The 54,524-nt window shown below is 57.6% G+C and carries 49 protein-coding genes; 11 read left to right on the plus strand and 38 right to left on the minus strand.

Annotation, left to right across the window (positions count from 1 at the left end):
- Positions 1-276, plus strand: a 276-nt coding sequence (locus tag B8115_RS17020; protein ID WP_010629039.1) for a LysR family transcriptional regulator substrate-binding protein, incomplete at its 5' end; no start/stop codon positions are given.
- Positions 277-367: 91 nt separating this feature from the next.
- Positions 368-1,672 carry a hypothetical protein gene (locus B8115_RS17025; protein ID WP_010629040.1) on the plus strand — a complete coding sequence of 435 codons (1,305 nt, stop codon included), beginning with the start codon at positions 368-370 and terminating at the stop codon, positions 1,670-1,672.
- Between the two features lie 4 nt (positions 1,673-1,676).
- Here the strand turns inward: B8115_RS17025 and B8115_RS17030 are convergent, their stop codons facing one another.
- Entirely contained in the window at positions 1,677-2,192 is a 516-nt protein-coding gene (locus tag B8115_RS17030; protein WP_010629041.1) for a zinc ribbon-containing protein, read from the minus strand.
- Positions 2,193-2,398: 206 nt separating this feature from the next.
- On the opposite strand from B8115_RS17030, the gene leuS reads away from it, so the two are divergent.
- The 6 genes from leuS (at position 2,399) to B8115_RS17060 (ending at position 8,631) form a co-directional block, all read left to right on the plus strand.
- Positions 2,399-4,981: a leucine--tRNA ligase gene (gene leuS, locus B8115_RS17035; RefSeq protein ID WP_010629042.1), complete on the plus strand. Its 2,583-nt coding sequence runs from the start codon at positions 2,399-2,401 to the stop codon at positions 4,979-4,981.
- Positions 4,982-5,003: 22 nt separating this feature from the next.
- On the plus strand, positions 5,004-5,495 hold the full coding sequence (gene lptE / locus B8115_RS17040; RefSeq protein WP_010629043.1) for an LPS assembly lipoprotein LptE: 492 nt from the start codon (positions 5,004-5,006) through the stop codon (positions 5,493-5,495).
- 15 nt (positions 5,496-5,510) lie between these two features.
- Positions 5,511-6,569, plus strand: coding sequence for a DNA polymerase III subunit delta (holA, locus tag B8115_RS17045; RefSeq protein ID WP_010629044.1), 1,059 nt, complete (start codon positions 5,511-5,513; stop codon positions 6,567-6,569).
- A 226-nt stretch (positions 6,570-6,795) separates the two neighbouring features.
- Positions 6,796-7,188 carry a PA2779 family protein gene (locus B8115_RS17050; protein WP_010629045.1) on the plus strand — a complete coding sequence of 131 codons (393 nt, stop codon included), beginning with the start codon at positions 6,796-6,798 and terminating at the stop codon, positions 7,186-7,188.
- Positions 7,189-7,202: 14 nt separating this feature from the next.
- Positions 7,203-8,159, plus strand: a complete 957-nt coding sequence (locus B8115_RS17055; RefSeq protein WP_010629046.1) for a PA2778 family cysteine peptidase — start codon at positions 7,203-7,205, stop codon at positions 8,157-8,159.
- A gap of 31 nt (positions 8,160-8,190) precedes the next feature.
- Positions 8,191-8,631 carry a DUF488 domain-containing protein gene (locus tag B8115_RS17060; RefSeq protein ID WP_010629047.1) on the plus strand — a complete coding sequence of 147 codons (441 nt, stop codon included), beginning with the start codon at positions 8,191-8,193 and terminating at the stop codon, positions 8,629-8,631.
- Between the two features lie 43 nt (positions 8,632-8,674).
- Here B8115_RS17060 and B8115_RS17065 read toward each other — a convergent pair whose 3' ends face one another.
- The 31 genes from B8115_RS17065 to B8115_RS17210 all read right to left on the minus strand — a co-directional run bounded on the left by B8115_RS17065 (position 8,675) and on the right by B8115_RS17210 (position 43,007).
- Entirely contained in the window at positions 8,675-9,442 is a 768-nt protein-coding gene (locus B8115_RS17065; protein WP_010629048.1) for an ElyC/SanA/YdcF family protein, read from the minus strand.
- 126 nt (positions 9,443-9,568) lie between these two features.
- Positions 9,569-10,585, minus strand: coding sequence for a UDP-glucose 4-epimerase GalE (gene galE, locus B8115_RS17070; protein ID WP_010629049.1), 1,017 nt, complete (start codon positions 10,583-10,585; stop codon positions 9,569-9,571).
- A gap of 125 nt (positions 10,586-10,710) precedes the next feature.
- Positions 10,711-11,874, minus strand: a complete 1,164-nt coding sequence (locus tag B8115_RS17075; RefSeq protein WP_158409660.1) for an O-antigen ligase — start codon at positions 11,872-11,874, stop codon at positions 10,711-10,713.
- 50 nt (positions 11,875-11,924) lie between these two features.
- Positions 11,925-12,719: a WecB/TagA/CpsF family glycosyltransferase gene (locus tag B8115_RS17080; protein WP_202949101.1), complete on the minus strand. Its 795-nt coding sequence runs from the start codon at positions 12,717-12,719 to the stop codon at positions 11,925-11,927.
- Positions 12,716-13,933 carry a glycosyltransferase family 4 protein gene (locus tag B8115_RS17085; protein ID WP_026038194.1) on the minus strand — a complete coding sequence of 406 codons (1,218 nt, stop codon included), beginning with the start codon at positions 13,931-13,933 and terminating at the stop codon, positions 12,716-12,718. The genes B8115_RS17080 and B8115_RS17085 overlap by 4 nt, the downstream gene beginning before the upstream one ends.
- Before the next feature lie 52 nt (positions 13,934-13,985).
- On the minus strand, positions 13,986-15,275 hold the full coding sequence (locus B8115_RS23975) for a sugar transferase (RefSeq protein ID WP_010629052.1): 1,290 nt from the start codon (positions 15,273-15,275) through the stop codon (positions 13,986-13,988).
- A gap of 66 nt (positions 15,276-15,341) precedes the next feature.
- Complete coding sequence (locus B8115_RS17095) at positions 15,342-16,754, minus strand: mannose-1-phosphate guanylyltransferase/mannose-6-phosphate isomerase (protein ID WP_010629053.1); 1,413 nt, start codon at positions 16,752-16,754, stop codon at positions 15,342-15,344.
- A gap of 2 nt (positions 16,755-16,756) precedes the next feature.
- On the minus strand, positions 16,757-17,767 hold the full coding sequence (locus B8115_RS17100; protein WP_010629054.1) for a GDP-L-fucose synthase: 1,011 nt from the start codon (positions 17,765-17,767) through the stop codon (positions 16,757-16,759).
- 2 nt (positions 17,768-17,769) lie between these two features.
- Positions 17,770-18,894 carry a GDP-mannose 4,6-dehydratase gene (gene gmd, locus B8115_RS17105; protein WP_010629055.1) on the minus strand — a complete coding sequence of 375 codons (1,125 nt, stop codon included), beginning with the start codon at positions 18,892-18,894 and terminating at the stop codon, positions 17,770-17,772.
- A gap of 80 nt (positions 18,895-18,974) precedes the next feature.
- Entirely contained in the window at positions 18,975-19,985 is a 1,011-nt protein-coding gene (locus tag B8115_RS23435) for a glycosyltransferase family 2 protein (RefSeq protein ID WP_010629056.1), read from the minus strand.
- Positions 19,982-21,349 (minus strand): flippase, encoded by a 1,368-nt coding sequence (locus tag B8115_RS17110; protein WP_010629057.1) that lies wholly within the window; start codon positions 21,347-21,349, stop codon positions 19,982-19,984. Before B8115_RS17110 ends, B8115_RS23435 begins: the two co-directional genes overlap by 4 nt.
- Positions 21,346-22,389: an ATP-grasp domain-containing protein gene (locus B8115_RS17115; RefSeq protein ID WP_202949103.1), complete on the minus strand. Its 1,044-nt coding sequence runs from the start codon at positions 22,387-22,389 to the stop codon at positions 21,346-21,348. The genes B8115_RS17110 and B8115_RS17115 overlap by 4 nt, the downstream gene beginning before the upstream one ends.
- The gene (locus tag B8115_RS17120; RefSeq protein ID WP_010629059.1) at positions 22,386-23,627 is read right to left on the minus strand and encodes an alanine racemase; all 1,242 of its coding nucleotides are present in this window, start codon (positions 23,625-23,627) and stop codon (positions 22,386-22,388) included. Before B8115_RS17120 ends, B8115_RS17115 begins: the two co-directional genes overlap by 4 nt.
- Positions 23,628-23,645: 18 nt before the next feature.
- Positions 23,646-24,437 carry a phytanoyl-CoA dioxygenase family protein gene (locus B8115_RS17125; protein WP_010629060.1) on the minus strand — a complete coding sequence of 264 codons (792 nt, stop codon included), beginning with the start codon at positions 24,435-24,437 and terminating at the stop codon, positions 23,646-23,648.
- Between the two features lie 41 nt (positions 24,438-24,478).
- Complete coding sequence (locus B8115_RS17130; protein ID WP_010629061.1) at positions 24,479-24,895, minus strand: N-acetyltransferase; 417 nt, start codon at positions 24,893-24,895, stop codon at positions 24,479-24,481.
- On the minus strand, positions 24,868-26,058 hold the full coding sequence (locus B8115_RS17135) for a DegT/DnrJ/EryC1/StrS aminotransferase family protein (protein WP_141638647.1): 1,191 nt from the start codon (positions 26,056-26,058) through the stop codon (positions 24,868-24,870). Before B8115_RS17135 ends, B8115_RS17130 begins: the two co-directional genes overlap by 28 nt.
- A complete protein-coding gene (rfbA, locus tag B8115_RS17140; protein WP_010629063.1) occupies positions 26,055-26,924 on the minus strand; it encodes a glucose-1-phosphate thymidylyltransferase RfbA in 870 nt (289 codons plus the stop codon). The genes B8115_RS17135 and rfbA overlap by 4 nt, the downstream gene beginning before the upstream one ends.
- Positions 26,924-28,006, minus strand: coding sequence for a dTDP-glucose 4,6-dehydratase (rfbB, locus tag B8115_RS17145; protein WP_010629064.1), 1,083 nt, complete (start codon positions 28,004-28,006; stop codon positions 26,924-26,926). The genes rfbA and rfbB overlap by 1 nt, the downstream gene beginning before the upstream one ends.
- Positions 28,007-28,089: 83 nt before the next feature.
- The gene (locus B8115_RS17150; RefSeq protein WP_010629065.1) at positions 28,090-30,264 is read right to left on the minus strand and encodes a polysaccharide biosynthesis tyrosine autokinase; all 2,175 of its coding nucleotides are present in this window, start codon (positions 30,262-30,264) and stop codon (positions 28,090-28,092) included.
- A gap of 13 nt (positions 30,265-30,277) precedes the next feature.
- Complete coding sequence (locus B8115_RS17155; protein WP_010629066.1) at positions 30,278-31,408, minus strand: polysaccharide export protein; 1,131 nt, start codon at positions 31,406-31,408, stop codon at positions 30,278-30,280.
- A 669-nt stretch (positions 31,409-32,077) separates the two neighbouring features.
- Positions 32,078-32,335, minus strand: a complete 258-nt coding sequence (locus B8115_RS23765; RefSeq protein ID WP_010629067.1) for a hypothetical protein — start codon at positions 32,333-32,335, stop codon at positions 32,078-32,080.
- Between the two features lie 303 nt (positions 32,336-32,638).
- On the minus strand, positions 32,639-34,030 hold the full coding sequence (gene sthA / locus B8115_RS17165) for a Si-specific NAD(P)(+) transhydrogenase (RefSeq protein ID WP_010629068.1): 1,392 nt from the start codon (positions 34,028-34,030) through the stop codon (positions 32,639-32,641).
- A 95-nt stretch (positions 34,031-34,125) separates the two neighbouring features.
- Positions 34,126-34,389 (minus strand): (Na+)-NQR maturation NqrM, encoded by a 264-nt coding sequence (gene nqrM, locus B8115_RS17170; RefSeq protein WP_010629069.1) that lies wholly within the window; start codon positions 34,387-34,389, stop codon positions 34,126-34,128.
- A gap of 18 nt (positions 34,390-34,407) precedes the next feature.
- A complete protein-coding gene (locus B8115_RS17175) occupies positions 34,408-35,187 on the minus strand; it encodes a hypothetical protein (protein ID WP_010629070.1) in 780 nt (259 codons plus the stop codon).
- Positions 35,184-36,416 carry an NADH:ubiquinone reductase (Na(+)-transporting) subunit F gene (gene nqrF, locus B8115_RS17180; protein WP_010629071.1) on the minus strand — a complete coding sequence of 411 codons (1,233 nt, stop codon included), beginning with the start codon at positions 36,414-36,416 and terminating at the stop codon, positions 35,184-35,186. The genes B8115_RS17175 and nqrF overlap by 4 nt, the downstream gene beginning before the upstream one ends.
- A gap of 71 nt (positions 36,417-36,487) precedes the next feature.
- Positions 36,488-37,105, minus strand: a complete 618-nt coding sequence (gene nqrE / locus B8115_RS17185) for an NADH:ubiquinone reductase (Na(+)-transporting) subunit E (RefSeq protein ID WP_010629072.1) — start codon at positions 37,103-37,105, stop codon at positions 36,488-36,490.
- A gap of 1 nt (position 37,106) precedes the next feature.
- Positions 37,107-37,775, minus strand: a complete 669-nt coding sequence (locus tag B8115_RS17190; RefSeq protein ID WP_010629073.1) for an NADH:ubiquinone reductase (Na(+)-transporting) subunit D — start codon at positions 37,773-37,775, stop codon at positions 37,107-37,109.
- 9 nt (positions 37,776-37,784) lie between these two features.
- Positions 37,785-38,597, minus strand: coding sequence for a Na(+)-translocating NADH-quinone reductase subunit C (locus B8115_RS17195; protein ID WP_010629074.1), 813 nt, complete (start codon positions 38,595-38,597; stop codon positions 37,785-37,787).
- Complete coding sequence (locus B8115_RS17200) at positions 38,597-39,823, minus strand: NADH:ubiquinone reductase (Na(+)-transporting) subunit B (protein WP_010629075.1); 1,227 nt, start codon at positions 39,821-39,823, stop codon at positions 38,597-38,599. The genes B8115_RS17195 and B8115_RS17200 overlap by 1 nt, the downstream gene beginning before the upstream one ends.
- Positions 39,823-41,172 (minus strand): Na(+)-translocating NADH-quinone reductase subunit A, encoded by a 1,350-nt coding sequence (locus tag B8115_RS17205; RefSeq protein WP_010629076.1) that lies wholly within the window; start codon positions 41,170-41,172, stop codon positions 39,823-39,825. The genes B8115_RS17200 and B8115_RS17205 overlap by 1 nt, the downstream gene beginning before the upstream one ends.
- Positions 41,173-41,543: 371 nt before the next feature.
- On the minus strand, positions 41,544-43,007 hold the full coding sequence (locus B8115_RS17210; protein ID WP_010629077.1) for a glyceraldehyde-3-phosphate dehydrogenase: 1,464 nt from the start codon (positions 43,005-43,007) through the stop codon (positions 41,544-41,546).
- Between the two features lie 232 nt (positions 43,008-43,239).
- Between B8115_RS17210 and mfd the strand changes: the two genes are divergently transcribed.
- Positions 43,240-46,689, plus strand: coding sequence for a transcription-repair coupling factor (gene mfd, locus B8115_RS17215; protein ID WP_010629078.1), 3,450 nt, complete (start codon positions 43,240-43,242; stop codon positions 46,687-46,689).
- A gap of 202 nt (positions 46,690-46,891) precedes the next feature.
- Positions 46,892-47,971, plus strand: coding sequence for a L,D-transpeptidase family protein (locus B8115_RS17220; protein WP_010629079.1), 1,080 nt, complete (start codon positions 46,892-46,894; stop codon positions 47,969-47,971).
- Positions 47,972-48,140: 169 nt separating this feature from the next.
- Here the strand turns inward: B8115_RS17220 and B8115_RS17225 are convergent, their stop codons facing one another.
- Both B8115_RS17225 and B8115_RS17230 read right to left on the minus strand, forming a co-directional pair.
- A complete protein-coding gene (locus B8115_RS17225; protein WP_010629080.1) occupies positions 48,141-48,404 on the minus strand; it encodes an Lpp/OprI family alanine-zipper lipoprotein in 264 nt (87 codons plus the stop codon).
- 192 nt (positions 48,405-48,596) lie between these two features.
- Positions 48,597-49,211, minus strand: coding sequence for a murein L,D-transpeptidase family protein (locus B8115_RS17230; RefSeq protein ID WP_010629081.1), 615 nt, complete (start codon positions 49,209-49,211; stop codon positions 48,597-48,599).
- A gap of 172 nt (positions 49,212-49,383) precedes the next feature.
- Here B8115_RS17230 and B8115_RS17235 point away from each other — a divergent pair, with 172 nt between their 5' ends.
- Complete coding sequence (locus B8115_RS17235; RefSeq protein ID WP_010629082.1) at positions 49,384-51,798, plus strand: hypothetical protein; 2,415 nt, start codon at positions 49,384-49,386, stop codon at positions 51,796-51,798.
- A gap of 16 nt (positions 51,799-51,814) precedes the next feature.
- Here the strand turns inward: B8115_RS17235 and B8115_RS17240 are convergent, their stop codons facing one another.
- The 4 genes from B8115_RS17240 to B8115_RS23645 all read right to left on the minus strand — a co-directional run.
- A complete protein-coding gene (locus B8115_RS17240) occupies positions 51,815-53,059 on the minus strand; it encodes a GspE/PulE family protein (protein ID WP_010629083.1) in 1,245 nt (414 codons plus the stop codon).
- A gap of 179 nt (positions 53,060-53,238) precedes the next feature.
- The gene (locus B8115_RS17245; protein ID WP_010629084.1) at positions 53,239-53,670 is read right to left on the minus strand and encodes a hypothetical protein; all 432 of its coding nucleotides are present in this window, start codon (positions 53,668-53,670) and stop codon (positions 53,239-53,241) included.
- 11 nt (positions 53,671-53,681) lie between these two features.
- Positions 53,682-54,146: a hypothetical protein gene (locus B8115_RS17250; protein ID WP_010629085.1), complete on the minus strand. Its 465-nt coding sequence runs from the start codon at positions 54,144-54,146 to the stop codon at positions 53,682-53,684.
- A 134-nt stretch (positions 54,147-54,280) separates the two neighbouring features.
- On the minus strand, positions 54,281-54,524 hold a 244-nt coding region (locus B8115_RS23645; RefSeq protein WP_010629086.1), incomplete at its 5' end, for a DUF6586 family protein.

A 54,524-nucleotide genomic window follows, 5' to 3' on the forward strand; every position in this document is an offset into this window, starting at 1 on the left:
GAGTCGCGCTTCGCCGCTGCCGGCCTCACCCTGCCCGTGGCGCTGGCCACCAACTATCTCGAAACGCTCAAGATGATGACAGCCATCGGCCTGGGCTGGAGCCTGCTGCCGGAAAGAATGGTGATAGGTGAACTGCACGAACTCGACGTGGAGCATCCGACCATCTACCGCTCCCTGGGCTATCTGGTGCACCGCAGCCGCACGCTCTCCAACGCCGCGCGGGCCATGCTCTCCCTGCTGGAGGAGGCGCGCGACACGGCGAGTCGCGGGGGATAGGAAGATATTGTTAGACTGCTCATAAATCAGAAGATAAGAATCCCGACTCGCCGGAGCCCACGCCATCGTGTCCCCACCCGACTCGTCACCGATGCCCTTGCGCCATGCCCTGGCAGGCGTGCTGATCCTGCTTGGGCTGATGCAGCAGATTCTTGCCTTTACCGGGGTCGTGCTGTTGCCGCATGGAGTCGGCTATGCCCTGTGGCTGGCCACGCTGCTGCTGTGGCGCGACATTCCCCGGCGTACCCGCTGGCAGGCCGGGGCGCTGGCCATCATCGGGCTGGGCTTGCTGATCGTCTCACGCTGGCACTATGGTGCGCAGGTCGCCTGGCCGGCGGTCACCAGCGGCAACACCTACGTGGTGGCGATGCTGGTCGGCGTAAGCTTCATCGGCCTGATCGGAAACCGCAGCGGCTCGTCGCGGCCCCTGGGCCGCCCGATTACCGGCCGCCGAGGTACCCTGGGCACCTGGCTCGGCGTTCACCTGCTCGGCACCATCCTCAATCTGTCGACGGTGTTCATGATCGGCGACCGTCTGGCCCGGCGCGCTGCGCTGACCACACCTCAGCTGCTGGCGCTCAATCGCGGCCTCTCCAGTGCCGCACTATGGTCGCCCTTCTTCGCCTCCATGGGCGTGGTGATGACCCTGGCACCGGGCATGGAGTATTCAAGGGTACTGGCCATCGGCCTGCCTCTGGCGCTGATCAGCGGGGCGCTGACCACGATCGAGCTGTCGCGCCGTTTCGATCTGGCCGAAGTGGCAGGCTTCTCGCTCTCCCCGCGCAGCCTGTTGATGCCGGTGGCCATGGCCGCTCTAGTGATGCTGTTCCATTTCCAGCTGACGCCTGCGCTCGGCATCGTCAGCATCATCACCTTTCTGCTGCCGGCGGTGGCGCTGGCCAGCAATCTGCCCGCCGGGCCGCGCTGGACCTGGCACCGGGTGCGTCAGCACACCCTCACACGGCTGCCGGCGATGCGCGGCGAGATCGCCCTGTTCCTCTCGGCGGGCTTGCTGACGCTGGGGCTCTCTACCTTGGTGGCCGCCGCCACCGGCAGCGAGTGGCGGCTGTTCGCCCATTTTGGCGCGCTTCAGGCCGTGATCAGCTTTCTGGCCATCGTGCTCAGCGCCGTGGCCGGCCTGCACCCGATCATCGGTGTCTCGGTGCTGGCCTCGATGCTGGATCTGCGCGGCAGCGAACCGACCCTGTTCGCCTTCACGGCGCTGGCCTCCTGGGCCGTGGGCACCTCGGTGGGGCCGCTGTCGGGTATCAACCTGTCGCTGCAGGGGCGCTACGGCGTCAGCGGCTATCGCATGATGCGCCTCAACCTGGGCTACGCCCTGGTGCTCAGCGCGCTGGTGGTGGGGGCCATCATGCTGCTCGATGCCTGGCTCTGACGTCTCACTGCGATACGCGATAGAAGTAGCGATGGCCGCACTGGTGACAGGGCTCGATGCGGGTCACGCCTTCGAGATCGACCACCGCATCGCAGTGCACGCAGGCCATGCGCCCGGGGGCTGCCACCTCGCCCTCGCAGTAATCGGCCCGGGCGGCTTCCAGATCCTCCTTGAGCCGCTCGTTGTCGACGATGCTGCGGTCGGCGATGGAGAACAGCGAATCCACCACCTTGCGCGAGAGCTGGTCGAGATCGATACCCAGCCAGGCGGCTACGCCACGCCCGCCAGCCCGCAGGTAGCGGCGCATGTCGATAAGGTCGCGCTCGACCCAGGCGCGCAGCAGGGCCAGCTCGTCCTTGGTGAACTCCTCGAGTTCGGCCTCGAACTCCACGGCCTCGTCCAGCTCTTGCTGCAGGTTCTCCCAGGTCAGGTCGTCGGCGCCCTCACGCAGCCGTGACAGCATACGCTCGTAGCCTTCGCGCAGCCGATGTTCGCGATGGGAGTCGGGACGTTCGCTCATGGTCATCTCCTCGAACCGGTTTCGGCATGGGCCGGGCATGGCCGGGCATGCCCTACTGGGGTATCCTTGGTTACCATTTAGACGCCATCCCGCCGTCAGTTCAACGTTTTATCGTACGGCTGCCGAGCGGGAATGACGCCGGACAATTTCTGCGCACCCGCACGGCGCGGCCGTGCCCGTACACTCTAAGGTCATTTCGAAAGCCGATGGACGCACAGTACAAGCCCTTTGAAATCGAACGCGACGCCCAGCAGTTCTGGGACCGGAACCAGTGCTTCAAGGCGGTGGAAGACGCCAACCGCGAGAAGTTCTACTGCCTGTCGATGTTCCCCTACCCCAGCGGCAAGCTGCACATGGGGCACGTGCGCAACTACACCATCGGCGACGTGGTCTCGCGCTTCCAGCGTATGCAGGGCAAGAACGTGATGCAGCCCATGGGCTGGGATGCCTTCGGCATGCCGGCCGAGAACGCTGCCATCCAGAACCGGGTGCCGCCGGCCAAGTGGACCTACGACAACATCGATTACATGCGCAACCAGCTCAAGGCGCTGGGTTTTGCCTACGACTGGAGCCGCGAGTTCGCCACCTGCGACACCAGCTACTACCGCTGGGAGCAGTGGTTCTTCGCCAAGCTGGTGGAGAAGGGGCTGGTGTACAAGAAGATGTCCACCGTCAACTGGGACCCGGTGGACCAGACCGTGCTGGCCAACGAGCAGGTCATCGAGGGCCGCGGCTGGCGCTCCGGTGCGCTGGTGGAGCGCAAGGAGATCCCGCTGTGGTTCCTGCGCATTACCGACTACGCCGATGAGCTGCTCGCCGATCTCGACAAGATCGAGTGGCCGGAGCAGGTCAAGACCATGCAGCGTAACTGGATCGGCAAGTCGCGCGGCGTGGAGCTCACGTTCGACATCAAGACGGCAGACGGTGGCACGTCCGAGCCGCTTTCGGTCTATACCACCCGTCCCGATACGCTGCTGGGCGTGACCTACGTGGCGGTGGCGGCCGCTCATCCGCTGGCCAAGGCCGCGGCGGAAGGCAACGCCGAGCTCGCCGCCTTTTGCGAGGAATGCGCCCAGGGCGGTACTTCCGAGGCGGAGCTGGCCACCAAGGAGAAGCGCGGCATGGCCACCGGCCATATGGCCGTGCACCCGCTCACCGGCCGCGAGGTGCCCGTCTATGTGGCCAACTTCGTGCTGATGGAGTTCGGCACCGGGGCGGTGATGGCCGTTCCCGGCCACGACCAGCGCGACTGGGAGTTCGCCACCAAGTACGGCCTGCCCATCGAGGCGGTCATTGCCGACGAGAGCGGCCAGGCGCCGGATCTCTCGCAAGGCGCCTACGTGGAATATGGCCGGCTGATCAACTCCGGCGAGTTCGACGGCCTCGACTTCGACGCCGCCTTCGAGACCATCGCCGGCAGGCTCGCCGAGCTGGGTCGCGGCGAGGTGAAGACCAACTACCGTCTGCGCGACTGGGGCGTGGCCCGTCAGCGCTACTGGGGCGCGCCGATTCCAGTCAAGTACGGCCCCGAAGGCCAGACCGTGCCGCTCTCCGACGAGGAGCTGCCCGTCGCCCTGCCCATGGAGGTCACCGTCGACGCTTCCGGCTCGCCGCTCAAGCGCATGCCCGAGTTCTATGAGCTGGGCGACGGCTGGGTGCGCGAGACCGATACCTTCGACACCTTCATGGAGTCGTCCTGGTACTTCGCCCGCTTCTGCTGTGCCGACAACCAGGAGGCGATGCTCGACGAGCGTGCCGACTACTGGCTGCCGGTGGATCTCTACATCGGCGGCATCGAGCACGCCATCCTGCACCTGTTATACGCGCGCTTCTTCACCAAGCTGATGCGCGACCTGGGCCTGGTCAAGGTCGACGAGCCGTTCCAGCGTCTGCTCACCCAGGGCATGGTGATCGCCGAGACCTTCTACCGCACGACGCCGAACGGCGGCAAGGAGTGGTTCAACCCCGCCGACGTGGAGGTCAAGCGCGACGACAAGGGTCGCCCGGTCAGTGCGGTGCTGATCAAGGACGGTGAGCCGGTGGAGATGGGCGGCATCGAGAAGATGTCGAAGTCCAAGAACAACGGTGTCGACCCGCAGTCGATGATCGACCGCTTCGGCGCCGACACCGTGCGCCTGTTCATGATGTTCGCCGCACCGCCCGAGCAGTCGCTGGAGTGGTCCGACTCCGGGGTCGAAGGCGCCAGCCGCTTCCTCAAGCGCCTGTGGCGCCTGGTCGTCGAACACCTCGAGGCCGGCGAGCCGGGCAAGCTGGATATCAATGCCCTCAGCGACGCTCAGCGTGAACTGCGGCGCAAGACCCACGAGACGATCAAGAAGGCCAGCGACGACATCGGCCGACGCACCACCTTCAACACCGCCATCGCGGCGGTGATGGAGCTGAGCAACGCGCTCTCGAAGTTCGACGATACGTCCCCCTTGGGTCTGGCCGTGGCTCGTGAAGCCATCGAGGCTTGTGTGCTGCTGCTCGCCCCGATCACGCCCCACGCCTGCCATGCGCTGTGGCGCGAGCTGGGCCATGCGGAACCCGCCATCGACGCTGCCTGGCCGCAGTTGGATGAGTCGGCCCTCGAGCGCGACACCATCGAGCTGGTAGTACAGGTCAACGGCAAGCTGCGCGCCCGTATCGAAGTGGCCGCCGACGCGCCCAAGGATGCCATCGAGACCGAAGCCTTCGCCGCAGAGAACGTCCAGCGCCATACCGAGGGCAAGACGGTACGCAAGGTGATCGTGGTACCGGGCAAGCTGGTCAACATCGTGGTCAGCTGACACGGATCGAATGGGAGCGCTCATGCAGCGACGTGGATTTCTCAACCTGATCGTGACCGCTGGTGCCAGCCTGGCCCTGGCGGGCTGCGGCTTTCGCCTGCGCGGTTTCGATTCACCGGAGCTGACCATAGACGAGCTTGCCGTCGCCGGCAGCGACAGCGAACTGGCCCGGCTCACGACAGAACGCCTCTCGTCGCTCGGCACACGTGTGCACGCCAATGCCCCCCTAGTGCTCAATCTGGGGCCAGAGAACTTTGGCGAGCGCCAGCTGAGCGTGCTGGACAGCGGCCCCCAGGAGCGGGAAATGACGCTTGCGGTGCCGTTTTCCGTTCAGCGGCGCAGTGACGGTGCCTATCGCCTTCCCCAGCAGCGCCTGGAGGTATCGACCCGTTTCACCGTCAGTGACGACAACCTGCTGGCCCAGGAAGATATACGCGAGGAGGCGCGTCAGGAGCTGCGTCACGAGGCCCTGCGCCGCCTGTTCGATCGCCTGCGCGCGCTGGAAACCCGCTGACATGGCCTCACGCGTATGAAAGTCTTTGCCGACAAGCTGCCGGAGGCGCTGGGCAAGAAACTGCCCCCGGTGGTGATCGTTGCCGGCGAGGAGCCGCTGCAACACATGGAAGCCTGCGACGCCGTACGCAATGCGGCGCGCGCGCACGGCATCGAGGAGCGCGAGGTGCTGCACGTGGAGGGCAACTTCGCCTGGGGCCGGCTACACGAAGCCGCCGCCAGCCTGTCGCTGTTCGCCTCGAGCAAGCTGATCGAACTGCGCCTGGGCAGCCAAAGCCTAGGCCAGGAAGGCAGCAAGGCGCTGAAGGAGTACGCCGATGCGCCGGGTACCCGCGACAACGTATTGCTCGTGAGCATGGGCAAGCTCGACTTCCGTCAGCAGAAGAGTGCCTGGTTCCAGGCGCTCGACAAGCTGGGGCTGTTCGTGCCGGTGTGGCCGGTCGACGCCTCCCGCCTTGGCTTCTGGCTACGCGACCGCGCCGAGCGTCATGGCCTCTCCCTCGACCTGGATGCCGCGCGTCTGCTCGGTGACCGCACCGAAGGCAATCTGCTCGCGGCGGATCAGGAGCTGCAGAAGCTCGCCCTGCTACTGCCACCCGGCACTCGTGTCGGCCCACCCCAGATCGCCGGCGGCGTGGAGGACAGCGCCCGCTACGATGTCTTCACCCTGGCCGATGCCTGCCTCAAGGGCGAACGCGAGCGCGTCTCGCGTATCGTTCGCGGCCTGCGCGGCGAGGGGATCGAGGCGCCCATCGTGCTGTGGGCCCTGACCCGCGAGCTGCGTACCCTGCTCTCGCTGCACCAACACCTCGATCAGGGCCAGAGCTTCGAGCACGCCTGCAAGGCGCAGAAGCCGGCCATCTTCGATAAACGCCGCCCCGCCTATCAGCAGGCCATTGCGCGCCTACCCAGAAAGCGGCTGCACAAGCTGCTGCTCTTCGCCCAGCGCCTCGACCTCTCGATCAAGGGCGCCGCTCAGCTACCGCTGTGGGAAAGCCTGCACGACCTGGCGCTGACCCTGGCCGGCGGTCGCGGCCTACTGGCCGAAATGCCCTCCTCCTATCGCGTGGGCTGACGGCAATCGTTGGCCGTCGATGCCACCATGGACGGGACTCTTGGGCGCCTCGTGCCCCGCTGCGGCCACATTCTTCAGGTAGTCGCGTAATGTAATGCAAGGGCATGAAATTGCATGCGCTTTTTGCTTATACTTATTAAGCATCGCTGGAGCACAACAACACGACTGCGCCCGATTAGCGTGGATCATTCAAGAGCCGGAAGCCCAAGAAGAAGGAACACTGAACATGAAAACACTCCGCCGCTTTCTCAGCCCGCTGTTGATTCTGGCCCTGGTGCTCGGCAGCGTCTCCGTCTCGGCCGCCCCGCTGCCCACCAGCGAACTCATCTCGACTCAGGCCGCCCTTTCCGCCGAGCGTGCCGATGCCGACCGCGAGCGTATCAATGAGATCCTGTCCCGCGCCGAGGTGCAGGAGCAGCTCATCGCCCAGGGCGTGGACCTGGCCGAAGTCGACGCTCGTGTGGCCGCGCTCTCCGACGAAGAAGCGCATCAAATGGCAGAACAGCTCGAGCAGCTGCCGGCAGGCGCCGGTGTCGTCGGCGCCCTTCTGGTCGTCTTCATCGTACTGCTGGTTACCGACATCCTGGGTCTGACCAACGTCTTCCCCTTCACCCGCTGAGGACGAACGTCACCATGCAAGGCCGTATCGATCGGCCCCTTCGGAACGCCCGCCTTGCGGGCGTTCTGCTGTTGGGGCTACTGCTGTTGACCGGCTGTGCCGCCACGCCGCGCCTGGCCGAGAGCACTGCCCAGACCCTGCCTCGCCAGGCCTGGGTGGAAGACGTGCCCTTCCACGCCCAGCGCGAGTACCAGTGCGGCCCCGCCGCGCTGGCCATGGTGCTAAATCACGATGGCGTGGACGTGCCCATGGAGACACTCATCCCGCAGGTATTCATTCCGGGACGTGAAGGCAGCGTACAGCCCGAGATGCTGGCCACGGTCAGGCGTCATGGACGCATTCCCTTCGTGCTCAACGACTCGTTCGACACCCTGCTGACCGAGATCGCCGCCGGTCATCCGGTGATCGTGCTGCAGAATCTCTCACTTCCTGCCTGGCCGATGTGGCATTACGCCGTGGCCATCGGCTACGATCTGGATGCCAGGGAGCTGACTCTGCACAGTGGCGAAGAGGCAGAGCGTATCGAGTCGTTTCGCCGCTTCGATGCCACCTGGGCCCGTAGCGATCGCTGGGCTTTCGTGGCCCTGAAGCCCGGCGAACTGCCAAGCGGTATCGGCGAGCAGCGTGCCCTGCAGGCCATCGCGGCGTTCGAACAGGTGCAGGATGCCGACACCACGCTGCCTGCCTGGGCGGCCTTCGTCGAGCGCTTCCCTCACTCAGGCATGGGGTACTTCGCTCTGGGCAATGCCCGGCATGCCACAGGGGATCTCGAAGGGGCCGGCGAAGCCTTTCGTTCCGCGGTGGCGCAGCGAGGCGACCTGGGCGTGGCATGGCTCAATCTGGGCCTGACACTTCAGGCCCAGGGCGACACCGGTGGAGCTCGCCAGGCATTGGAGCGCGCCGCCGCCCTGCCTGGTCATTGGCAGGCCCACGCCACGGCTGCTCTGGAAAGGTTGTCATCGGGTGACTAGGTGAGAAACCAACAGCACAAAGGGAGACGGTGTGAGCTACGAGATCGTACTCAAACGAATCTACAGTCCGAGCGAACCCACCGACGGTGCCCGGGTCCTGGTCGACCGCCTGTGGCCCCGCGGCAAGCGCCGCGAGAGCCTCAACCTGACGGACTGGTATCGCGGCGCCTCGCCGTCGACATTGTTGCGGCGCCAGCTACATGAGGGCGAGATCTCCACGGCTGTCTTCACGGTACGCTATCGCGGCGAGCTGCGAGACCATCCCGAGTGCCTCGTCCCACTCATGCGCTATGCGCGCCAGGGTAAATTGACCCTGCTTTCGGCGGCTCGCAACCTGGAGGACTCCTACCTGCCCCTCTTGCAGCAGGCCGTGCTGGAAGCGCTGCAGCACGAGGATATTGAGGACCTTGAGCTCTCTTCACCTCCTTGTTTGGCGAGGCATCATGAGGGACCGAGTTCTTCCGGCTCATGATGCAATGTCTTCGATTTCTATCGGACTCACGTTGGCTAGGAACTCAAGGTGCCTCCCATTGCGCTGCCACCCAACCCAACCATTCATACAATGCTCTCTCACTCTTACGTAAGTGGCGTGACGCGGGTATCCAGTATCCCAGGGTGGCTCGGCTGTCATGGCCAGCTAGATAGTGGGTTGGAGCTGCCAGCGGGTTGAGGCCGGCTAGGCGGAAGTGATGCATTGATCGTGGCATGTGAGAGGCCGAAGTGACAATCACTACTCTCGCGCCTTCTCCCAGAGCCTCGCGTACCGCCTGCGCTTCTTGTCGGGTGTCACTCGGACGATCAAGTAGCAGCAATTGATCGGTTGGAACACCAAAACCCTTGGCGACACGTGCATAGCCCTCTGCGATAGGGGCGATGCTTTCGCGGCGGCTGGTGCCTGAAACGATCAGCAACAAGTTGGGGTGCTGTTGCCAAATGCGCATGCCTTCCATCAAGCGTATGGCAGAACTGTCGTTGAGTCGGCCAACGTCAGATGCATTGAGCCATGGACTCCACCCACCACCTAATACGACTACACCGTGAATTTCCGAATCCACCGACAAAGCATCCAAAGGAGCAAACTGTTCCTCAAGGGGCGCTAGCAGCCTATCCGCCACAGGCCCCCAGCTCAGTAGTAACAAACCTATCATTGCCAGTAAACTAAGAAAATTACCAAGTCCAATTTTCCCCCAGCGAATCAATATTGCGCCACAAACAAAAACCGCCACCATGATTGGTAGCGGCATGAATAAATGACCTATCAATGCTTTTATAAAATCATACATAGCCCACACCTATTTAAATGTTACAAAACATCTACGATCAACCTTTAGCATAGCCGAAAGAGAGGCATTGACCACTTCCTCTATTTCATGCTGCTTGCATGTATCGCCTAATGCGACAGTCTCATTTTAGGGGGCACCATACCCCGCCGGGTGTCGCTGCTGCCAACGCCAGGTATCCCTTAGCATATCAGTGAGGCTTCGCCTTGCACGCCAGCCCAATTCTCTATTCGCTTTATCAGCATCGGCCCAGAAAGCTGCGAGATCACCACTTCGGCGGGCGGCAAAGTGGTACGGCACTCGCTTTCCAGTTAATGACTCAAAAGCTGCAACCATCTCCAGCACCGAAACCCCTCGGCCTGTACCAAGATTATAAATATATAAACCGGGGGAAGACAGGCACTTCAGAGCGCTGACATGACCAATAGCCAAGTCGACGACATGAATATAATCGCGCACACAGGTACCATCTTCAGTCGGATAGTCATTACCGAAAATTGAAAGCTCTGATAGGTGGCCCGCTGCCACCTGAGAAATGAAAGGCATGAGGTTATTAGGTATGCCGCGTGGATCCTCCCCAATCTCACCCGAAGGGTGCGCACCTATCGGGTTGAAGTAGCGAAGGAAAACCACCGACCAACTGGGATCGGCCTGGCAAAGATCTTCCAGCATATGTTCAACGATAGCCTTCGTCGTGCCATAAGGGTTGGAAGGAAGGCCTCGCGGCATGCTTTCACGGTAGGGAACCGGTGCTTCAACTCCGTACACGGTAGCTGAAGAGCTAAACACTAGCTCACGCACCCCTGCATCCTGCATGGCCTGACATAGCACCAAACTTCCCTGTACATTAACACTATAATAATCTAGTGGCTGCCTTACGCTCTCGCCCACTGCTTTCAAACCGGCCAAGTGAATCACTGTTGAAATGGAATGATCTGCAAAAAGGCGGTTCAACAATTGCCGGTCACGAACATCTCCTTCAATTAAGCGAACCTCTCCACCGATCATAGTTACGGCACGACGCACGGCCTCACGAGAACCATTCACGAAGTTATCTAGAACTACGACGTCGTAGTTTTCTTGCAACAGCTCTACCAATGTATGCGAACCAATGTAACCCGCCCCCCCCGTGATCAGCACAGCCATAGTCCTCTCCTACTCAAGGTTTTATTTATCCTGATTTTTGAACACATATCGAAGATGACCAGGGCGCTGACCCCACATAGATCAAACAGGATGAAAAATGACTGCCAAACAATTAAAATATAATTCTATTTACAGTTGGCGCTATAAGAAAACGCAACGCCAAGCAATGCAAATATCGGATACACCACATAACTATATACGATAGGATTATCAGTAATCATTGCGAGCGAAAGACCAATCAAAGAAAAATAAGCAGCTTTGGACAGCAGCCTGCCTTCTGGCACCGGAGAGAATTTTGCTGCAAACCGAGAATGCTTCAGTCCTTGCCAAATAAACACAGACCAAATTATTAAACCAAGAACACCAAATTGATGAAATATACGCAAATAGTCATTATGGGGATGCGACCAACGCGGCGTCTCTAACATTATTGCGGGCCCAGGCGTGCCATGCCCTAGCCAAGGAGACGCTAAAGCCGAATCAAGCACCACTCCCCACATGTACATCCTTCCAGAAGTATTGAATTGCACACCACCAATTACGAGAGCTTGGTCGCCACCCGCTATACTCTTATCCAAAAAACCCGTATGCATTATTACAAAAACACCCACGAGAACTGCCATTATCGATAAAACTTTACTGCTAGACTTTCTCATAAAATCATATGGCCTTTCTTTCAATCCATACAACAAAATATTCCCAAAGAAAAAAATAAACACTTCGGCGATAATAACTATGCGAGCACCCATCAAAATCTGGACTACAAGAATACATACAATCAAAAAAATCGACCCTTGCTTTCCGTGATATAACTCAGAGAGCGCAAAGCAGAAAAAAAAGATACCAGCCAAAGCACCTGCTGGGTCCACTCCCTCATGGAAATACATAAACAATAGAGTGATACAATACAGCCAGCCGCACAACCTTATCAGCAATTTTGAAATACTTGCCACCGAATTATGGGAAAAATAAGAATTAGAAAAGGAAAGTAATAAAAACAGCATCCCGCCCCACACTATGGGATAATTCTGAATACCTTTCTGAACTTCCGGATAGAAACCAAAATAACTACCTAAGCTCAATATCCAAAAAGCCAGAACGGCCAAGATGGCCTTTATTGAATTTTTATACAGCATAGGCTTAAGCAAGAAAACTATTAATGCAGACAATGCTACGCCAGCAGTAATCACACCGCTCAAGCTCACCCCACCGAATTTCGACAGAGTAGGCATAGATCCTAAGGCGGAGGTCGCCAAAACGACCAGCCAGAGCATACTTTTTAAGGTCATCGAGGATACACCTGTCGACATAAAATGCCGTGTATTTCGCTCTGACTGTATCAACCAATGCGACTCACACGAGCCCGGATAAGATCCCAGAGAAAAATTGGAGCTGACACTAACATGCGTTTCCAAAGCCTCCGAGGTTGCTGAATCAAGCGTGGTAGCCATTCCAGGCCACAGCGTTGAAATATTCGAGAGGATCGCTGGACCTTTCCCGCATAGAAGTCAAAGACGGCTCCGATAGCCCCTGCAAACGTGACATCCCATCTGTCTCGACATGCCTGGATGAGCTTTTCTTGCTTAGGGGCCGTCAGCCCAACCCAGAGCACATCCGGCCTGGCTGCATTGACAGTCGCCACGATTTCATCGATTTCATGAGAGGAGTAAAAATCCTTATAAGGTGGTGAATAGGTTCCTACCACCTCGATATTGGGGTATTCTCGGTTCATCCTGTTTTTGATGAGCTGTAGGGTATCCTCGGCAGAGCCTAAAAAGAACACCCTCGCTCCACCTGAGTTAGCCAATCTCTCGGTCAAACCGTAAAAAATATCAGATCCCGTTACTCTCACACGAAGCCGACCGCCCAGTACCCAGGATGCTATTACGATGCCTACACCATCACCGACCAGCCAATCAGCGTTTGAAAGGGCCATTTCAAAATGCGTGTCACTTTTGGCCACTGCGTAAGAGTGCGGATTTAGGCAGGCCAACCATCGGCATTGGTAGGTTTTCGACCCGTGACGCCCGCCTACATCGAAGCGCTGAGCGTGACGTAGAAAATAATAAATTTCATCGATACTCTCCTCAACGGAAAGAGCATCGACAGCATACCCCATGGTAACTTCTTTCATTGTTCTCGCCTCGCAATTAACGATTCATCATACATCGTTATAGCTCGCTGGTAGATTTCCATCAGCGAGCGATAGTTGACTTCTTCCGTATATTTAAATTCAAACGTTCTTAACGAGATTTTCGACATTTTCTCAAGACGCGACTTGTCCACCCATAAAGACTTGATATTTTTAAGCAAATCCTGTGGATTTCCCGCTTGGAACACTAGCCCGCCACCCTCCTTCACTAACTCAGGCATTGGGCCTAGGTGAGACACCAATACCGGTGTCCCGAGTGCGATTGCTTCTCGCAATACCATAGGGAACCCTTCAAACCAACGCGACGGTATAATTACGAGCTGGCTCTCCCTGATATATTGTTGAGCAGCTCGCGAACTAACTTGCCCTACAAAACGAATATGATTTGCTCCCAGATCCATGACCGACGCCTGCAAGACCTGACGTAGTTCTCCATCACCGACAATAACTAACTCAGGTGCATCTTTACCCCAAGCCAACCATGCTTGTATAAGATCGGCAACTCCCTTTTCCTCACTGATCCGCCCAACGAATACAGCTCGAGCGATGCGCTTCTCCCATGGCATGACCATAGGGACTCCAGGATAAAAATTTGGCTTTACATGAACTCTTTCACTAGGTAACCCTGCATCCACCATGCACCGGCTCTGGAAGTCGGTAAGAGCAATAAAGGCCTCAACGTTTCGCTGCCAAGTTCCTAACAATCTATGCAGTGCCACTCCGGTTGCCAGGGGCAAAGTAGCCGACCTACTGCTTCGATAGCAGCCGTAGCGTAAGGCTGGCAGCACGCTTTTCTTGTCCAGACAAGCCGTACAAACATTTCCCTGGCGCATTGGAATAGCAGCTGGACAAAAAAGACGGTAGTTATGTAGAGTTAGAACTCGCGCCGTACCGGAAGCAGCCGAGAATATGGAAGGAGAAATAAGAGGAAACGTGTTGTGGACATGCATTACATTGGGATTAAATTCACTGATGATACTTTTTATTCGCTGCTGCATAAAGGGGTTCCAAGGGGTTGCCAACCCACCTTGAAGCATCCCTAGTCGGCCCCTTGAGCGTATTTCATCGCTGAATCGCTCAAACACCTTGACCTCATGACCAGCCGATTCAAGCATCTGTCTTTCCAATTTATAGACAAGGTTTTCCCCGCTTGGGGCCTCTTCCCCATAATGATTATGGACCAACAGAATCTTCATTTTTCATCCCTTCTTAACGAGGGCACACGACTTGCAATTACCCGACAAAGGGCTAGCGGGCACCGAATCCAGTTACTAGGATTTTAATCGTACGGAGGACTATCAACACATCGAGCCAGAAAGAGAAGTGCTTAATATAATAAAAATCATATTCTAATTTTCGAATCATACCATCTCTTTCAACGGCATACCCCTGCTCCACTTGGGCCCAACCGGAAATGCCGGGACGAACAAGATGCCTGTAATGAAAAAAAGGGACATCACGTTCATAAACATCGGTAAGCATCATTGATTCTGGTCGTGGCCCTATCAGGCTCATCTCTCCTCTAAGCACATTAAATAGCTGAGGCAATTCGTCGAGGCGATACTTTCGAATCACCCGACCGACTCGGGTGATACGTGGATCGCAATCTAGCTCGGTGAATCCCTTTCCCTCGCTATCTACATACATGCTACGAAACTTATAAACAATAAATGGTCGACAGTGATAGCCCATCCGAAGCTGTGTGAAGATCGCAGAGCCTGGACTATCTAGGCGAATTACCAATGCAATCAGAACCATCGCCGGCAGTAAAAGCGGCGACAGCGCTATTACAGCAATTGTGTCGAGGCCACGCTTTATCAGTGCATAGTCTTCCTGCGGGGTGAGGCTCCCGTATTCATTCTCGTAGAGATAATCAAGTGGTACACGCCCGGTGATCATTTCATGGGCGCTGGTAGCGTGATATACCGGCACTCCGTGGATGGTGCAGTTGGCAAGGAAGCGCTTCCACTCAGCGGGGAAGTCCGCGCGAAGGTCAGCAACCACTCCATCAACCCTGGCTTGACCTAAGTCTGGGCATTGCAGCAATTGCCAGTCGACTCCGCTGTGCTGACAAAGTGCTGGAGCCCGGCCATGGGGCAAAACGGCTAGGCGAAGTCGCCTCAGACGCACATCGATAGCATACTCTACTAGGCAGTAAGTCACAATTGTCATGTAGCTAAGAGCCAACGAGGAGCGCGTCAGCTCTAATCCAATCATCTTTAATATGAGCAAGGCAATGGCAAAGCTCAAGGTTATTGCCGGAAGAATGAATAAGTATGCCTTGGTACCGGGAAACCGGGATAGCCGATAAACTGTGGTAATAGACAACCAATAGACCAAAACAGAAGCGACAATAAGACCAATGCTTTCACGGGTCATATTCGACCAAAAACCATCTAACCCTGTCCCCATCATCAGTTGCAACCAGAAACCGAGACTGACCCCAATAAGTATTTGACTTCTCACACTAAAAAGCAGACGTTCGTATAGTCGCGTATTGCGACGATGTCGCTCCAGATCGGTTACGGTAATATCCATGGTTTCCCTGCCTTTTTCGTTAGTTTGTTTCTTTAGGTGGGCGGCGTTTCTCGTCCCAAACTCCGATCAGCATGATTGGCGACCGTAGCGGTCCTCGAGCCGCACGATATCGTCCTCACCAAGATAACTACCCGACTGAACTTCAATGATTTCAAGTGGAATTACACCAGGATTTTCCAGTGCATGGACACGGCCGATAGGTATGTAGGTAGATTCGTTTTCAGAGACTAAATAGCTTGATTCTCCATTAGTGACTTTCGCTGTACCGGATACCACCACCCAATGTTCAGCACGGTGATGGTGCATCTGTACCGACAGCTTGGCGCCAGGCTTCACAGTAATATGTTTTACCTGATAGCGTTGCCCTCGGTCGATACAGTCGTAGACGCCCCAAGGACGATAAACCTCACGATGCCAACGGTACTCAGGTCTCCCTTCTTCCTTTAGACGTTCTGCTACCTGCTTGACTTCCTGAACACGATCTCGATGAACTACAAGAACCGCGTCCTTGGTTTCTACTACAATCAGATCCTTTACCCCGACTGTGGCAACTAGGCGATGCTCGGCGTGCACCATTAGGTCATAACTTTGGTGTATGAGCACGTCACCTCGTACGGCATTGCCCTGCGCATCCTGCGGGCATGCCTCCCACAGTGATGACCAGGAACCTATGTCGCTCCAGCCAGCGGCTAGTGGCACGACGCTGGCACTGGCAGTACGCTCTAAAATGGCGTAATCGATAGAGTCAGCGGGGCAGTGGAGAAACTCCGCCTCGTCGAGACGAATGAAGTTCAAGTCGTGAATGGCACCAGCCATGGCTCGCCGGCAGGCGTCGTGTATATCTGGCCGGAAGCGCTGGAGCTCCTCGAGGTATCGGCTCGCTTGGAACAGGAACATCCCGCTGTTCCAGTAGTAATCACCGGTGGCTAGATAATCTTCGGCGGTGGTTCGATCCGGTTTCTCGACGAACCGCTTGACGCAAAAGCCATGGTCACCCTGGGGGTCACCACGCTGAATATAGCCGTAACCGGTTTCGGCATGAGTCGGCACAACACCAAAGGTTACAAGGCATCCCTGTTGAGCTAGCGTCTGGGCCGGCAACAGGCTCTCATGAAAAGCCGTCTCGTCAATAATGCGATGATCAGCAGCCAGTACCAAAAGAAGTGCTAACGGGTCGTGCTCTAACTGCTGAAGCGCCGCTAAAGCAATGGCCGGAGCGGTGTTTCGTCCTTCCGGTTCGAGCAGGATACAGGCTGGCACAATGTCCAGTTGGCGCAACTGCTCGGCGACAAGAAAGCGGTGCTCGTCGTTGCAGATCACCACAGGTGGATGTTGCTCGAGCGGTATCAAGCGGGTCAGAGTTTCCTGCAACATGCTTAAACTTCCCGTTAGGGGCAGGAACTGTTTTGGGCGCAGTTGACGCGACAGCGGCCAGAGCCGCGAGCCGTTGCCCCCAGCAAGAATGACGGGTGTGATCATGATCATGCTCCTCGGATGGCACATGCGCCGCTGTTGTAGACGCCTCGGTCAGCGTTGAGCTGAGAAAGATACCAACGGTAGGTATCGTGCAGGCCTTCTGAGAGCGAAATACGAGGCTGCCAGCCCAAGGCCTGGAGCCGCGAGACATCAAGCATTTTGCGGGGTGTACCATCGGGCTTACTGGCATCGAAATGCATTTCACCCGCGAAACCCGTAATCTGTGCGATCAGCTCAGCGAGCTCTCGTATGCTACAGTCACGGCCCGTGCCGACGTTGAGGTGCGACCGCCTCGGCGTGGTCTGAGTGGCATAACGCTCTCGTTGCAGGTTCATGACGTGTACGCTGGCTATAGCCAGATCGTCCACATGCAAAAACTCGCGGCGTGGCGTACCACTCCCCCAAACGGTAACCGTCGAGGCGCCAAGCTGTTGGGCTTCGTGAAACCGCCGCAACAACCCTGGTATGACGTGAGAGTCCTCGTGGTGGAAGTTATCGCCGGGGCCGTATAAATTTGTAGGCATGACACTACGGAAGTCGCAACCGTACTGACGTTGATAGCTCTCGCATAGTTTGATGCCGGCAATCTTGGCAATAGCGTAGGCTTCATTAGTGGGTTCAAGCGGTCCATTGAGTAGCACTTCCTCTCGCATTGGTTGTTCCGCCATTCTCGGATAGATGCATGAGGAACCAAGAAATAGAAGACGATCGATTCCTGCATTATAGGCCGCGTTGATGACGTTCGCTTCGATCATCAAGTTACGATAGAGGAAATCAGCCGGATAACGGTCATTGGCCTGGATGCCTCCCACCTTGGCGGCAGCCAAATAGACCTGATTGATATCGTGATCTCGGAAGTACTCCTCCACCTGCGCCTGGCAGCACAGATCCAATTCGCTACGATCAGCCGTAAGCAGCTGGTACTGCCCGAGTACCCGCAGGTGGCGTATTATCGCAGAGCCCACCATGCCGCGATGGCCGGCTACAAAGATTCGAGAGATTCTATTCTGACCCATGCTCAGCCCTCCATGGCGAACGGTATGCTGTAGCCATGCCCTTTGAGTAAAGAATCACGCTGGGCGATCTTGAGATCTTCAGCAACCATTTCTGAGCACATCACCTGCAGACTGATTTCCGGCTCCCAGCCCAGCTGACGCTTGGCTTTGCTGGGATCTCCCAATAGAGTCTCGACTTCAGTGGGACGAAAATAGCGAGGGTCGACACGAACTATTACGTCGCCAGGAATTACCGCCGGCGCCTTATTTCCTGACACGTGCACCACGATCGCCACCTCTCCGCCACCGCAGCCTTCGAATTTCAATTCAATACCCAATTCGAGTGCACTCATGCGAACGAAGTCGCGCACCGAGACCTGATGGCCAGTTGCAATCACATAGTCATCAGGGCTGTCTTGTTGTAACATCATCCATTGCATTCGCACATAATCCTTGGCGTGCCCCCAATCGCGCAGGGCATCAAGATTGCCGAGATATAAGCACCTATCCAAACCTTGGGCGATATTACACAAGCCACGAGTGATCTTGCGGGTGACGAAGGTTTCGCCTCTCCTAGGTGATTCATGATTGAAAAGAATGCCGTTGCAAGCATAGAGGCCATAGGCTTCGCGATAATTGACTGTAATCCAATAGGCGTAGAGCTTAGCGGCGGCATAGGGAGAACGTGGATAGAAAGGTGTACTCTCTCGCTGAGGAATTTCCAGAACCTGACCATACAGCTCGGAAGTAGAGGCTTGATAGAAGCGAGACCGCCGCGCGAGGCCCAGCAGACGGATCGCTTCAAGCAATCTCAGTGTGCCCAAGGCATCCACGTCGGCGGTATATTCAGGGGACTCGAAGCTGACCGCCACGTGAGATTGTGCAGCGAGGTTGTAGACTTCATCCGGCTGAACTTCTTCCATGATTCGGATCAGATTGGAGGCATCGGTCAAATCACCGTAGTGCAAGCGCAACCGTTGGTTATCGTCGTGAGGATCCTGGTAGAGGTGGTCGATCCGTTGAGTGTTAAACTGTGATGCTCGTCGCTTTATTCCGTGAACCTCGTACCCTTTTTCCAGGAGATATTCGGCTAGATAGGATCCGTCCTGCCCTGTGATACCGGTAATCAGCGCTTTTTTCATTATCATTCCCTGCCTATAGCTAGTACGTTTCATTCGCCTTTACGCATACACAACCTTTACTAGATCAGGCCTAGAAAATCGGTGCCTCATGATGTCGTTCGCCAGGGTTGCTCACTGCGCTTTCTTCGGCGGATTACTCTTAATTCGCTGGCCATTCGGTATAGTTTTCGATAGACAGCCGCGGGAAGCAGTCGGCTTATCAACATCAAAATTGAGTTTCTCAAACGTCGACGATGACCACCGAAATAGCGGTAAAGAGCGCGGCTAGCTTCACTAGATTCTTCCAATATAGGTAAGCGCTGCATTTCGATACGAGTATTTAGATAAACCTGGCAGGAAAGTCTTTCATCGAATGCGCAGTGCATACCGGAGCCATCGAAGCCAAGGTTCCGAACCAGCGAAAGCGGCGGGAAAAGGGCGAATTTTTTATATTTTAGCAAGTAAAGATGCCACTCCACATCTCCGGCAACGATCTCCCCATTGGCGCACCTCCTCACCAAAGGCAAAAGATGTGGGCTAGCATGATTCATGCGACGATAAAGAGTGCGGTCTTTGAGGAACTCCCGGTGCAGATCGGGGGTGTGACTAGCGAATCCCTTCTTGTCACGCCATACGGCAAATCCCCATGCACAGAAGGCACTAAGCAATAATGGTTCACTGCGTTCAGGAATCGACAGAGGCCAGAGATAACCGCAGATAGCTTGTATGGCATCATCAGTTTCGTAAAGCGATAAACCATCGTTCATAAAACGCAGGAACCCACGACCTGTCAGAACGTCATCCTCAAGATAGATCAGCCGGTCATGCTCACGATAGATCTGCTCCATGGCCGTGTCCTGGTTGGCAGGATGGCCAAAGTTGTACGATCGCTGAATCAGCGTAACCGAACGGAAGCCGTCAATGGATCCAAGATAGCGGCGCACAGTATCGACCGCCTCTTTATCGGTTGGTGACTTGGCGGCATCAGATGCTATGTAGAGATCGGTCATCTCGGCCAAGTCATTGCGCTTCAGTGCTTCTATGGTCTGACGTAAATGCTGGTGTCTACTATAGGTAGTGATCAGCACTGGCGCACAGTTTTCTGGAAGTATATTCACTTGGCCTCCCTTTTCCACATGGCAACCCAAGGTAAAAGATGTCTCACGAAACAAAGCGCTTTGATGGATATCATCCAAAAATGTCGGGTACGGCTATCTAGAATGTCGAGCAGTAATGATGGCAGCGCTTGGGCACAAACCGTTGCTACAGCAGCACCCAAAACACCGTATCGAGGAATCAAGACAAGATTAAGAAAGACATTTATTACAGCGCCAAGCAGGGTGCGGTAAAGCGATAAGCGCTGTAGATTTTCGACTAAAAAGCCCTTATGTGTGGCGAGACCAAGGAAGACAAAAACACTCGCCCAGATATGAATCGCAAGCACCGGCCCTGCCTCATGGTATCCCGGACCGAACAACAAAACCACTGCCCAGGAAGAAAGTATAGTCATGGGCACTGCAACCGCAAAAGCCAACAAGACCATGAAGTCGCACGTCGTCTGGAGACGCTTCAAATAGTACCGACGTCCCAATTGGTTGCCTTCCATCAGGGCAGGATAGACGGACGCGACGATAGCTACTGGAATGAAATACCATACCTCGCTGATCCGAGTGGCAGCGGTATAGATACCGACAGCCTCGTCACCTATCATCTGCCCCAGCATGATCTGGTCGATGCGCATATACACCATTATTGCCAAGCCCGAGAGGATTAACGGCCAGCTATTTGCCAATAACCGACCGGCTCGGTGCAGTCGAAATCGCCAGCCTACTAGCGCCCCGCCACGCCAGGCGAACATCGCCAGTAGCCCGATGATCGCTACCCCTCCCTCAATCATTAGGGCCCAGGCAAAAGCCTGCAACGGAGCTTGAAGCAGAATGAGACAAAGATTGACGACAGCAAAGATAAGAAAGACACCGTTTTCGACCCACACCACATATTTGGATTCAAGTCGCGATTCGTACCAAGCTTTTATCGCCTGAGATGACTTGACGATCACAAGCGGGGCTAACAAAATCACCAGACTACGTCCGATGGGGTCGTCACGCACACAGACGATTGCCACGGCAATCAGGAGGCTAGCTAAAATTCCGGAAATTAACTGTAGGACGAAAGCAGTGCCGAGAATCTCAGCCGCCGAGCTGGGCTCGACGATGAGCTCGCGAGTAACGATTTCGTTAAGCCCCAAGCTGCCTATGGCGGTAAACAAAGCGACAAACGCCAAGGCGTAATTCAAAAGACCGAAATCGGCAGGACCAAGGTAGCGAGCGATAGCGATCATCACCACAAGGCCCACTCCCATCCGCAGGATGCGATCCCCGAACAGCCAACCGGTATTAGCTATAATCTTGAGAAGTTGATCGCGGCTTCCGAACCGATGACTCAAGTTTTCGGTCAGTTGCCTTAGCAGTGGCACAATCATAGGGCCACACCGTTAACCGGTGTAGCACGGCACACCAACGGGACGAGGCTCTTGACACCCCGGATACCGAACTTGGCCGTGAGACAGGCGGCATCTGGTGCCCGGCCCTCTGCCAGGCTGATTAGAGCACGGGGAAAATTCGCCCCAGCGAGGTGAGTGAATGGGTAACCACCACCGAAACGGGCATTGAATTCAAGTACACAGGGTGAGCCGCCATCGTGAGACAACATGATGTCGACATCGAGATTGGCACGGTGACGGAGCAACTTACCGAGCTGTTCCGCGACGCCGGCTACCTCAGTGTGCGAAACTGTCTCGGCACTGTCAGTCTCACCAGCACGCATCGCCAGTTTTCGCTTGACCACAGTGGCAAGGTGCTCACCTTCGAGGTCATTGAACACGTCGACACCATACTCTTCGCCTTTAATCATCTCTTGGATAATGATCGAGCGAGAAGGGTCGTGGCCGCTGAGTACGTTTAGGTAGGATTCCGCAATCTGTTTGCTGGTCAGGTGATGAAAAAAGCATAACGACTGTTGATCGTCAGCGCGGTGAATCGAGAGCGAGCCCATGCCCCAACGTGGTTTAACCATCAACGGAAAATCGACTTCGCCTCTCCGCAGTGCAACCAGAGCCATATCGAGCCCCAGATAGGTACGGGGACCGTTGATAGCGTTCTTGGCCAGAAAGCGACTGGTATGCCATTTGTCATTGGCCATTTCTACCACCCAGGGCTCACTCACAGCTACCACGATGCCGAGATCAGCGAAGCGCTGCCGAGCAGCAGAGATAACCGGAAGATCGATATCGAATAGCGACAAAAGGAGGCCGATACGCTCCATACGACAGATTTTCAATAGCTCATCTATATAGGCATCACTATGAATGGGAGGTACAATATAGGATCGCTCGGCGGCGACCATACCAGAAGTAAATGCCTCGGAATTGACCGCTACAACTCGCCCCCTCTCCTGAAGAGCTTCACGAAAATATTCGACTAGATAATTTCGTCTCCCGACGCAGCTCAGCAACACGTTCATGGACATGCCTTTTGGATGGTTACAACACGAGAATCGTCAGTCCGGTAAGTGCTTAGGATACTATCGCTGTTGTCTGCAGCTTTGAGCAGGTTGCCTTGCAAATCGAATATTGCGGGTGGGGCGGTGATGAAAGCTGGCGTATAGTTAATTGAATATGCACCACGATTAGCAAACATAATGAAGTCGCCTGACGCCAAGCTCCCCGTAAAGTCAGGATCAATTACATCATGCTCCATACACGTATTACCAACGAGCCGATAACGGCTTACTCTTTTTTTTCTTCGGCACTTCGTGATGCTGAAACAAGGGCTCTTCAATCGTGAGTTGGTAGGATTTACAGCGTTGACACTGGTATCAATCACGGCGTGAAGAGAACCAAACCGTTCACGCACTTCGATGACCTCAGCCACTAGCGACATGGTATCCCCGACCAAAGCTATACCGGGCTCAGCAATCAGCTTTAGTTCTTCCGATGTCAAACCGGTTGAGAAGGCTTTACCAATAGCAGCTGCATAGGCTTGAGCATCGGGAATAGGCACGCTGAAGCCCTGCCTCAATGCCTCCGGCAGAGAACCGAAAAACCCTCCGCCGATATTGATTGTCTTAATCGAATATCGACATGCTAGTCTCTTGGCGACCGCCATCAAACGCTCGACTCGAAGAGCGAAATCTTCAGCTCGTCTATCACGCGTGGAGAAATGGCAGTGCAAACCGTTGACTTCAACACCTGGCAGCTTAGCCAAAGCATTCAACGCTTGGTTCAGCTCGCCATTATCACAGTGAAAACCAAAGCGACTAGTCCCTTCACCATGAGGGAAGCAAATACGAAGCCCGACCCGCCATGCCCCCCCCTCGCCGACCAGTTCCCGCAGTTGGTCGATCTCGCTGAAGGCATCGAGGTTGACGTGAGAACCTCGGGTAAGGGCATACCGAAGATCTTCCTTGCGCTTGACCGGCCCATTGAAGATTATGCGCTCCGGGTCAAGGTAGCGGCTCGCCACGTCATATTCGAACCGCGAGACCACCTCCCCCATACCATGCTCATCACGGAGAATCTCACCGATCGCCGGCATATAGTTGGCCTTGAAGGCATAAGCCACTTCAGCACATGACACGTAACGCCGTAGTGCCTGTCGAAAGCCAAGGAAATTGCTACGAAAGCGTTCGGTGTCGAAAAGGTAGTAACTACCACCTGCCCGTCTGGATAGAGCGGCGAGGAATTCATGGCAATATTGCATACTGACAGTCTCCAGGCCTTAGCCCTGATCCGCGTGGTAAAGGCGTTCAGCTACCGGGCGATACCACTCATCAAGCGAGACCGGCACTCGTGCATTGTAGCCGAGGACTTGTCGGGTTAATGGAGACAATCCTCGGCCATAGTCTTCCCCCAGCATCCTTGCGTAGTCCATTTGTGGCTTAACGAAGGGACGACCATAGCCGATAGTTAGCGCTACCCGCTTGCGATCAGTGGCATTATGGCCGCCTCGATGCCAAAGCGCAGAGTTGAACAGGCTGACAGAACCAGCCGGTGCGACAATACGCTCATGTTGACGCTCGAATACATCGTCATCGGGCCGCCCCTCTGTTTTGTGTGAACCGCTGAGCACGTAAGTTGCCCCGTTCTCGAGCGTGAAATCATCACACATTATCAACATATTAAGACGCAGATGATAACCGGGAATAAATGTACGAACGTCACGATGCACCTGATGAACGTAAATATTAGCCCCAGGAAATCCCCCGATGGGAGTGCAGCAGTTACAAATATAGGGCTTATCATCAAAGTACCGGGCAATATATTTGTGAAAAAGATGCATATCGATGAATCGGTCAATACTGTCATTGCCACCAATACATTGGTGAGCGGTTCCGTCTCCGGAAGTATTGATTCCATTTTTTATTTGATATTTACTACAGACATCAATCCATTTCAGACTGTCCTCTCGTAAGTTTTGAGTAAGTTCGTCTGGCAAAATCTTCTCGAAGACAACCCAGCCCCTTTCACGTATTTCTTGGTCAAATTTTTCTATACTCATGCAATCGAACATGGTCGTTCCCTCTCTTGTCACCTAATAAACCACTGCACTCATCATGTTACCGGGCGCGACATCCGGTATGCATTTTCATGCTCCGCAACGACAGTAAAGCCTGCTTTGTCATACCAATGAATGGCGCGGCTATTATTTCTATTAACTTCCAGCTCTATTTTTTTGAAACCTCGTGTTTTAGCGGTGACGTCAACATGTGAAAGGAGAACTCCCGCGATCCCCCGCTCCCGGCATGCAGGCGCGACAATGAAAAGGCTAATATAGGCACAGCCCGTTGAGGGTCGGTTGCAATAGAAGGCGATGAAGCCCAAGCAGTACTGACCTTCACAATGCGAGACGAGCTCTGCTTGTGTGAGCAGCTTATCGATGTACTGCTCCAGCTCGACACCCGTAACTAGCTTGCCAGCCTGACGTGTCTGTTCTTCAACTATTAATTTGGTGATGGCTTGGTGCGACATTGGTCCTCTCCCTTGGTGCAGCCAGGCATGCCGAAGGCTATGCCAACGTGGCCCAGACTTTCCTTGACGGTTTCACAGATGACATCCACCTGTTGGGACGTCAGACCCGGGTAGATCGGCAGGCAGAGAATACGCGACGCAAGCGACTGTGCATTAGACTGTTGCTTACCTTTGTGGTGAACCTGGGCAGGACTCAGGCAAGCTACGTCATCAAGAGAAGGATAAAAGTAACGGCGTGCTTCAATACCTCGTGCTCCCAGTGCGGTTAGAACTTGCAGAAGTACGGCTTCACTCTCAAAAACTATGGGGAAGTAGGCATGATTTTGTGTGGCTTTGGGATTCCAGACTTGTAACCTAACCCAATCAGTGAGCTGCGTGCGGTATCGCTCCCAAATGTCTGCTCGTTGCGTCAACACGGTATCAATTTCATCTAATATACAGAGACCCATAGCTGCCTGAAACTCGTTGAGCTTGGCATTGATCCCCACTGCATCGATCCGGTCACGTTGGAGGGTTCCGAATTGTGTCATCAGTCTTGCTGTCTCGAGATCCTCACGGCAACGAAAGATAATCGCGCCACCTTCAATGCAGTGGAATATCTTAGTGGCATGGAAACTCAGAGTTGTGGCGTCACCACGGCGCAACAGACTCTTCCCCTTATAACGTACGCCGAATGCATGAGCGCCATCGTAAATCACCGGCAGGCCGTTTCTTGCCGCTATAGCTTCCAGATGTTCGACATTGCAGGCGTTACCGAAGACATGCACAGGTACCAGCGCCCTGCTGCATGGTGAAATTGCTTCTACTACTCGATGAGCATCCACACACCAGGTGTCGGGGTCAATGTCGGCAAAAGCCGGTTTACCCCCATCCCACTTCAACGAGCTGGTCGTCGCGACGAAACTGAATGGTGTGGTCACCGCATTCCAACCTTCCTCAGCAGTTGGACCACTCACGCCCAGAGCGCGGTAGGCAATCTGAAGCGCCAGAGTACCGTTACCCACCAATAATAGATGTTCGACGTCTAGATATTCAGCCAGCCGTTCCCCTAACTGTTGCGTTAAAGGACCATTATTAGTTAGGCAGTGGCTGTTATAGATGCTATCTAGATAGCGTTCAAGACGGGCTCGCGCCGGCAAATAGGGACGTGTAACAGGGATCATTTTTCTTTGACCAAGTCGAGGAGGTATTTTCCATAGCCGTTCTTCGAAAGATCACCACCCGCCCGCGACAAATCGTTAACGCTAAGCCATCCGTTATTGAAAGCAATTTCCTCAAGACATGCGATCTTGAAGCCTTGACGTTTCTCTATTGTTTCAACGAACTGGGATGCCTCTAAAAGACTCTCGTGCGTACCTGTATCCAGCCATGCGAAGCCTCGACCCAAGATCTCAACATGCAGATCCCCACGTTCCAGATAAGCCTGATTGATACTAGTAATTTCGAGCTCCCCACGATCAGAAGGAGTAACCCGCTTGGCTAATTCAATAACATCATTGTCATAAAAATAGAGCCCTGTCACAGCGAAGCGCGACTTAGGGAGTTTAGGTTTCTCCTCAATGGAAAGCACGCGCTTCTTTTCGTCAAACTCCACGACCCCGAAACGTTCAGGGTCTCGCACCAAATACCCAAAAACCGTAGCCCCCTGGCTACGCTTGGCTACCTCAAGCAGTAATGGAGAGAACCCTTGGCCGTAAAATATATTGTCACCAAGGACCAGGCATACACTTTCTTGCCCAATGAAGTGCTCGCCAATGATGAATGCTTGGGCCAAGCCATCGGGACTTGGCTGAGTGGCATAGGTAATATTCAGACCAAACTGCCCACCGTCACCAAGGAGCCGTTGAAAGCAGTACTGTTCATCGGGAGTGGTAATAACCAGTATATCTTGGATACCAGCCAACATAAGTACCGAAAGGGGATAATAAATCATCGGCTTATCATAAACAGGAAGCAACTGCTTAGAGATCCCCATGGTTATTGGATATAACCGCGTACCCGACCCTCCGGCCAATATTATGCCTTTCATCAGGCGATCTCCTTATGTCCCATACCTAACCGCTCACGTTGGTAAGAGCCATCCTGCACACGTCGGCTCCATTCGGCATTGTTCAAATACCATTCAACAGTCTTACGCATACCGCTGAAAAAACTCTCACGTGGCTTCCAGCCGAGTTCCTCCCGAATCTTGCTAGTATCCAAAGCATAACGATGGTCATGTCCAGGGCGATCCGCGACATGGGTAATGAGATCTTGATACTGATTGACTCCAGCTGGTTTATCGGGAGCAAGTATCTCAAGCAAGTCACAAATGTGATGCACCACCTGTAAATTGGCAAGCTGAGTGTTACCACCTATATTATAATTCTCACCAACTTTACCATGACTAAAAACACGCATTATTCCACGAGCATGATCATCTACATAGAGCCAGTCACGTATTTGCTCACCCGCACCGTAAACCGGCAATTGCTTGCCCTCAAGGGCATTGAGAAGCATAAGCGGTATCAGTTTTTCAGGGAATTGATAGGGCCCGTAGTTATTCGTACAATGGGTAACCAAGACGGGTAACCCATAGCTCCGCCACCAAGCTCTCACCAGATGGTCGGAACATGCCTTGCTGGCAGAATAGGGTGAGTTAGGGGCATAAGCAGCCTGCTCTGTACATGGCGGTGAACCAACTTCTATATCGCCAAAAACTTCATCCGTGGAGACATGTACAAAGCGAAAGCGTGACTGAGTCTGGTCAGGTAAATTTTCCCAATAACGGTATGCCACTTCAAGCAGCTGATAGGTTCCGATGATATTGGTCTGAATAAAGGTGCTTGGCCCTTCCAGCGATCTATCCACATGGCTTTCTGCCGCCAGATGAATGACGGCTTGAGGAGAGTAGTGCCTAAACAACTTCAACATCTCATCGTGTTGACAAATATCTATTTGTTCGAAACAATAATTTGGGTTAAAAACATTATCGCCGAGAGATTCTAAATTCCCAGCATATGTCAATTTGTCGACATTGACTACACGATACCTGGCATCACTAAGCAGGAGCCTGATCACTGCAGATCCAATAAATCCCGCCCCACCAGTTACAATGATTGGTATAGACATGATCACAACTCTCTTTATTCAGTGTCATTGATGTGCAGGATTAAAATAGCGACCGACTAATCGTATAGCTCAGCACAGGACATTTAACTATAAGAGTAGTGGTAATATCCGTATATCGAAGAGGCTCTACGTTCAATGGCATTTAGCACACTTCCCTTAACAAGGCAGCCTGCGCTTTCCAATCGCAGTTTTGCTAAATCTATTTCAGCAAGTGTATTAACACCATAGCGCACAGTCATCAGCGTCGTCCCGACTTGCTTGCCAACGATTGCCGCATCTGTTACCGCCATGATTGGTGGAACATCAATTATTACTAAATCATATCTCTTGCTGGCAAACTCAAGCGTTTTTGTAAAACCTTCCTGCATTAATAGCTCGGATGGATTAGGCGGTGTTATTCCACGTCCAATATAATCCAGGCCATCCAGATGAGTTGATCTTATGGCTTTATCTATATCCACTTTTCCTGAGATAAGCTCGGACAATCCCTCCTCTCTCTTCCCGCAAAATAAGTTATGTATCTGTCCCTTACGCACGTCTGCATCAATCACCAATATACGTTGGCCGGCTTGCGCGCAGACAGCAGCTAAATTTACCGCAACGAAACTCTTACCTATTCCTGGGCTCGGCCCAGTGATCATGATGCGATTGTTAGGAGCTTCCAGCATTGCAAAATGAAGGTTCGTGCGCAGACTTCTTAGTGACTCTATCGCAATATCAGTAGTATTGGCATAAGCCAGCACCCAGCCCAGCTGATTGCGTTTAGTATTTGACATTCTGGCTAACTTTACTTGTTCTTCTGACAGCGGCACTGTAGCATAGGCGGGCAGGCCTATTCCTGCTAACTGCTGAATATTTTCCACACCTCTATTTAATAGGCCTCGCAGTAAAACGATACTGATAGAAATAATTAGACCAAGTGCCGTGGCTAGCCCGACGACCATTGCTTTACGTGGTTTGATGGGGTGGGGGTGAATACCAGCAGTATCTAGTATTCTGACGTTTCCTACGGTACTCGCTTTGGCAATGCTCATTTCCTGAGCTTTATTAAGCATCTGTACGTAGACCTGTTGGTTGACTTCCACATCTCTAGCCATCCGAAGCACCTGTTGTTGAGTCTCCGGTAAAGCATCGATTCTAACCTCGAGCCTCCTTCTTTCATTTTGCAACCGTCCTAGCTTATCTAGCAGTGCTGCATACGTAGGATGGCTAGGAGTAAAACGCCGAGATATGTCGGCCTGGCTTAACTCAAGCTCGCTAACTTGAGTATCCACCTCTACCAACCGTTCCAAAAGCCCTTGGGTTTCTAGTGTCAAGTCGACACTCTCACGTTGATTTCTGTAGGAGTTCAATGAATCTTCTGCACCTATCAATCTATCATGTATATCTGGCAATTGGTTCTGGATAAATTCAAGACTTTTTTCAGCCTCGGCGCTTTGGCGCTGGATATTCTGCTCTAAATAAATATGAGTTATTGCTTCTAGAACATTGCGTGCCTCAATGGGGTCTGATCCTGTCACTGCCAGGCGTAGGATGCCGGAATCCGCTCCCTCTTCATGCACCGAATAACGCTGTCTTAGTATATCTATTGCCACCATACGGCTAAACTTTGTGAATTTAAATTCTGCTCCAGGCACAGCCTGAAATTCGCCAACATTGAGTATTAACTCGCCCTCTAGAAACGTCTCAACTTGCCCAACTTCACCTTTACCTAAACTATTTCCTTTTAGGTAAATGGAATAGCTCATCTCATCCATAACTTTTAAAATAAAAGTTTCACCCAAATACTCAAAGCCAACGTTGATTTCTGAGAGGGATATATATTCATTAGCAAATACATAAGGCCAGTTGAGGGCGAAATCCGGCCTCTCTATACCTCTGCGCAACAAAAAATTACCTATTAATGGTACTTTCCTAGGCTCAAGTAAAATTTCTAGGTTACGACGATCTACGGTCTGGCCAAGCACGAGCCGAGAGCGCAAGATTGATATTTCGGATTGAAACTGTGTGGCTTCCCTCGTCAGGCTGCGAATGTCCTGTAGAGGATTTACTGAAGGGCCATTAGGCTCAACTTGTACAAGCGCGTCGGTTCGATATATTGGTGTAGCCGTTAAGGCATAGCTGACGCCCATAAAGCAAAATAGTAATGTTATAACTATAATCTTCCACTTTTGAGCCATTAGCATATCGAAGATGTCGCGAAGATCGATTTCTTCGGGCTTAGGCATCATTGGTATATTTGCTTGATACTTAGTCATCTCGGCGCCTTCCTCATAAACTTCGCACATCATCCACCGAAGATGCTGCAGTACCGGGCAACCCGACGCTAGGCAGCAGCAAACTGATCACACGATTCCATCTAGCCAAGGGTGCTGTTGTTACATAGACTACATCACGGGCTTGAAGTGGGAACCCTGCCGCCAAGTACAAGTTGCTGGCATTAGTAATATCCAATTGGTATACAGTCGCCAGATGATCGTTAGCATTACTCAATGCTAAATCATTTCCTCGTATAATAAATATGCCAGACGGCTCGGCTGTATTTTCGTTAATTCCACCGGCACGTGACAATGCATCTGACAACATGAGGCTTTCATTTCCAAGTGTGATGAAACCAGGCACTAGAACCTGACCCATTACGGACACTTGTTGATCTGAGTTTGTTGAGACATGAATTGTATCACCATGTCTCAATAAGAGATTCTGGCTTTGGTCACCACGATTGAGAATATCATAGAGTGAAACTCGCTGCTCTCGGCCGTTACGGGTTAAATTAACCCTACGCCAGTTTGCATTCTCAGTTAGCCCCCCAGAAAGACTGATAGCATCTGTAAGGGTCATGGGCACCGTATTTATGGGAAGAGTTCCTGGGCTTTCTACTGCACCGCTAACGTACACTCTTTGAGAATTAAAGACTGCCACTCCAATATCGACTTGGGGATCTGCAATGTATGTGGAAAGACGCCGTGTTAGTACACGCCGAACTTCATCTAAACTTTTTCCTCCAACGTCTATATATCCAACATAGGGATAGAAAATCGTACCATCCTGCAATACTCGATGTCCGGCCTCAGCTGCGCTTCTTTCTGATCCAGCAGGGATGGTTAGCTCTGGATGATCGTATACTATGATATTAAGTATATCTCCTGCACCTAGACGATACTCATAGGTATCCAATTGATGCCTCAGCTCGGCTGTCATACTGGTAGCCATTTCAGCTGCTTCCTGCTGACGATAATCCATGACCAACTGAGGGGTTATGGGTAATATCATAACCCTTGCGTCTATCGATTCTGACCGTTCTATAGAATTTATATGTCCACCTGGCGCCCAGGCGCAGCCTGATAAAGCACTCACCAGGACAATGCTGAACAGCCAGCCAGACTGTTTGTAAGTAAGCATGACGATTTCCCCACGCCTTCGCATATCGATTTTTTAGTTATACCGTAAAAGCTATATATGCTTGCTTCAGTCCAGCTAGAACCCAACTACCCCTCTTTACCCACGCTACCGCCCTGGAGTTATATGGCCGGCTCCCTGCCAAAATTCCACTTGTCGCAATAAAGGCACAATTGAACTTAAAAAACTAACTTTTTGACACGCTTCACAGACAATTATTTACAATTGCCCTGCAAACACACACCTCATTTTTTACGTTATATTTACTGACTTGAATCGAAAAAAATAGATTAGCTACTCGCTTTCTCGGGTAAGCTATAATTCTTATCATAACTAACACTGAGCATTAGAATCGAGCAGACATACAGTATTAGTTTTTGCCAACAACTCTTTCAGGCCAGCACAAAACACTATCCAGTAAAGCACTGATTACTCTTTGTCTACATTTTTCTTCAGGGAGGTGTAATGACATTGGAAATACCACGCGCAACTGAGCATCCGGTTTTCTAGTCATGCAAAGTATTCGAGCATCATCTCAGGTGAACCTCAGGGTTAAATTTCTAGTGCTTGTGTTTAGACTCTTGTTTCGCTGTTTCACTTACTAAGCACACCTTGGGAATTCAAGTGCGCGCTCACGCTATCCTGAGGAACCACCCTCGGGGACAGCGCCAATCAGACGCTTCGCGGCGTCCTGACGATCGGGTAGGGGCCGGGGTCACCCCCGGCGCCCTCCTTGGGAATCGCGACGGCTCGGATCGGGCTGGGGTGGTACTCACCGGCCAGCAGCCGCTCGCGCAGTGTCGGCCAGTGTTGCTTCAGGTGGTCGGCCAACTGGTCCACCGTCATGCCATCGGCACCCGGCGCGCCTTTGTTGGCGACCACCCTACGGTAAGCCCGCGCCATGTTGGCCTTCTCTACCACGGCCTCCATGAGCGGGGCGGGTTCCGCTTTCGTCCACGATGACGACGCCGGGACCGTCTCGACGCCCGCCGGCCGGGACTCGGGGTTCCGCCCCTGTCCCTCTGGGTGGGTGACGGTATCAGCGTCAGTTGCCGTCGGCTAGCACTTCCCCTTGCCGGGCGTGCAGGGGACTTTCACCCCCAAGTCATCCTGAGGAACCACCCTCGGGAACAGCGCCAGTCAGGCGCTGCGCGCCATGCCTGGCGCACCACAAAAAACGCCGACCTTAGGTCGGCGTTCTTCTTAAAGATCAGCTATATAGGTCGAGCGTGGCTAAAAAACCCGATTGAGCCCGTTCTGTGCCGCGACCCGGTACGCTTCCGCCATGGTCGGGTAGTTGAACGTGGTGTTGACGAAGTACTTCAGGGTGTTGGCCTCGCCCTTCTGCTGCATCACGGCCTGACCGATATGCACGATCTCGGAAGCCTGGTCACCAAAGCAGTGGATGCCGTAGATCTCCAGCGTGTCCTGATGGAAGAGTATCTTCAGCATCCCTACCGTGTCACCGGTGATCTGGGCACGTGCAGTATCCTTGAAGAAGGCCTGGGCAACCTCATAGGGCACCTTGGCCTCGGTCAACTCACGCTCTGTTCGACCGAAAGAGCTGATCTCGGGGATGGTATAGATACCGGTCGGCACCTCATTGACGAAGCGATAGTCTCGTTCGAGCAGCTCGTCGCAGGCGTTGAGCCCCTGATCGTAGGCGGCACTGGCCAGGCTGGGCCAGCCGATCACGTCACCGGCGGCATAGATGTGCGGAATGGCGGTGCGGTAATGATCATCGACCTGCAGCTGACCGCGCCCGTTGGCCTCGAGGCCGATGTTCTCGAGGCCCAGCTCGTCGGTATTGCCGGTACGGCCGTTGGCCCACAGGAAGGCATCGGCGCGCAGCTTCTTGCCCGATTTCAAATAGACCACGACGCCGGAGTCGTCCCCTTCGACACGCTCGTACTCTTCGTTGTGGCGGATGAGCACACCATGCTTGCGCAGATGGTAGGAAAGCGCATCGGAAATTTCATCGTCGAGGAAGGAGAGCAGCCGGTCGCGGTTGTTGATCAGGTCGACCTTGACGCCCAGCCCCGAGAAGATGGAGGCATACTCGCAGCCGATCACACCGGCGCCGAAGATCACCAGCGTACGCGGCGTATGCGAGAGGCTGAGAATGGTGTCGGAATCGTAGATACGTGGATGGCGGAAATTGATGTCGGCCGGACGATAGGGGCGCGACCCCGTGGCGATGATGATCTTCTGCGCCACCAGTTCTTCCAGCGCTTCCTGGCGGTCGCGAACGAGCAGGGTGTGCTCATCCTTGAAGCGCGCCACACCGCTGTATAGGTCAATGCGGTTGCGGGCATAGAACTTGGTGCGCATCTCGACCTGCTGGTCGATGGTCATACGCGAGCGTTCCATGACCCTGGGAAAGGAGAACCAGCGTGGCTCGCCGATATCGCGGAACATGCGGTTGGTGTTGAACTGCATGATCTGCTTGACCTGATGGCGAAGCGCCTTGGAGGGTATCGTGCCCCAATGGGTGCAGTTGCCCCCGAGAACGGGCTGCTTCTCCACGACCGCGACCCGCTTGCCGTGCTTGGCTGCATTGATGGCGGCACTCTCGCCGGCCGGTCCGGTACCGATCACCACCACGTCGTAGTTATGGACTGCCATGGGCTCTTGCGTCTCCTTTCCCTTGTTGATGTCAGGTGCCGGCGTTCACTTGTCGCCATGACCCAACGGCATACGGCTCAGCAGCACGTAGCGGCTCAACGGCGAGTGGCATCGTAGCCAAGGTCGGCGCCACGACTCTCATCGCTTCTGCGGCGCTCGCTCGCCAGCCCCTTGCGCTTGCGATTCTCCTCCTCGCAGACTTCATCCTTGCCGCCGCAGATGTCACATCCCTCCTTGAGACCGAGCTGGTTGAGGCCGCCGCAGGAGCCGGCGATGGGCTTGCGCCCCAGGATCACTCCAATCGCCATGGCGGCCATGATCAACAGCATGAAGCCCAGAACGACGAGAAAAGTACTCATTGATGAAGCTCCTGGCGGCTAACGAACGAGCCAAGGCTCGAGCGCCGCTGTGTGATGGATTTCAATGCCCTGTGGTCTCTTGACAACAACCTTGGCCGCGCTATCCAGCTCATCGGCCAGCCGTATGGCCTCTTCGGGCCCGGCGTGGATCAGCAGACTGGCCTCTCGCATGGCCGTGCGGGCATCCGCTGCGATGACGCTCACGGAAAGCGGCGTCGCCGGTGTGACGAGGGGGGCGGCGGCCTCCTGCTGCACGAACCGATGCACCAGCGCGGCATCCTGCAGGCGGACATGGCGCGCTCCTTCGGGCACTGGCAGACCAGGCTGTTCGAGCGAAAGACGCCAGGCGCCGGCAGGTGGCGTGCCAAAGCCCCGCATTACCCCGCCAACCTCGACCAGTACGGCGACGGGAGTGACCGCGTGGTGACCGAGCCACAGCGTCAGACGGTCAACGGCCAACGCCTGGAAGCGTCGATCCACCTCATGTTGCAGTGCCGCTGAAGGCGCCACCCAGAACGGCGCGAACGCGGCAACGCTGGCCCTGATCAGTACCTCACGTTGCGCTTCGAGGTTTGCCAATTCACCTTGTATGCCGGCTTCGATCTCGGCGGCATGGCCCGCTCCGAGGTCGGCATAGAGGGTGATATGGTAGCCCGTTCCCATCGCCGTACCCTGATAGAGTTGCTCGTCGAGCTGCTGACGGCAGGCACTGAGCAGAAAGGATGACAGCATGAGAAAGAACAGGGCCGGCCCGTAAAGGGCCAGCCCGGAGAGTCGCCCGTGGGCGAGCTGCATCATCCGCCAAAGTCGTCCAGCAGGATGTTTTCGGGTTCCACACCCAGATCGAGCAGCATCTTGATCACCGATGCGTTCATCATGGGCGGCCCACACATGTAGTACTCGCAATCCTCGGGGGCCGGATGGTCCTTGAGGTAGTTCTCGTACAGCACGTTGTGGATGAACCCGGTGGGGCCGGTCCAGTTGTCCTCGGGCAGCGGATCCGACAGCGCCAGATGCCACTCGAAGTTCGGGAACTCTTCGGCCAGCTGATCGTACTCATCGTTGTAGAAGGTCTCGCGCCAGGAGCGCGCACCGTACCAGAACGAAATCTTGCGCTTGGAACTCAGACGCTTGAGCTGGTCGAAGATGTGGCTACGCATCGGGGCCATGCCCGCACCGCCACCGACGAACACCATCTCGGCGTCGGTATCCTTGGCGAAGAACTCACCGAAGGGCCCCATCACGGTGACCTTGTCGCCCGGCTTCAGATTGAAGACGTAGGTCGACATCAGACCCGGCGGATGGCTGGTGCCGGGAGGCGGCGTGGCGATACGGATGTTGAACTTGAGGATGCCCTTCTCTTCCGGGTAGTTCGCCATGGAGTAGGCGCGGATGACTTCCTCGTTGTTCTTGTGGGAGATCTTGAACAGATCGAACTTATCCCAGTCGCCGCGATAATCTTCCTCGATATCGAAGTCGGAGAACTTGATGTCGTAGGGCGGCGCCACCAGCTGAACGTAGCCGCCGGCACGGAAGTCGACGTTCTCGCCTTCGGGCAGCTTGAGGTTGAGTTCCTTGATGAAGGTCGCCACGTTGGGATTGGAGATGACCTCACACTCCCACTTCTTGACGCCGAAGACCTCTTCGGGAACCTCGACCTTCATGTCCTGCTTCACCGGCACCTGGCAGGAGAGCCGCCAGCCGTCCTTCTTCTCACGCATGGTGAAGTGGGATTCCTCGGTGGGCAGGATGGCGCCGCCACCCTCCTCCACGCGGCACTTGCACTGGGCACAGGAGCCGCCGCCGCCGCAGGCAGAGGAAAGGAAGATACCGTTGGCCGCCAGCGTGTTGAGCAGTTTGCCACCGGCCTGGGTAGTGATGGTGTGCTCGGGGTCGCCGTTGACCTCGATGGTCACGTCCCCGGTGCTCACGAGCTTGCTGCGGGCGGCCAGGATCACCAGGACAAGGCCGATGACGACCGCGGTGAACATGAACACACCGAGCAAGATGACAGTTGTTCCAACCATGTCGGTTTCCTATTTGCTGTGAGTAACCTGCACTCCGGCGATGCCTGGCATCGCCGGAGACGCACCCTGGCTCAGAGCTGAATGCCGGAGAAGGACATGAAGCCCAGCGACATCAGACCCACGGTGATGAAGGTGATGCCAAGGCCCTGCAGGCCACCCGGCACATCGCTGTACTTGAGCTTCTCGCGCAGACCTGCCAGGGCGGTAATCGCCAGCGCCCAGCCCACACCAGAGCCGAGGCCGTAGACCACGGACTCGCCGAAGCCGTAGTTACGCTCGACCATGAACAGCACGCCACCGAGGATGGCGCAGTTCACGGTGATCAGCGGCAGGAACACACCCAGCGCGTTGTAGAGCACCGGTACGTACTTGTCGAGGAACATCTCGAGGATCTGCACCAGTGCGGCGATGACGCCGATGTAGGAAAGCAGACCCAGGAACGACAGGTCGATGTTCTCGGCTCCGGCGATGCCGGTCCAGGTCAATGCGCCTTCGGCCAGCAACGCGTTGTAGATCACGTTGTTGACCGGCACCGAGATGGTCAGTACCACGATGACCGCGATGCCCAGACCGAAGGCCGCCGAGACCTTCTTGGACACGGCCAGGAAGGTACACATACCGAGGAAGAACGCCAGGGCCAGGTTCTCGACGAAGACCGAGGCGACGAAAAGGCTAATATAGTGCTCCATGTTACACAGCCTCCTTCGGCTCGGTGTTGTGCTTCATCTTGAACTCGTTGGCCTCGACCTGTTCCGGGTGCATGCCGCGAATCGCCCAGATCAGCAGACCGATGATGAAGAACGCCGACGGCGGCAGCAGCAGCAGACCGTTGGGCACGTACCAGCCACCGTTCTGCACCGTCTCGAGCACGGTGAAGCCGAACACGCTGCCGGAGCCGAACAGCTCACGGACGAAGCCGACCAGCATCAGGATAAGGCCATAGCCCAGACCGTTGCCGATGCCGTCCAGGAACGACAGTCCCGGCGTGTTCTGCATGGCAAAGCCTTCGGCGCGACCCATCACGATACAGTTGGTGATGATCAGGCCGACGAACACCGACAGCTGCTTGGACATCTCGTAGGCGAAGGCCTTGAGCACCTGATCCACCACGATGACCAACGAAGCGATGATGGTCATCTGCACGATGATGCGAATGGACGACGGAATGTGCTGACGAATCAGCGAGACGAACAGGTTCGAGAACGCACAGACGAAGATTACCGCCAGGGTCATGACCAGCGACACGCTCATGCTGGTGGTCACGGCCAGAGCCGAACAGATGCCAAGCACCTGCAGGGCGATGGGGTTGTTCCTCGTCAGCGGCGTCGTGAGAACGCTCTTGGGAGTAACGGCTGACATGATCGCTCCTTAAGCTTCAGCTTCGAGTTCGACATCGGCTTCCTGAGCTTCCTCCGGCTCGACTCCGGTACGGAATCTTGCCAGATACTCACCGAAGCCTTCCGGGCTCAGCCAGAACTGCAGCATATTGGTCACACCATTGGCGGTCAGGGTAGCACCTGACAGACCGTCCACCTGGTGATCGCCAGTGCCGCTGCCCCGCGCCACGCGAATGGCCGGGGTCACGCTCTCTTCGTCGGCGAAGATGCGCTTGCCTTCCCACTGTGCCTGCCAGCGCGGGTTGTTGACTTCGGCGCCGAGTCCGGGCGTTTCGCTGTGCTCGTAATAGGTGATACCGACGATGGTGTTACCGTCGCCCTCGATGGACATGTAACCGCGCATCAGTCCCCACAGGCCCTGGCCGCGAATCGGCAGGATGATCTGATCGGGGTTCTCGGGGTCACCCACCAGATAGACGGTAGCGAAGTTCTCGACGCGGGTCAGCCCGGCGATATCGCGATCGCCCGACAGAGTACGACCGGTAGCCGGATCGCGAGCCGCCTGGAAGTGGTCGAAGGTCTCCGCATCGAACTCGTCGGTGTACTCACCGGTACGCATGTCCACCACACGCGGCGTGATCTCGGCAAAGGCCGCTTCCACGTCGATGCCCGGCTCGTGGAGATTGGCCACGCGCAGGATGTTGGTCTTGCGGTCGAGTTCCACGTTGAGCTGCTGCATGGGGCGCAGCGCCACCGCGGCGGTGGAGACGATGACGGAGCACACGATACAGAGTGCGAACGCCACCGTCAGAATCTTCTTGATGGAGTTGTTGCTCTGGGCCATCAGGCAGTCTCCTCGGCCGGCACACCGGTGCGCTGCATGCGGCGCTTGATGTTGGCCTGAACAAAGAAGTGGTCGATCAGCGGCGCAAACAGGTTGGCGAACAGAATCGCCAGCATGATGCCCTCGGGGAATGCCGGGTTCACCACGCGGATGAGCACCGTCATCACGCCGATCAGAGCGCCGAAGATCAGTCGTCCCTGGTTGGTCATGGAAGCCGATACCGGATCGGTGGCCATGAACACCATGCCGAAGGCGAATCCGCCGATCACCAGGTGCCAGTACCAAGGCATGGCGAACATCGGGTTGGTGTCGGAACCAATCAGGTTGAAGAGCGCACTGGTTGCGACCATGCCGAGGAACACCCCGAGCATGATTCGCCACGAGGCGATCTTGGTCCATAGCAATACCGCGGCCCCAAGGAATATCGCCAGCGTCGATACCTCACCCACCGAGCCGGGCACGAAGCCGATAAAGGCATCCCACCAGCTGTACTGGCTGGTCAGGTCGGCCATGCTCTCCTGGAAGGCAATGGACAGCGGAGTCGCACCGGTGAAGCCATCGGCGGCCACCCACACGGCATCGCCCGAGATCTGCGCCGGATAGGCGAAGTAGAGGAAGGCACGGCCGGTCAGCGCCGGGTTGAGGAAGTTCTTTCCGGTACCGCCGAAGATCTCCTTGCCGATCACTACACCGAAGGTGATGCCGAGCGCCACCTGCCACAGCGGGATGGTGGCCGGCAGAATCAGGGCGTAGAGAACCGAAGTGACGAAGAAGCCTTCGTTGACCTCGTGACCACGCTTGACGGCGAAGACCACTTCCCAGAACCCGCCGACCGCGAAGGTCACCAGGTAGATGGGCAGGAAGTAGGTCGCACCGAGCACGAAGTTGGCCCACAGGCTGTCCGGATTGTGGCCACCGGCCAGGGTCATGAGAATCGCTTCACGCCAGCCGCCCATGGAGGCGTAGCCGTCGGCGATCGCCACGTTGGCCATCCAGCCGGCATTCCACATGCCGAAGAACATGGCCGGGAAGGTACACAGCCACACGGTGATCATGATGCGTTTCAGGTCGACGCCGTCACGCACGTGGGCCGTGGTCTTGGTCACGCTTGGCGGAGCATAGAAGATGGTGTCCACTGCTTCGTAGAGCGGATACCACTTCTCGTACTTGCCACCCTTGTGGAAATGCGGTTCGAGATTGTCGAGTGTCTGTCGGATACCCATCATCAGGCCTCTTTCTCGATCATGGTGAGGTTGTCACGCAGGATGGGACCGTATTCATACTTGCCCGGGCACACGTAGGTGCACAGCGCCAGGTCCTCTTCATCCAGCTCCAGGCATCCGAGCTGCATGGCCACCTCGATGTCACCGACGATCAGCGAGCGCAGCAGCTGGGTCGGCAGAATATCCAACGGCATCACCTCCTCATAGACGCCAACCGGCACCATGGCCCGCTCGGAGCCGTTGGTAGAGGTATTGGGCGCGTAGTTGGAGAGTCCCTTGAACTTCGACAGGTAGATGCCCAGCACGGAGTGGCGGTTGGCGCCCGGCGAGAGCCAGCCCATGAAGGCGCGCTTGTTGCCCTCTTCGAGCAGGGTCACCTGATTGTGGAAGCGGCCCAGGTAGCGCAGCCCGCCTTCCGCTGTGAATCCGGAGAACACCGAACCGGAGATCACCCGCGTATCTTCGGGTTGGAGGATTTCTCCCGCCAACAGTTCCTCGGTGCTGGCACCAATTCGCGTACGCAGCAAGCGCGGCTTCTCGGCACGTGGACCGCCCAGCGCCACCACTCGGCTGGTCTCGATACGGCCTTCCGTGAACAGCTTGCCGAAGGCGATCACGTCCTGGTAGCCGATGTGCCACACCTTCTTGTGCAGCGCGACCGGCGATAGGTAGTGAATGTGGGTCCCGACCAGGCCCGCCGGATGAGGACCGGCGAAGGTCTCGACCTGCACGCCATTGACGTCGCCACCGGGAATCGGCGCACTGGGAGCGGTGCACAGATACACCTTGCCCTTGGTCAGCCGCGCCAGCACCTTGAGACCGTCCTCGAACGCCTCGGGCTGTTCGTTGATGATATCGGCGGGATTGGGACTCAGCGGATGCGTATCGACCGCGGTGACGAAGATGTCGGCCGGCACGCCGTCGATGGCCGGTGTGCGCGAGAAGGGACGCGTACGCAGCGCGGTCCACAGCCCCGACTCGACCAGTTGATCGACCACGACTTGGCGATCCAGGCTCTCGAGCCCGTTGCGGCCATGAGCCGTGAACTCGACAGCTTCTTCGTTCTCGTCGATCTTGATCACCACGGAAAGCAGCTTGCGCTTCTCGCCGCGGTTGATGGCAATGACCTCACCGGCCGCAGGGGCCGTGAAGCGTACGCCTTCGTTCTTCTTGTCGGTGAAGAGGAGTTGGCCCAGTTTCACCTTGTCCCCTTCCCGGACCTCCATGGTCGGCTTCATGCCGACGTAGTCGGTGCCCAGGATAGCCACGTGACGCACGGCTCGCGCATCCTCGATGCGCGGCTCGGGCGTCCCCATGATGGGGAGATCCAGGCCTTTCTTGACTTCGATCATAGTCTCGCCCAGTTGATGGATCGGAAATGCGAAGGAAAGGGGTTCGAATGGATTCGAATTCTTGTTCAGTTCAGTACGTTACCAGTCAGGCCCGAAGGCATTTCGGACCACCCCGAAAAAATCCCCAGTATTATAAAGACAAGCGCGACCAAAGGCCACACGACCTAAGGTCGCAAAAGGGGTAACGAAGCCGCTCGGCGCCTGCCTCGAGAAGGGTTCAAAAGGCGTTGAAAGGCGCTCGTTTCATGAAGTTCAAGCAGCCTCGAAGGCGACGGCCGGCACCTGGGCGGTACCGGCCGACGTGAAATGAAGGTGACTCAGGTCAGAAATTCCCGACCCATCGGGTCGGGAATTCGGCTGTGTCGCCTGACTCAAGCCTGAGCGCGGGGCAGCTTGAGGAAATGCACGTTGGAGATGTGCTGCAGGATACGCACCACCTGGCAGCTGTAGCCGAACTCGTTGTCGTACCAGACATACAGCACCGCCTGCCTGCCGTTGGCGATGGTCGCCTTGGCGTCGACGATACCGGCATGGCGGTTGCCGACGAAATCGGACGACACCACCTCGGGCGAGTCGACGTAGTCGATCTGCTTCTGGTAGGAGGAGTCGATCGACATGCGGCGCAGGTAGTCGTTGAGCGCCTCGGCATCGGTCTCGCGGCCCAGGGTCAGGTTGAGGATGGCCATGGAGACGTTGGGGATCGGCACCCGAATCGCGTTACCGGTCAGCTTGCCGCCCAGTTCGGGCAGCGCCTTGGCCACCGCCTTGGCAGCACCGGTCTCGGTCAGCACCATGTTGAGCGGCGCGCTGCGACCGCGGCGATCGCCCTTGTGGTAGTTGTCGATCAGGTTCTGGTCGTTGGTGTAGGCGTGTACCGTCTCGACGTGGCCGGTCTCGATGCCGTATTCGTCGTTGAGCACCTTGAGCACCGGCACGATGGCGTTGGTGGTGCACGAGGCTGCCGAGAGAATGGTGTCGTCCGCGGCAATGTCGCCGTGGTTGATGCCGAACACGATGTTCTTGATGTCGCCCTTGCCCGGCGCGGTGAGCAGCGCCTTGGACACGCCCTTGCACTCAAGGTGCTGACCCAGGCCCGCTTCGTCACGCCAGATGCCGGTGTTGTCGACCACTACGGCGTTGTCGATGCCATAGGCGGTATAGTCGATGTCGCTCGGCTTGTCGGCGTAGATCACCTGAATGACGTTGCCGTTGGCGGTGATGGTACGTGCCTCGTAGTCGACGCTGATGGTACCGTCGAAGGGCCCGTGGACGGAGTCGCGGCGCAGCAGGCTGGCGCGCTTCTCGAGATCCTTGGCGATGTCGCCACGGCCGCGCACGACGATGGCACGCAGACGCAGCAGGTTACCGCCGCCGGCCTTTTCCACCAGCACCCGCGCCAGCAGACGGCCGATGCGGCCGAAGCCGTAGAGCACCACGTCCTTGGACTGACCGTTGTTACCGCCGGAGTCGTGGCCATCGACGATCTCGGCGAGCTCTTCACGCAGGAAGGCCTTGGCGTCACCGCCGCCACGCTTCTTGAAGGCCACGCCCAGCTTGCCCACGTCGACGTGAGCCGGACCCAGGTTGAGCTCGGTCATGGCCTGGACCAGCGGCAGGGTATCCTGCACCGAGAGTTCGGTGCCCTCAACCTTCCTGACGAAACGATGGTCCTTCAGGATACGAATCACCGAGCGATTGAACAGCGAGCGCCCGTAAAGGGTGGTGACCACGTTGTTGTGACGATACAGACTGCCGATCAGGGGGATCATCTGCTCGGCAAGCGCCTGATTGTCGTGCCATTCCTGGAAGACGGTCTCGAGGGGTTGCTGACTCACGTGAAGCCTCTCTGGTAATCGGGAATTCCTGTTCATTATCCCGTCCGGGCTCGTGGGGGGCAATCGCAGGATGGTCGCAGGTGCTGTAGGGGTATTACAGAAAACACAGGTTGACTACAAGCGCCGCATCGGGCTGGTATGATCCAACACCGACCACAGGCCGCCGTTCCATTCGGCATGGCGAATGCCGCAAAGGCCGCACACACGAACGACGATACGTCTCGACGCCATCATGCCCAAATTCTCGCTGCTCGACCCACCCCGCCCCGCCGGGATCCGCGAAACCCTCTACTGGCAAACGCCACCCGGCAGCGCGGCTGCGCTGGCGCTGGCTCATCTGGCCGACGATGAGCCGCTGCTGGTCATCACCCCGGATACCGCCAGCGCCCAGCGGCTCGAGGACGACCTGCGCTTCTACGCCAGCGTACCGGTGCTGCCCTTCCCCGACTGGGAAACGCTGCCCTATGACAGCTTTTCGCCGCACCAGGACATCGTCTCGGAACGCCTGCGCACGCTTCGACGGCTGCAGGACGGCGAGCACGGCATCGTGCTGGTACCGATCAACACGCTCATGCAGCGCCTGCCGCCGGTGGACTACATCGCCGGCCGGGTGCTTACCCTCGAGGTGGGCATGCGACTCGATCGCGAAGGCTTTCGCGACAGCCTGTCACGGGCCGGCTACCGGTCCGTGGAGACGGTCTACGAACCCGGCGAGTACGCCCTGCGCGGCGCCTTGATCGACCTCTACCCCATGGGCAGCGAGAGCCCGCTGCGCATCGACCTGTTCGACGACGAGATCGACACCTTGCGCCGCTTCGATCCCGACACCCAGCGCAGCCAGGACAAGGTCGAGCGGGTCGAGCTGCTGCCCGCCCACGAATACTCGCTGTCGCGCAGCGCCATCGCCTGCTTCCGCGAGGGCTTCGAGACCCTGTTCGACGTCGACCCGCGCCAATGTCCGCTCTATGTTGACGCCCTGAAGGGCATTCCCTCACCCGGGCTGGAGCAGTACCTGCCGCTGTTCTTCGAAGAGACGGCGACCCTGTTCGAGCACCTGGCCGAGGGTACCCGAGTGGCTCTGCTGCCCGACGTCTTCAGCGCCGCCGAGCATCACTGGGCCGCCATCGAGAGCCGCTATGAGAACCTCGGCGTCGACCCGACCCGGCCGCTACTGCCGCCCCACCGCGCCTTCGTTCCGGTCGCGGAGATCTTCGCCGCCATCAAACGCCACCCGCGCGTCGAGCTGAGTGACGACCCAGAACAGCGACATGCCCACCCAGGTGCCGTGCAGGCACTACCGCAAGTGGCGGTCAACGCCCGCGCCAGGAAGCCACTGGCGGCGCTCGAGCACTTTCTCGCCGAGCATGGCGACACCCGGGTGCTGTTCGTCGCCGAGTCGCGCGGCCGCCGCGAGGCTCTGGAAGAGACGCTCGCCCCGCTGCAGCTGACGTTGCCCCATGTCGCCGGCTTCAATGCCTTTCAAGCCAGCACGGCACGACTGGCCGTCACCGAAGGCGAGCTCAGCGCCGGGCTGTGGCTGGAGCAGCCCGATCTCGCCGTGATCAGCGAGACGGAGCTGTTCGGCGACGTGGTGCGCCAAAGCCGCCGCCGCGAGAAGGCCACCGACATGGGCGAACTGGCCATTCGCCACCTTGCCGAGCTGCGCCCCGGCGCCCCGGTGGTACATCAGACCCACGGCGTGGGCCGCTACCGCGGCCTGGAACTGATCGAGGCCGGCGGTCAGGCGGCAGAGTTCGTGGCGCTCGAGTACGCCGACGGCGCCAAGCTCTACGTGCCGGTGGACAACTTGCATCTGATCTCGCGCTACGCCGGTGCCGACGACGAACTCGCCCCGCTGCACCGGCTGGGCTCCGAACAGTGGGACAAGGCGCGACGCAAGGCCGCGGAGAAGATTCGCGACACCGCCGCCGAGCTGCTCGACGTCTACGCCCGCCGCGAGGCCCGGGAAGGCTTCGCCTGCGCCCTGCCCGACGAGGAGTATGCCCGCTTCTCCGCCACCTTCCCGTTCGAGGAGACCCCCGATCAGCGCGCCGCCATCGCCGCCGTGATCGGCGACATGACCGCCCCTCGCCCGATGGATCGCGTGGTGTGCGGCGACGTCGGCTTCGGCAAGACCGAGGTCGCCATGCGCGCGGCCTTCCTCGCCGTGCATTCGGGGCGTCAGGTAGTGGTCCTGGTGCCCACCACCCTGCTGGCCCGTCAGCACTACGAGAATTTCCGCGACCGTTTCGCCGATACTGCGGTGCAGATCGAGCTGATCTCACGCTTCACCGCCGGCAAAGGCCAGGCGGAGGCGCTCGCGCGTATCGAGAGCGGCAAGGCCGACATCGTGATCGGCACCCACAAGCTACTGTCGAAGTCGATGAAGCTGCCCAACATGGGGCTGCTGATAATCGACGAGGAGCACCGCTTCGGCGTCGCCCAGAAGGAGCGACTCAAGGAACTGCGCGCCGAGGTCGACATCCTCACGCTCACCGCCACCCCGATACCGCGCACGCTCAATATGGCCATGAGCGGCATCCGCGACCTGTCGATCATCGCCACGCCGCCGGCCCGCCGCCTGTCGGTGAAGACCTTCGTCCAGCAGCGCGACGAGTCGATCATCAAGGAGGCGATGCTGCGCGAGATCCTGCGCGGCGGCCAGGTCTACTACCTGCACAACGAGGTCAAGACCATCGAGACCGCCGCCGAGACGATCCGCTCGCTGGTGCCGGAAGCGCGTGTCGCGGTAGCCCACGGCCAGCTCCCCGAACGCGCCCTGGAGCGCGTCATGTCGGACTTCTACCACAAGCGCTACAACGTGCTGGTGTGCTCCACCATCATCGAGACCGGCATCGACGTGCCCAGTGCCAACACCATCGTCATCGAACGCGCCGACAAGTTCGGCCTGGCGCAGTTGCACCAACTGCGCGGTCGCGTCGGGCGAAGCCACCATCAGGCCTATGCCTACTTGCTCGCTCCGCCGCCCCGCGCCATGACCAAGGACGCCGTCAAGCGCCTTGAGGCCATCGCTGCCGCCGACGACCTCGGCGCCGGCTTCACCCTGGCCAGCCACGACATGGAGATCCGCGGCGCCGGGGAGCTGCTCGGCGAGGAGCAGAGCGGCCAGATGGAGGCCATTGGCTACACGCTCTACATGGAGATGCTGGATCGCGCCGTGGCTGCCATTCGCGCCGGCAAGACGCCCAACATCGAAACCCCGCTGAACGAAGGGGTCGAGGTCAGCCTCAATCTGCCGGCGCTGATTCCCGACGACTATCTGCCCGACGTGCAACAGCGCCTGGTGATGTACAAGCGCATCGCGAGCGCCGCCGACGAGGCCGAGCTGAAGGAGCTGCAGGTGGAGATGATCGACCGCTTCGGCCTGCTGCCAGCGCCGGTTAAGACCCTGATGCGCCAGACCCGACTGCGTCAGCGCGCCGAACGGCTGGGCATCGTGCGTCTCGAGGCCGGCACCGAACGAGGAAGGATGATCTTCGGCGGCCAGACACGGGTCGATCCGCTGGTACTGGTCAAGCTCATTCAGGCTGAGCCGCAGCGCTATCGGCTCGACGGCGCCGACACCCTGCGCTTCGAAGCGACCATGGACAAGGAGGAAGGGCGTTTCCAGACCGTAGAGCAACTGCTCGACGTACTCAACCGCAAGGCCCAGGCCGCTTGAGCGGCAACGCCAGGGCCTACGCAAGAAGCACGCCAGGACTCCCGCATCGCGCGGGAACGCTATACTATGCGTAGGTGTCCAATCGCAGCCTTGACACGAACCCGGCGCCAAGAACCGAAAGGCGCGTGACCGTTGCCGAATGACGTGGCATGTCTGGAGACATGCCACGCTTTAGCGACTTTATGACGAGAACATGACGTAAATGAAGAACCCGACACTGGCCAGGCGTATCGGCCTTGGCGTTGCCCTGTTCAGTCTTGCCGCCCTGTTGGCAACGGCAACGGTTGCCGACGAGAGTTCGAACGGCACCCGCGAGTTGCCCCGAGGCCATTTTCACCTGCCCGAAGCGGGTAACGTGATCGGCGAAGCCTATACCGCCGTCGTCGAAGAGGGTGAAACCCTGCTCGACATCGGCCGCCGCCACAACGCCGGCTACGAAGAGATGCGCATGGCGAATCCCGACGTCAGCATCTGGGCTCCCCAGGCCGGCACCGAGGTGGTGATCCCAGCCCAGCACATCCTGCCGGATGCTCCGCGCGAAGGTATCGTGGTCAATCTCTCCGAACTGCGCCTGTACTACTACTCGCGCCCCGGCATCGTCGAAACCTACCCGATCAGCATCGGCCGCGACGGCTTTGCCACTCCGGTGGGCGTAACCCGCACCACCGTCAAGGTCAAGGACCCGCACTGGTCGCCGCCCCGCTCCATGCGCGAGGAAGCCGCGGCACGTGGCGAGCCGCCGCCCGCCGTGGTACCGCCCGGCCCCGACAACCCCCTGGGCCGCCACGCCATCCTGCTGGGTCTGCCGAGCTATCTGATTCACGGCACCAACATGCCAGACGGCGTCGGCATGCGTGCCAGCCGCGGCTGTATCCGCATGTACCCGGAGGACATCGAGTCGCTCTACGAGCGCGTTCCCAGCGGCACTCAGGTGAACATCATCGATCAGCCGTTCAAGGTGGCCTGGTCGGCGGATGGCGTGCTCTACGCGCAGTCCTTCCCGCAGCTCGAAGAGAACCAGGGCACCTTCGAGCCGATCATCAACGCCATGGAAGTCCTGGCCAACGCCTTCGGCGAGGAGCGCCCGCCGGTCGACTACGCCCAACTGCGTCGCGTGGTGGAAAATCCCGACGGTCGTCTGGTCTCGCTGCTGCGTGTCGCCGAAGAGGAGCCGACTCCTGTCGCCCCGCAGCACGACAGCCTCGACAACGGAATCTTCTCCGAGATCGAACTCGGCCAGCTTTCCGGCCTCTTCACGGAGCTGGAAGCCTACCGCCGCTAGGCCTTTGCCCCCACTGCCGACGGCAAGCGCACCACGCCGTCGGCGGCATCCGCTCCATGAGGCCCCCGCTTCACGAAGCCAACGCCCACGAACGAGAAAACCCCGCCGAGGCGGGGTTTTCTCGTTGCAGAACCGCCATCACCCGAGGGTGATGATGGCCCCAGCAGAATTACTTCTGCATGGAGCGCTGGAACATACGGTTCATTTCTTCGCGGTTCTGCTCGGACATCTGCAGAGCCGCCTGGGCGTCACGCTGCGCCTGGTTGGCAGTGTTTTGCGCCTGAGTAGCGATGCTGCGAGCTTCTGCAGCGTCCGCCTGAGCGGCTTCAGCAGTCTGGCGAACTTCGTCCAGAGCAGCGTTGGTAGCACAACCAGCCAGGATGGCCATAGAAGCAGCAGCGGCGGTCAGCTTCAGGGTGGTCTTCAGAGTCATGATGTTCTCCTTGAGTCTTCCTTGGTACTGCACAGGTTAGTACAGCGGCGTTGATGATGCCTGTGATCCAGGCTTTCCTGCTCAATGCAGGATTCTTGCAGCGACTGCTGCCAAGCACAGGAGTCAAACGCTGTTTTATAATACCCTACGGCGCTTGTCCATAGCTCGAAACGTCCCTTGCGTATCTTGAGCCTAGCGGATGACGACGCGAGTGCCAATGTCGATTAGCTCGGAAAGCCTCTCGATCTCCGCGTCGGTTACCGCCACACACCCCTGAGTCCAGTGATAACTAGCATGAACCTCCGGGTCTGCCCTACCGAGGCCATGGATTCCGATGAAGCCCCCCAGCACTGTCTGCTGGGGCGGATACCCGTGGCGCCGATAGTAGGCGAAATAATCTGCGTAATCCTGCTCCGTGTAAAGCCCTGTTTCCAACGCAGTACGCGCATGGGACGGCGTAGGATAGTCGATGCCGATGAAGATATGCCACTGGCTTTCCCAATTAAAGCGATTGACGCGGAATTCACCCTTCGGCGTGACGTTGCCTCCGTAGGTGCGCATCGTGCTGGCACCGGAGCGACCCAGCGAGACAGGAGCGAAGCGCTCGAGCAGGGCGTTGCCCCGATAGACGCTCAGCGAGGATTCCCGATCGTCGACCAGCACCCATATCTCGCTGTCATGGCGAGGCGTAGGTGCGCGCGACAGAATGGTCTCGATCAGGCTTGCATGGGCTTCGCGCCCCGTCAGCAGGGCGAAGGGGGCCAGCAAGGCCAGCTGGCCAAAGCGACGGCGGGAAACGGATCTCATCGACTCCTCACGGCAGGTCGGTTCGTTAGCGTTTTATAACGTATCCCGCTTCGACTGTCAGTCCACTTAACGTAACCGAACATTGCATCCATGACGCCGGTCAATGGCCTTCGTGCAAGCAAGCCTCTAGGCTCACAGACAGGTTTATCGTCATTAGCCACGGAGCCCACCCATGCCCACTCAGCCCGGAAGCTCTCGCCCGCCCCGCCACGCCCAGCTCGCGACCGCCGAGCAGAGCCCCGATTTCGCCGCCTGGGCCCAGGGGGTGGGTATGATCTCCCATGGCCCCGCCACTCAAGCGGCCATCGCCAGCTTGCTGGAACGCCATGCCCCCACCGCCGAACTCAGACGCACCTGGCTGGCCAAGCTTCGAGCCGCCGACCGGCTGGCCAACATGGGAATGTGGCTGGTGGCCCACATGACCTACGCGCAGCGCGTACGGCTGGATGGTGAGCCGCTCGTCGAAGCGGATTTCAAACCCAGGCCGGAAGGACACACCGGTGGCGCCCTCAACATGGTGCCCGCCTACGTCGGCTATCTCACTGCCAACAGCCTGACCTGCCTGACCCGCAGCTGGCTGATGGGGCAAGGTCACTGTGTAGCCGCCATCGATGCACTCAACGTGCTGATGGACAACATGGGACCTGCCCACGCGGCTCGTTATGCGCTCAGCGACGAGGGCCTGACGCGGCTGGTCAACGATTTCTATCACTGCGGGGTCGATGCCGACGGTCAACCCGTCTCCCCTCTCGGCAGCCACGTCAACGCCCACACGGCCGGCGGTCTAAGCGAAGGCGGCTATCTCGGCTTTGCGGGCCTACAGTATGCGCACATGCCTCTTGCGCACCAGAATCTTGTGGCCTTTCTCAGCGATGGCGCCTTCGAGGAGCAACGCGGGAGCGACTGGGTACCGCGCTGGTGGCGAGCCGAGGACAGCGGCTCGATCGTGCCGGTGATGATCGCCAATGGCCGCCGTATCGATCAGCGTACGACCATGAGCCAGTCGGGCGGCACCCACTGGTTCGAGGAGCATCTGATGCTCAATGGCTTCGCGCCGCTGACCATCGATGGCCGGGACCCCGCCGCCTTCGCCTGGGCGATCATCACTGCCGAAACGGAACTGGCCGAACAGGTGGCTGCCCTGGAAGCGGGACACGGCCGCTACCCCCTACGCCTGCCCTATGTCATCGCCGAAACGGTAAAGGGCTACGGCTTTCCAGGCGCCGGCACCAATGCGGCGCATAATCTCCCGCTGCTCGCCAGCCCGGCCGAGGATGCCTCTGCTCGCGATCTCTTCAATGCAGGCGCTGCCGCGCTCCACGTGCCGCTAGCCGAACTGCGCCAGGCGATCGATACACTCAACGATCACACTACGAGCCAACGCCCCAAGGAGCGCGATAACGAGCTGGCCATCGCCGTGACGCCGCTACCCACCGCCCCACCGCTGCCGACCTTCATGCCAGGCCAATCCGTCTCCCCCATGGCAGCCATTGATGAAACCTTCAAGCGCCTCGTGCTGGCCAACCCCGAGCTGCGGGTGCGGGTGGGAAATCCCGATGAGATGCGCAGCAACCGGCTTGACCAGACCCTGGACCTGCTAAAGCACCGGGTGACCGATCCGGAGCCGGGCGTCGCCGAGGCCCTCGACGGCTCGGTGATCACTGCCCTCAACGAAGAAGCGGTGGTGTGTGCGGCACTGGCCAACAAGCAAGGTCTGAACCTGGTGGCATCGTACGAGGCCTTTGCCGTCAAGATGCTGGGTGCCATGCGCCAGGAGATCATCTTTGCCCGTCATCAGCACGAAGTCGGCCTCGAGCCGGGCTGGCTGACGGTGCCGCTGTTGGCCAGCTCCCACACCTGGGAGAACGGCAAGAACGAACAGTCGCACCAGGATCCGACGCTGTGCGAAGCCTGGCTGGGTGAAATGGACGACGTGGCGCCGACGCTGTTCCCGGTCGATGCGCCAAGCGCGGCCTATGCGCTGCGAGAGCTTTACCGCTCACGCGGCCGCATTGCACTAGCGGTGGTAGCGAAGAACCCCGTGCCGGTAGTGCTCGATGAAGAGCAGGCCAGGCGCCTCTACGAGGATGGCATAATCTGCCTGCACGATACGGTGGCTCCACGCGTCCAGCTGTTCGCGATAGGCACCTACCAGTTGATCGAGATGCAGCGTGCCCTGGCAAGGCTGACCCTGGCGGGAGTCGAGGCCAGCCTTTATGTGATTCAGGAGCCCGGCAAGCTGCGCGAGGCCAGGGACGAACGAGAGGCGACCGCCACCCTCGGTCAGTGCCGGCTCAGCCAACTGGTGCCACCTACCCAGGCCAGGGTCTTCCTCGCGCACTGCCGTCCCGAACCGTTGTGCGGCGTGCTGCGCCCGCTCGACACCGGCAGCGGTTCACGTTTTCTTGGCTATCGCAACCGCGGCGGCACGCTGGATACCTTCGGCATGCTTTATGCCAATCGCGCTACCTGGGGCCATGTGTTGGAGGCCGTCAGCGAAGTGGCAAATCTCGAACTCGAGGCCCTGCTCGATGAACCGGAGCGCCTGGCGCTGGCCGGCGAAGGCGATCCCCAGGCGCTGCGCTGAGGCGCTGTCCCGAGTCTCAGGCCGACAGGAAGGCCCCCATACGAAACACTTCCCGCAGGCTGGTGATGCCCGACTCGGCCTTGGCCAGACCGTCGGCCAGCATCAGTGTCACGCCGCGCTCCAGCAAGTGCCGGCGCAGCTCGGCCTCATCGGCATGGCGCAGGATTCGGGCATGATCCTCAGGGGTGAGCTGCCAGATCTCGAACACCCCGATGCGACCGCGATAGCCGAGGCCGTCGCAGTTTGAGCAGCCCGATGCGCTCCAGGTCAGCTCCGGCACTGCCAGGCCTATCGCCGCCAACCACTCCCGCTCGCGAGGTTCGGGCGGCACCTGCTCCCGGCAGTGCGGGCACAGTCGCCGCACCAAGCGCTGGGCGATGACCAGGCCAAGATTGGCGCTGATCTCACTGTCGCCGAGCCCCATCTGACGCATCGAGGTCACCACGCCCACCGCATCGCGACTGTGCAGAGTGCCCATCAGCGAGCGTCCGCTGCTGGTCACGTTCAGCGCCGCAAAGGCAGACTCGCGATCGCGAATCTCACCGATAAGAACGTAATCGGGGTCGAGACGCAGCAAGGAACGGGTACCGCTGGCAAAATCGAGGCCATGATCCGGATCGACCTGAATCTGATTGATGCCCTCAATACCGTACTCGACGGGATTTTCCAGCGTGACCACATGGCTGTCGGAGAGGCGCAACTGGCCGAGCAGCGTATAGAGCGTGGTGGTCTTGCCAGCACCGGTCGGCCCGGCCACCAGCAGCATGCTGCCCGTGGCATCCATCCAGCGCCTGATGCCCAGCGCGCCTTCCTCACCGATGCCCAGCCCGGCCGTATCTTCATACGCCTGCGGCGGTGACAGAAAGCGTACGGCCAGCTTCTCCCCCGCGACACAGTGCACGGCGGTAACGCGAAGCGAGCGCTCCTCCGCCGGGCTCTCTGCGTGGAACCAGTGGAAACTGCCCTCCGCGGTGGCCAGCGAGGGTACCGGGTTGAGCTTGGCAAGCACCTTGAACTGGTTGACCAGACGCGCACCCTGCGTCAGATCCACATGTAGTGCCTCGACGATGCGTCCATCGATGCGCAGACGAATGCGGTATCCCCGCCGCTCGGGGTCCAGATGGATGTCGCTGGCTCTGGCCCGCAGGGCATCATCGAGCAGCGCATGCGCCTCCAGCGTATTGCCGCTCGGCAACGGCTCTGCCTCGAGCAGCGCCAGCAAGGCAGGCAGCAGCTGATGCCGGAAGCTCTCCTCGGACACGGTCTTTCCTCCCTGATTGGTCCATGCGCCATGTCACGCCGAAGCACGACCGCTGCAGGAAGTCTAGCTCAGGTAAGGTTCGCCACACGGAAAAGGCCTCATCACGCAGTGAGCCCCGGCAGTTCGACTGCCGGGGCTCACTTGGCTACTGCGAGGTCACCTGCCTCGGCGACAGCGCTCTAGGCGTGGGATTCAACGGTGAAGATGCTCTGCAGCTTGTGCTTCTTGCCGTAGATGTGCACCGTGGTCTCGTCGAAGGGAAAACGGTCGCGATACTGACTGCCATTGTTGAATCTGGGCTTGTGCGCATTGATCATCGCCGCCGTCAGCCGTTCACGATTGGGGTGCCCCACCAGCCCCACGGCATACCAGAGCTCCTCACCCGGCTGCAGGAAGGCCGCCCACTTGTCGTGATCGGGATGGTGCTCCAAGCCATAGCGGGCGCTACGATGCTCGCCCACATAGAGCAGCTCCTGAACGTCCATCTCATTGGTTTCCGGGTCGCGGGCGGCGCGGAAGACACAGAAGAAGCCCGACTCATCCGGTGTGTCGTGCAACTGCTCGCGCGTCCAGTAGCCCAGCACCTTGGGGGAGAGTAGCTGTTCCGACATGGGTGACCTCCTCAGTAATCTTCCAGTCGTTGCATGTCGCGGGCGATGCGCCGCACCTCGGCTTCATGCCCCGAGGCCAAGGCCTCGAAGAAGCCTTTCTCGTCGCTGCCACCGGCCAGCTCGGCACGGTGGGCGTAGAGATCCTGAAGCGTCCGGTGCGCAGTCAGCGCCGTGGCCAACACGTCCTGCACTCTTTTACCATCGACGCCTTCCGGTAAACGTTCAAGTACCGGTGCATGAGGAAAGTCGTTGGGATCGTCGAACCAGGCTTCAAGCACGCTGCGATGATCGCTGCCATCATCGAGATAACTCAGCAGATCGCCTTGCAGCTTACGCTCGCGTTGGGCCAGGTATTCGAGCGCCATCCTGACCCGCTCATCGTCCCCTGCGGCGGCCAGGCGGGCATACTGATCGGCCAGACGGGCATGATAATCCGCAGCCCAATCGACCAACTCCTTGACTTGATGAAAGCGCATGCGCATCCCCTCCCGGACGTCCGCCAGCCACGCCGACCGGCTCTCTTGCTTTCATCCTAGCCAAAGCCGGGTGACAACGCTTGACGTACATCAACGGAAGACGATATGAGCATGCAGCCGCCGGGCAGCGGCGGCTACCACTCCTGGCTAGTCTCGCGCAGCGACTGGATCTCGCGCTTGGCTTCCTTGAGGCATGCCCGGAGCTCGTCGCCCAAGGCCGCACTGCCACCCACCGCGATCATGCCCGCAGCGCTCGACCTGCCCCGCCGGGCGACACCGGCGCTGTCGTGCAGCGCCTCGATGCGCTGCAGCAGCCAGGCCAGCCAGCTGTCGGGGCGGGCCGCCAACTCGCGCAGCCGGTGCAGCTCGGCAATGCCG

This window comes from Halomonas sp. KM-1, assembly GCF_000246875.1.
Lineage (GTDB): Bacteria > Pseudomonadota > Gammaproteobacteria > Pseudomonadales > Halomonadaceae > Halomonas > Halomonas aerodenitrificans.

Coding starts and splice junctions, on each gene's coding strand:
- B8115_RS17085 (WP_026038194.1), bottom strand. CDS start 13,933: ATGAAGATTCTGTTGGTCCATAATCATTATGGGGAAGAGGCCCCAAGC.
- lptE (WP_010629043.1), top strand. CDS start 5,004: ATGCAGCGACGTGGATTTCTCAACCTGATCGTGACCGCTGGTGCCAGC.
- B8115_RS17030 (WP_010629041.1), bottom strand. CDS start 2,192: ATGAGCGAACGTCCCGACTCCCATCGCGAACATCGGCTGCGCGAAGGC.
- nqrE (WP_010629072.1), bottom strand. CDS start 37,105: ATGGAGCACTATATTAGCCTTTTCGTCGCCTCGGTCTTCGTCGAGAAC.
- mfd (WP_010629078.1), top strand. CDS start 43,240: ATGCCCAAATTCTCGCTGCTCGACCCACCCCGCCCCGCCGGGATCCGC.
- B8115_RS17115 (WP_202949103.1), bottom strand. CDS start 22,389: ATGAACGTGTTGCTGAGCTGCGTCGGGAGACGAAATTATCTAGTCGAA.
- B8115_RS17220 (WP_010629079.1), top strand. CDS start 46,892: ATGAAGAACCCGACACTGGCCAGGCGTATCGGCCTTGGCGTTGCCCTG.
- B8115_RS17150 (WP_010629065.1), bottom strand. CDS start 30,264: ATGACTAAGTATCAAGCAAATATACCAATGATGCCTAAGCCCGAAGAA.
- B8115_RS17095 (WP_010629053.1), bottom strand. CDS start 16,754: ATGATCACACCCGTCATTCTTGCTGGGGGCAACGGCTCGCGGCTCTGG.
- holA (WP_010629044.1), top strand. CDS start 5,511: ATGAAAGTCTTTGCCGACAAGCTGCCGGAGGCGCTGGGCAAGAAACTG.
- rfbB (WP_010629064.1), bottom strand. CDS start 28,006: ATGTCTATACCAATCATTGTAACTGGTGGGGCGGGATTTATTGGATCT.
- B8115_RS17230 (WP_010629081.1), bottom strand. CDS start 49,211: ATGAGATCCGTTTCCCGCCGTCGCTTTGGCCAGCTGGCCTTGCTGGCC.
- B8115_RS23975 (WP_010629052.1), bottom strand. CDS start 15,275: ATGGATATTACCGTAACCGATCTGGAGCGACATCGTCGCAATACGCGA.
- nqrF (WP_010629071.1), bottom strand. CDS start 36,416: ATGGTTGGAACAACTGTCATCTTGCTCGGTGTGTTCATGTTCACCGCG.
- B8115_RS17120 (WP_010629059.1), bottom strand. CDS start 23,627: ATGCAATATTGCCATGAATTCCTCGCCGCTCTATCCAGACGGGCAGGT.
- B8115_RS17225 (WP_010629080.1), bottom strand. CDS start 48,404: ATGACTCTGAAGACCACCCTGAAGCTGACCGCCGCTGCTGCTTCTATG.
- B8115_RS17080 (WP_202949101.1), bottom strand. CDS start 12,719: ATGAAAGAAGTTACCATGGGGTATGCTGTCGATGCTCTTTCCGTTGAG.
- rfbA (WP_010629063.1), bottom strand. CDS start 26,924: ATGAAAGGCATAATATTGGCCGGAGGGTCGGGTACGCGGTTATATCCA.
- B8115_RS17175 (WP_010629070.1), bottom strand. CDS start 35,187: ATGATGCAGCTCGCCCACGGGCGACTCTCCGGGCTGGCCCTTTACGGG.
- B8115_RS17245 (WP_010629084.1), bottom strand. CDS start 53,670: ATGTCGGAACAGCTACTCTCCCCCAAGGTGCTGGGCTACTGGACGCGC.
- B8115_RS17135 (WP_141638647.1), bottom strand. CDS start 26,058: ATGATCCCTGTTACACGTCCCTATTTGCCGGCGCGAGCCCGTCTTGAA.
- B8115_RS17065 (WP_010629048.1), bottom strand. CDS start 9,442: ATGTATGATTTTATAAAAGCATTGATAGGTCATTTATTCATGCCGCTA.
- B8115_RS17205 (WP_010629076.1), bottom strand. CDS start 41,172: ATGATCGAAGTCAAGAAAGGCCTGGATCTCCCCATCATGGGGACGCCC.
- B8115_RS17100 (WP_010629054.1), bottom strand. CDS start 17,767: ATGGGTCAGAATAGAATCTCTCGAATCTTTGTAGCCGGCCATCGCGGC.
- B8115_RS17025 (WP_010629040.1), top strand. CDS start 368: ATGCCCTTGCGCCATGCCCTGGCAGGCGTGCTGATCCTGCTTGGGCTG.
- B8115_RS17130 (WP_010629061.1), bottom strand. CDS start 24,895: ATGTCGCACCAAGCCATCACCAAATTAATAGTTGAAGAACAGACACGT.
- gmd (WP_010629055.1), bottom strand. CDS start 18,894: ATGATAATGAAAAAAGCGCTGATTACCGGTATCACAGGGCAGGACGGA.
- sthA (WP_010629068.1), bottom strand. CDS start 34,030: ATGGCAGTCCATAACTACGACGTGGTGGTGATCGGTACCGGACCGGCC.
- B8115_RS17235 (WP_010629082.1), top strand. CDS start 49,384: ATGCCCACTCAGCCCGGAAGCTCTCGCCCGCCCCGCCACGCCCAGCTC.
- B8115_RS23765 (WP_010629067.1), bottom strand. CDS start 32,335: ATGGAGGCCGTGGTAGAGAAGGCCAACATGGCGCGGGCTTACCGTAGG.
- B8115_RS17155 (WP_010629066.1), bottom strand. CDS start 31,408: ATGCTTACTTACAAACAGTCTGGCTGGCTGTTCAGCATTGTCCTGGTG.
- B8115_RS17050 (WP_010629045.1), top strand. CDS start 6,796: ATGAAAACACTCCGCCGCTTTCTCAGCCCGCTGTTGATTCTGGCCCTG.
- leuS (WP_010629042.1), top strand. CDS start 2,399: ATGGACGCACAGTACAAGCCCTTTGAAATCGAACGCGACGCCCAGCAG.
- B8115_RS17075 (WP_158409660.1), bottom strand. CDS start 11,874: ATGACCTTAAAAAGTATGCTCTGGCTGGTCGTTTTGGCGACCTCCGCC.
- galE (WP_010629049.1), bottom strand. CDS start 10,585: ATGGCTGTGCTGATCACGGGGGGGGCGGGTTACATTGGTTCGCATACA.
- B8115_RS17195 (WP_010629074.1), bottom strand. CDS start 38,597: ATGGCCCAGAGCAACAACTCCATCAAGAAGATTCTGACGGTGGCGTTC.
- B8115_RS17250 (WP_010629085.1), bottom strand. CDS start 54,146: ATGCGCTTTCATCAAGTCAAGGAGTTGGTCGATTGGGCTGCGGATTAT.
- B8115_RS17055 (WP_010629046.1), top strand. CDS start 7,203: ATGCAAGGCCGTATCGATCGGCCCCTTCGGAACGCCCGCCTTGCGGGC.
- B8115_RS17200 (WP_010629075.1), bottom strand. CDS start 39,823: ATGATGGGTATCCGACAGACACTCGACAATCTCGAACCGCATTTCCAC.
- B8115_RS17190 (WP_010629073.1), bottom strand. CDS start 37,775: ATGTCAGCCGTTACTCCCAAGAGCGTTCTCACGACGCCGCTGACGAGG.
- nqrM (WP_010629069.1), bottom strand. CDS start 34,389: ATGAGTACTTTTCTCGTCGTTCTGGGCTTCATGCTGTTGATCATGGCC.
- B8115_RS17110 (WP_010629057.1), bottom strand. CDS start 21,349: ATGATTGTGCCACTGCTAAGGCAACTGACCGAAAACTTGAGTCATCGG.
- B8115_RS17125 (WP_010629060.1), bottom strand. CDS start 24,437: ATGTTCGATTGCATGAGTATAGAAAAATTTGACCAAGAAATACGTGAA.